This window comes from Kitasatospora sp. NPDC094015, from assembly GCF_040304075.1.
Lineage (GTDB): Bacteria > Actinomycetota > Actinomycetes > Streptomycetales > Streptomycetaceae > Kitasatospora.
This window is the reverse complement of the sequence record NZ_JBEOUL010000039.1, coordinates 1-53,867: the sequence shown is the minus strand read 5'-3', so window position 1 is coordinate 53,867 and position 53,867 is coordinate 1. Positions and strand designations below refer to the sequence as shown.

Below are 53,867 nucleotides of genomic sequence, written 5' to 3'. Positions count from 1 at the left end.
TCGCCTGCCGCTACCGAGCCGGACTCACCCTGGCCTCACTGATCCTCTGGCTCCGAGAACCCAACAGATGATCATTTGTCAGACAGGCTCTAGGACCATCTTCGAGGGCGCGCCAGGCTTCCACACCTCCAGCAAGAAGTGCGGACGCTTGGATGCCCGGTGAGCAGAGCCCACCTTGCCGGTCAGCGTCCACCCCGCACGTAGGGCTGTCTCCGCGTCGATGACCGAGACCGAGTGATCCGGGTACCGCCGCCCGAGCACCTCCTGCGCGACGGCCAGGGCAAATCCGATCCCCAACTCCCCCGACTGGATCGCCTTGTAGTGACGGATCGGGTTGCGTCCCTCCCCCGAGAGCGTCATGAAGCCCCCGTGGTTGCCGACCAGCGCCTGGCAGTACTTGAGGCTCGCCCAGTGCTCGGCCAGTCCCCGGCCTGCGCCCTGCCGGGCCAGCACGTTGGCCCGACCGAGCGTGTGCAGGAGCTTCCACGGCGTCAGCTCGATCGAGTGTCCGCGGTCCCTGACGGTGACGGCGCGCAACCCCGGCTTCCGGCGCAACAGTTCCTGGTTCTTCTCGCGCCGCTCCCTGTCATCCGCCGCCGACACCTCGGCGACGCTCCCGGCGAGACCGGAGGTCGAGTGCATCGCCACGTTCCACGGCTGGACGAGGTCCCTCAGTACGGCAGCTGCGTTCTTCCCCATCATCTCTCCTCTGATCAGGCAGCGGATCATGCACTCGATGTCGGCCGGTCCCGATCGAACTACCTGGCACGGTCAGGGTGTGTCTCGGCGAGGTCATTGAGCGCGGCGTTGACCACCTGCCAGCAGATGGCCAAGGTGTCGCGGTCCGGCCGGTGGTTCTGCCGGGCCTCGGCGTTTGGGTGGACGAAGTTCCGGTACCTGCGCAGTTCGTGGCTGAACTTCTCGGCGTCCGCGCCGATCCACCCCGCCCGGTGGCACGCCTTGATCAGCCTGTCCAGAGTGATGCTGTCCTCCGTGTCCCGGCCCAGGAGGGATGCGTCCCGTTCCACGACCGTGCACAGCAACACGCCCTCCATCAAGGAGCCGAGCATGATGATCGCGGCGACGTGGGCACCATTCGCGTAGCACGTCCGGGCCTCGTCCAGTCGCCACTGGAGAAGCTCGGCCATAGCCTCGTCCGCGATGAGGTCCGTCATCACCACCATGAGCTCGGACGCCCCGTAGTGCGCCGGGTGAGCCAGTGCCGGGTCGCACGGAACCAGCCGGGCGCTGCCGCCCGGGTTCTCCAGCCGGTAGCCCTCGTGGATGAGGAAGGTGTTGACCGCCGCCACGACCTCGCCGAGCAGTTCGGGCTCGTCGAGGTACTCACGCGGGTCAGCGAGCCGAAGCAGCACCTTCACGATCTCCCCGGTTTGGTCGCGCCGCTCCATCAGCAGAGCGGCGGCCCACTCCCTGCGGTACTGGCCGTCGTACTCGGGAACCTCCTGCCAGCCGGCCCGCTTGAGGAAGGCCACGATCTCGAAGCCGCGGCGGTAGTAGAGGTCGTCGTCGCCCGCGACGACACGGGCGAGCTCCTGCAGGGTGCTCTCGTCCAGGGTGGGACCGTGCTGCCGGGTCTGGGACTGAGTCATGCCGCTCCTTCGGTCGAATCGGTCTTCGGGCCGGGCTCGGATCCCGCAGGGAGTCCGTCCCCGTCGTCGGGGCGCTGCGGCTCCTCCGGCTCGTGCTCGTCCGTCCCCTCGTCGGGAAGCTCGTCACCGGCCGGTAGTTCGATCGGTGTCCACGCCGGTGTGTCCTCCGCCTGAACGGGCGGCCGCGAGTAGTCGGCCGGACGGATGCCCTGCCGGTCGAGCTCCTGCCACAATCCGGACAGGGCCTCGTCCGGGTCGAATCTGAACTCGCTCTCGCGGATGCGCCAGAACCGCCAGCCGACGCGTTGGAGTTCGCGGTCGCGTCGGTGGTCGTACCGGATCTGATCGAGGGTCGAGTGGTAGTAGTCCCCGTCGCACTCCACTCCCAGGCGACCTCGTGCACCGACCACCACGAGGTCGATGCGCTTGCTGCCGGCCGGGTACTGCGGCACGACGTGGTAGCCGCGCTGCTTCAACCGCAGGTACACCTGTTGCTCGAAAAGGGATTCGAAGGGCGCACGCCGGACGTCGGGCAGCACGGGGCCGATGTCCGCGGCCTCCGCCATCGCTGCGGGCGGATTCTGCATGTAGCCGAGCAGGTTGAGCCGCAGGTCGCCGGGTTTGAGCTGGTCCGGCGGCACGGAGTAGAAGAGCCGCATCTGGTCCTGGGCCCGGCTGGCTGCCACGTTGTAGGCCTGCTGTTCACTGCGCAGGCCGCCGGCGATCCGCCGTACCCGGTCGACCACCATCGACAGCAGGATCACGTGCCGCTCGTCACCCTGGAACTGGGCCGGCGTGCCCACCCGGATGCGGTGCCGCTCCCGGACCGGGGCGGGAAGGCGCTGTTCGATCAGTTGCTCCAGGAGCTTGACCTGGCCGAACGTGCCCTGGAGCACGATGACTCCCATGCTCTTGTGCTCGTAGGCCGGATCCGTGGTCAACTCGGCGAGGCAGTCCACGATCGCCTCCGCTTCCTTGCGGTTCCGAATCCGGCTGTCGCGCCCTTCGGCGACTCCGCCCTCGACGTAGTGCGTCAACAACGGGTCGAGCCGCTCACCGCCGTACTGCCGGAGCGGGATGAGGCCCGGCGGGGTGTAGAAGGTCTCCGACGACCAGCCGATGATCTCGGGCATGCAGCGGAAATGCTCCTCTAGGCGGATGGTCGACGGAAAGAGCGCCGACAGCAGCTGGTAGAGGTTGGAGTGCGGCATGTACAGCTGGCGCAGGTGCGCGGGCACCTCCGGGAGGTGCGCGGTCAGCCGGTCCTGGATCTGCTGGGTGCGACCGTACCCGGTGACGGGGGGCGTGCATTGCTTGTCATCCCCGACCACGATGATCCGCGGCGCGAGCCAGAGGAGGAACAAGGCGTCCATACCGGCCTGGCTGGCCTCGTCAACGATCACCACGTCGAAGGCGTCCTGCGTGGGTCGGATCATGTCTGCCACCCGGGCGATGGGCATCACCCAGGCCGGCACCGCTCCCTGCGCGACGTGCATCGCGCTGCGGGCAGCTGCCTTGAAGTGAGATGCGTTCTTGCCCTTGCCCTTGCCGTACGAAGCCATGTGCGTGCGGTACGCCTGCAGTGCCGAACGCTGCTCCGAGGTCATGCGGACCAGACAGTTCAGCCGACCTTGCGCTGCCGCCAGGTCCCCCGTCAGCTCCTCCAGCTTGGCCTCGTGCTCGGTCAACTCCCCGTCGAGGCGCTGCTCCCGGCCGGGCGCGCGCTCGTCGTCGATGAACTGGCACGCCTTGGCCCACGCCCAGGCCTCTCCGAGGCGGCCGAGGCGGTCGTCCCAGGCCGGGTCCGCGGCATCGGCAGCGAGTCGCCCCACGAGTGCGGGCGACGCGGCGCGGAGGTCTTCGAACAGTTCGACACAGCGCCGCCGCCGCTGGTCCCGTCGCTGCGCCGCCACGAGCGCTTCCAGCTCCTTCGCGTACCGGTCGGCGTCGCGGTCGTGCAGCGCCTGCGCCATGGCCAGTGCCTCGACCGGCGGAGCAGCACCATCGTCCTCACCGCGCAGGATCCCGTCCCAACGGGCCAGTCGCGCTGATGCCTCCTCGGCGCGCTGACGACCTTCCAGGGCCGATGCGGCCTCACCGAAGGCCTGCCACGCCTGTGGTCGGGTCAGGTCGAGGTAGACGCCGTTGCGTACAAGGAGTTCATCGACCTGCTCACGGACCCGGCCGAACTCGTCGACCTCGGCGAGGTGCCGGTACCGCTCGCGGAGCGCGGCCAGCCTTACCTCCAACGGCGCCTCAGCCACGGGCGCGCCCACCTGCTCCCAGCGGGCGACCACTCCCGCGAGTGCCGTGACGGCCTGCAGGTGTGCACTGACGGCGCATAGGTCCTGCGCGGAGGCAGGCACCTTTCCGTCCACTCGACAGGTGTTGAGGAGCTCCTCGGCGTCCCGCTGCGCCTTCGATGCGAACCGTGTGCGCAACTGTCGGCCCGCGGCCAGGTAGTCCATCAGGGCCGGGATCGTGGCTGCCATGCGGTGGGCGTACTCCGGCGTCAGGGAGACCGGAAGCACCACGACCCGCAGACCGACCTGATCAAGGCCGTCGGCCACGTCCGAGAGGACGTCTGCGACGTCGGTGACGCGTTGCCACAACTCGGGGCAGCGCCGACCGAGCCTATCGGCGAGGGCCCGCGCCACCCAGCCCTCGGTCCCCCAGTCCGCCGCGTTCAGCGGAACGCCAAGTCGATGCAGCCGGCTCCGAGCGGAACCCAGAAGCTCCGCCAGATTGTCGGTGACGGAGGCCTCCAGCGCTGCCAGCCGATTCCGAATTTCGATGGCGGTCGGAGAGAGTCCGTTGACGCTCAGTTGGCTGGCTGCGAACGCCGCCGCGACCTGGCCGGGCGTCGGCAGCGCATCGGCCGGGGGGAAGACAGCGGCCTCGGTCCCTTGTCCGGCCCCCTCCCGCAGCAATGTGAGCAGTTCCTCCGCTTGAACCGGCGACAGCGGAGGACCCGCAGCTGCCCGGTCAGGCAGCTTACCGATCCAGCTCAGCCGTACCGCCGCGTCCTGCACCTTCTGCACGATCGCGGCGAGCGTTCCCGAGTAGCCCGGCGCGACCTCTGGGTGCTGGTAGACCTCCGCCTCGCGCAGCGCGATCACCTGCTCGGTCAACAGCTTGATCCTGCTGCGGACCTCGTACCGACGCTGGGTCAACCGTCCGATATCGTCGCAAAGTTGGTCGGTGTCACCGGCCGCCACCTGGTCGCTCAACGCGTTGATGGTGCGTTCGAGTTCGTTCGCGCCGTCTTGGCTGGTGCTGCTGAGCAGAAGTACGCACAGGTCTCTGACGGCCGGGGGCAACTTGTCCCGGAGTACGGTCAGTGGCTGATCCTTTGCACTGGTGACCAGTACCCGCTGTCCCTGGGCCAGGAGCGCGGAGACCAGATTGGCGATGGTGTGCGTCTTGCCGGTGCCCGGCGGCCCCTGCACCACCACACCGGTGTCGCGCTGCAGCCGCTGTAGTACTGAACGCTGCTGGGCGTTGGTCTTGCCCGGGAACAGCGGCTCACCGTCGAAGAGCGCGGGGGTCTGCCTCCCGCCCCAGTTCTGCCGATCCTCGGCGTCCAGTGACATCACCAGCTGCGCAAGCCCGAGCGGAGCCTGGCGCTCCGATACCACGTTGTCGGCGATGCGGTCGTAGAAGCCCAGCACCGCGTTGCGGTCCCTGGGCCGCATCAGGAGGGCCGGCGCGAATGTCAGCCTGACACCTACGTCAGGTCCTGCCGGCGGCCGCCAGTTGGTGCTGAACGACATCGGCCGGGGCAACACCAGGTCCTGCCACTGCGAGAGGCACTCCAACGTCTCCTCGCTCAGGAGGTGCAGCGGCCGTGCGGAGAGATCCTCCTCGAACGCCGCCGAGCGCTCCGGCACCCACCCGTCGCCGGTGTCGAGGAAGTCCCGGTCCTCCAGGCGGACCGCCCCGTTGCTCGTGACCCGCACGGTGATCCGCGCAGTCCGCCGGTCCACGTGTGTCTCCACGCGCCGCGAGAGGATGTGCCGGTGGACAACCCCGCCGGTCGGCTCGCTCCAGGACAACAGCCCTACTGTGAGGACGAGTTCGTACTGATCATCCTGCTGCGTCAGCTTCTGGTGCCAGTGGTAGATCCGCTCGTAGAGCTCGCGCTGCGAGCGCTCAGCCCGCTCTCGTTCGGCCCAGAGGCGCCACCGCGCGAGCCACGGCCCGTAGGCCCGCAGGACTTCGTCGGCGTCCTCCCTCGCAACGGTCGCCTCACGGTCCCGCCAGCGGTCGCCGTCACCCGCCCCAGGCAGCCATGTCCGGTACGGGCCCTCCTCCGCCAGCGGCGGGTCCTCCGCATCGGCGTCCTGACACAGCCGCTCGTCCACCCATCCCTCAAGTACGGGCGGGAGTTCCGGTGCCGCCGCCTGCGGAACGTGGTCGAGGAGCAGCAACGGCCTGTCCTCGTCGTCCGACGGCCGGGGCACCTTCGCCGGTAGGTCAGCGAGCCAGAGCGGGTCCCAGGGCCGGGTGTCCCGGAGCCGCTGATGACTGCTTTGTACGACCTCGCGCAGGAACCCGACCAGCGCGGCGGTCTGGCCGATGACATCCGGATCGCTCGCGTGTCGCCGTGGAACGCTCACCATTCTCCCCTCGATCGGTGACGAACGTTCCAGAATGGGGGAGGGCCCTGGCATCGACAGCAGATCCCCCCAAGGTGGCTGAATGTCCATGCAGTGATGACCGATACACACACAGTCGCGGCGCGAGCGCGGGGCCGGGCAACCGTACGCGGCTCACCGCGAGTCGCCCACGCCCACCTGCCCCCGGCGCAATGAGGTCCGTCGACGAAGGGCTCACGGTTGCCGAAACAGGCCGCATTGGGCAGGACCCGCGTCATGACCGCCCGAAAGGGCAGCCGGCCGCTGGCTGCCGACCGGCTCGCGATGGGTGCGCAACGGCCATCTCGCGGACGGGAGCCCCACCCTCCGCGACCACGCGCGGGCCGGCCGAATCGCTGGCGACGCGGCTCGCAACCATCGAACACCCCGTCTTCACGCCCCCGCCGCCGCGCCTGGCCGCGGGGGCGTGCTCGACGGCGCCGTCATCAACCCGGAGCGGTCGTGACGAGTGGAACGGTCCCCCAGGGCTCAACTACCGGGCATGGTCAGCACGGTGGGTGGCAATCAGGTCGCGATACCAGGCGTACGAGGCCTTCGGGGTGCGCTTCTGCGTCTCGAAGTCGACGTGCACCAGGCCGAAGCGCTGGTGGTAGCCCTCGGCCCACTCGAAGTTGTCCAGCAGCGACCAGGTGTAGTACCCGCGGACGTCGACGCCCTCGGCCACCGCCCGGGCCACCGCGTCCAGATGGCCGGCCAGGTAGTCGATCCGGAACCGGTCGTCGACGGCGCCGTCCGGGCCGACCTCGTCGGCCACCGAGCAGCCGTTCTCGGTGATCGTGATCGGCGGCAGGGCGGAGCCGTACCGCTCCCGCAGCCCCACCAGGAGCTCCCGCAGGCCGTCCGGCACCACGGGCCAGCCGAAGGCCGTCCGTGGCACACCGTCGATCGGGGCCTCGGCGAACGGCAGCGCGTCGTCGCCCGGCGCCGAGATCCGCGTCGGGTTGTAGTAGTTGACTCCCAGCCCGTCCAGGCCCGGCCCGGAGATCGCCGCCAGATCACCGTCCCGGACGAAGTCGTCGAGATCCACGCCGAAGGCGCTCAGGTCCGGGTACCGCCCGAGCAGCAGCGGATCGGTGAACAGCCGGTTGTGCAGGGCGTCGTACGCCGCAGCTGCCGCCACGTCGGCCGGATCGTCCGAAGCCGCCCGCACCGGGGTCAGGTTGTTGGCGATCAGCACCTGCCGCCCGTGCTGCCGCAGCACCGAGGCCGCCAGGCCGTGCCCCAGCAGCTGGTGGTGGGCGGCCGGCAGCGCGTCCAGCATCAGCGCCCGGCCCGGCGCGTGGATCCCCAGCGCGTAGCCGTACACCATGTGCACGAAGGGCTCGTTGAGCGTGATCCACGCCGGGACCCGATCCCCCAGCCGCTCCACGACCGCCGAGGTGTACTCCGCGAACCGGTACGCCGTGTCCCGCGCCAGCCATCCCCCGCTCTCCTCCAAGGCCTGCGGGAGGTCCCAGTGGAAGAGGGTGGGCAGCGGGGTGATCCCGGCCCCCAACAGCTCGTCCACCAACCGCTCGTAGAAGTCCAGCCCCGCCGCGTTCACCGCCCCGCTCCCACTCGGCTGCACCCGGGGCCAGGCGATCGAGAACCGGTACCCGTCGAGCCCCAACTCCCGCATCAGTGAAACGTCTTCGCGGTACCGGTGGTAGTGGTCACAGGCCACCCGCCCGGTGTGCCCGTCCTTCACCGCCCCCGGCCGCTCCACGAAAACGTCCCACACCGAGTGCCCCCGCCCGTCCTCCTCGACCGCCCCCTCGATCTGGTACGAGGCCGTCGAAACACCCCACCGGAACCCCACCGGCAGCTCACTCCGCTCCACCATGCTCAGACCCCTTCGACAACATGAGGAAGGCTCATGTTACAGCAATGCGGCGTCCCAGCACGGACAGCAGCCGACAGGCGGCCTGCCCGGGCGGAGACGCAGCTCACCTGAAGCCAGGATAGGTAGATCATCGACATATGGTGATGGGAGGCCTATGCTCACCGTCATGACAGATCGTCAAGTACAGGAGCCGACCAGGCTCGTGCTCACGGCGTTGGCCGATGCTCCGCGGCACGGTTACGCGATCATCCAGGAGGTGCTGGCCATCTCCGAGGGCCGTACCCGGCTACGGACCGGCACCCTCTACACGGCGTTGGACCGGTTGTTGCAGCAGGGTCTGGTGCGGGTCGACGGTGAGGAAGTGGTCGGGGGTCGGTTGCGCCGTACCTTCGCGCTCACCGAGCAGGGCAAGGATCTGTTGACCGAGGAGACCCGGCGGCTGCGGCTGGCGGTCCTGGAGGCCGAGCGGCGCCTGGGCGGTGCCCGGCTGCGTCCGAGTGGAGCGAGCGCGTGAACGAGCAACACACCGTCCCACAGGCCGGCCGACGGCTGATCGGCCTCTACCCGGCCCGCTACCGCGAGCTGTACGGCGAGGACATCGCCGCCACCTTCGCCGAGGCCACCGAAGGCCTCACCGGCCGAGCGCTACTGCGCGAACGCCTCGACCTCGCCTCCCACGCCCTGCGCCTGCGGCTTCGGATAGCGTCCACCGACCCGGCCGGCCGCATCCTCGCCGGCGCCGCCCCCATCGCCCTCGCGCTCGGGGTGGGTGAGTCCCTGTACGACCAGGCCTGGTACGTGGAGGACGTCATCCGGGCCGTCTCCCGCGTGGCCACCCGGCCCGCGCTGGCCGCGGGCACCCTGGGCGCGTACGCGGCGCTGGTGGTGCCCTGGATCGTGGCCCTGCTGTGCGCCGCGGCGGGCCGGTGGAAGCCGGCCCGCCGGGCGGCCGTGCTGGGCCTGCTGGCCGAAACCGCCTTCTGGGAGCTGATCCTCGGACACACCTGGCAGATGTACGGCGAGTTCGCACGAATCGCCCTGCTGGCCGCGCTGGTGCTGCTCGCCCCGGCCGATCTGGTCGACACCGGCCGACGCGGCCGGTGGGAGGTCACCGGCCTCGCCATCGGTGCCGGCCTTCCGCTCGCCGCGCTCGCCGCGTCCGACGCGACGGTGCTGGGGGTGTTCTGGCAGTCGGTACCGGCCCTGCTGCCCATCTGGGCGTTCGCGGTCGCGGCGGCCCTGCTGCTGGCGCACCTGTCGGCCCGGCGGCCCGACCTGTTCCGGGCGGCGGGGATCGCGCTCGGGACCGTGCCCTGGCTGCTGGAGCAGCTCCCCCGGCGCGTCCCGACGGTGTGGGCGGCCACCGCGTTCGTAGTGCTGATCGGCGGCGCCGTGGCCCTCGGCGGCATCATCCGTCTGCTCCGCCGGGCGATCGACACCGAACCGGCCGAACCGGCCTGAGCCCCACCGCGGCCGGCCGGGCCAGCTCCGCGAGCAGGCCAGGCGCCGACTTTGGGCCTACTCGTCCTGGTGCTTCCATGACCAGGACGAGAGATCCGGCTCCACGACCAGGCCGACGAACACCTCGAATAAGTCGGCCCCGGACGCCGTCGTGGCGGCCGGGGCCGTGGTGCTCCCGCTCCGGGACCTCAAGGCGCCGCCGAGGCCCGCCGGTCGGCTCCCTGGGCTTCGCCGAAGGTCGCGTCCTCGGTGAACCTCTGCGGTCGAAGTGCTAGGAACGGGTCTTGGGTGCCGTCTCCTTGGCGTTGACGACCATGCGGGACTTGGTCGCCCGGGCGAAGGTCGTCCGGTGCTCGCGCCAGCGGACGCCGAGGACGGTCTCCACCACGTTGGCCGGCGGCCCCTCCATCAGGACGGCGGCCTGGGCGGCCAGCCGCGCGGAACAGGCGACGACCGCGTCCCGGACCACCGCGTGCTTGCCCCAGGCGGCGGCCGGCTTGCTCGCCAGCGACCTGCCGAGGGTGGTGAGGTCGTCCGCGACGGCGGTCAGCTCGGCGACGGTCGCGAGCGAGGCGCGGTACAGGTCGGCCGCCTGCCGCAGGGAGCCGACGTCGAACAGGTCGGCGCATTCCGCGGTGAGTGACTCGCCGTGGCCGCCGCGATCGCCGGCGTCGACGGTGGCGTAGGGCAGCACGTTGCGGAACCGCAGGTACTGGGCGGCCGCCTCCTTCTCGGTGCCTGCCTCCAGCACCTTGACGGCAGTGTCGAACAGCAACCTGACCTGGCCGCCGCGCAGTTGGTCGATCGGCAGCAGGCAGTCCAGCCGCATCACGTCGGACCGCAGGTCCGCGGCGACGGCGTCGCGGAACGCCTCGACGACGTTGCCGGGGGCGGCGGCGATCGCGTCGGCGGCGGCGACCTCGACCAGCCACGCGGTGGTGTGCGAGCCCATGCCGGCCACGCCGCGCGGTGCGGGAGCCCGGCCGTTGACCACGATCGCGGGGTCCTGCGCGGTCCGCGTCGCGTTGTAGGCGACCACCAGGGCCTCGTCGGCCCGGTCGGCGGCCCAGCCTTTGGCGGCGAGCTTGAACTCGGGCATCCCGGTCACGGCGAGCAGCGCGGCGTGGGCCTTGCCGGTGGCGGTGATGAGCGCGTCCAAGTCCTTGGCCGCGGCGGGCAGCTGCTTGGCGCGGGCGGTGATCTCCACCCGCAGGCGTTCGACGGCGGCGGAGGAGGCGGCGGGCAGCGGCTCCTCGGCCCGCGCGGCCGCGGGCTTGACCGGGGTCAGGAACCCGGCCTTGTCCACCGACTTCGGGTAGGCCGTCGCCACCGTCAGCTGGTGGTCGTGCAGGAGGTAGGCGAGCACCATCGCGGCGTTGGGGAGCGCGTCCGTCGCCGCGTTGATGATCGTCTCGGCGGCGGCCTGGGCCGGTATCCGGAAGCTCCCGAGGACCTCGTGCCATTTCCTCACCTCGCCGGGCGGGATCCCCTCGGAGGGGTCTTGCATCAGCCGGGCCAGGTCGCGCACCTTGGAGGCCAGCAAGGTCAGGGAGTCCTTCTCCTGGTCCTCCTTGAACTCGACCCGTAGCTTCTCCGCGTCCCCGTAGATCCGCTTCGCCTCCTCGACCCGGTGGCTCGCACCTCCGTCGAAGGGCTGTCCCTGCGGCCTGAGATCCAGCTGGCCGAGGGCCTCGGTGAGCAGTGCCTTCAGTCGCTGGTGCTTGCTCTCGAGCTGGGCCTTGGTCTGCGGCTGCAGGGCCGACGCGGTGCGGGCGGCCCTGAGCGCGGCCTCGAACGAGAAGAGCTTCCAGAGCGCATCGCGCAGTGCGGTCGGGGACGTGCCTGTGCCGGGGGGCGGGGAGTCGGCCTCGATGCTCTCCTCCTCGCCGTCGTCGAGGGCGTCGCCCATGTCCTCGACGAGGTTGCCGGCCGTCTTGAGGTCCTCCCCCAGCACCTCGTCCGGGTTCTCGTCGGCGGCGAAGTCGTCCACCTCGGCGTTGCGGTCGATGCCGGAGTCGGGTGCCTCGACGTCCAGCAGGATCTTGCGGTAGGTGCCCTCTCCCGAGCCCTTCGAGCCACGTGCGGAAGGCACGGGCACGGTGCTGAACGGGAGGTAGTTCACGAAGGCGAGGTGGTGGGCGACGGCCCGTTCCAGCGAGTCCACCGCCGCGGCCGTCAGCTTCGTTCCGAGCGCGGTCTCGGCCGCCCGGAGATGGAACTCCACCTCGAAGGCCGAGTTCTCCAGGAGCATGCGGCGGCGCGGCGCGTCCGCCAGCAGCGCCAGTCGGGTCTTTCCGGTGGACCTGGGCTCGGTCGTCCAGGCGGCGGCCTTCTGCTGGCGGTCCCTCAGCGCCGCCACGGCCGCCTGCAGGTCCAGGCCGTGGAGCACGGCGCGCACGGCATCGACCACGGCCTGCCAGGCGACGGTGTGGTCGCCCATCCGGGAGCCGAACGGCGAGGGCGTGCGGTGGCCCGCGCTGATCACCACCCGCTCGACCAGGCCACCCGAACTGAGTTCGAGGCTCGGTCGCAGGGTGACCCTGGCCATCCTCGGCAGCTGGTGCCGCTCGGACACCAGGTTGGACGTGGTCCGGCCCATCGAGGGCCGCACCACGGGGGCACCGCTCTCCCCCCTGCGCCGGCTCACCTCCTGCTCGCCGACCTTGCCCGACGCCGGCACCGGCACCGGCGCGGTGGCCCGCGCCCGACGGGGCGTACGGCCGCCGGGCTCGGCCTCCCTCGTGGCCTCGGCGGCCAGCAACTCCTCGTACGCGTCCCCGATCGCCTCGTCGTACTCGATCGGCAGCGTCATGTCCACAGCCGCCGAACTCTCCCGCATTCGCTTCATCGTCATCCCCCCGGATCGACTGGTCGGATCTCAAAGGCTAGCCATTCGACGGCAGTTGCGTGGGCCGACCGACAATCGGACGGGCGGCCGGAACGCCCCGTGCCGTCCCTCGCCCGCCGCGATACGGCCCGGCTCCGCCACCGTCCCGGCCGCCGGCGCGTACGCCCGGCGCCCGGCACCCGTCGGCCGCCGCCGCGCCCACCTCGGTGCCGGCCTTCCCCCGCACGGACAGCCGGTCCTGCCGCAGGCACATCCCCGGGAAGCCGCCAGCCCGGCCCCCAGATCGCCGGCCGCGGCAAGGACCGGGCCGGGCGCGCCCGGCCGGGACGCGACGGCACCTGCGGGAGATGGTCCAGCGGGAGGAGGTCCGACGGATGCTCTCCGGACGCGGCTCCTTGCGTCGCGGGATCCGCCCACCCGCATCACCGCACCACCGGCCCGACGGTCGCCGGTCCTAGCCGGCCGGGTGGGGCGGGTGGGGCGGGTGTGTCAGTTCCCGTCGCCCAGGTGATGGGCGATCTTGCCGATCTTGTCGATCAGGTCCCAGTCCATGTCGTCGCCTTCCGCGATGAAGAACGGGGAGGGCCAGACCCCGACCAGCTGGACCTGGCCGTTGGCGTTGCTCCAGGCCACGGCCTGGATCGTCGTCGCCTCGGCCCGGAAGTAGGCCGACAGCGGGGAGAGGATCTCGTCGAGCTCCGGAAGGCCCACCGCGGCCACCTCCAGCGCCTGAAGGACCGCCTCGGTGTCCGAGACGACCAACTCGGCAGCCGCCCTGTTGAGGTGGATGAGGTAGTACGTCACCACGAGCAGGACGGTCTCGGTCTCGCAGTAGACCTGCGGGATCTCGTCGGACAGGTGCTCGCCGACGAACGCCCGGGCGGCCTCACCCGTCAGACCCCGCCGCCGCGCCTTCCGTTCCCACTGCGGCCGGACCGCCTCCAGCAAGTCCTGCCCGGACAGTCGCGGCCTCGCCCGCAACTCCAGCACGCCGCGCGCCATCCCCTCCACGTCGACCTTCTCCGGGACCTCCAGGCCCTCGGTCCCCTGCCAGCGCTCGACCTCCCCCTGGATCTCGGCGGCCTTCGCCCGCACCTGCTCGTCCGTCACCCGGTGATCCGACATGATCCCCCAGCCTCCCCAACTGCTGTCCCGGTACCAACCCCTCCGCTAAGGGACGGAATCCCCCGCTCGACCAGTACGCGAACCAGTCAGAATCTCCGGCCGCTCACAGGTACGAGTCGTGCGGGCGATCGGCACGGTGCGGCAGGGAGGCGGAGGCAGGCCGAAGACCACTGGCCCAGAGCTGTCTCGAAGATCACCGACGATGCGTCCCGAGCGCCCGCGAACCGGGCAGGCGGGAGGCCGGCGGGAGGCCGCCGCGATGCTCGGCGAACTTCTACGCAGCACCGGCCCGGGCACCGCTACGGTCCGCCCGGCCGTCGCATCGGGCGGGCCAGGACTACGCATGCTCCCGCACGATGATCTTTCCGGTGTTCGTGCCGTGCAGCATGCCCAGGAATGCGTCCACGATGTGCTCGAACCCGTCCACCACCGTCTGGTCCAGGGCCAGTCGGCCGCTCTGCAGATGGGGGACTGCGAACTCGTACAGTTCGTCCTGCAGTTCGCGGTAGTTGCTGACCAGGAAGCCCTCCATGCGCAGGCTCTTCTCCACGATGTCGGAGTGGTTGAGGTGCGGTGGGGGTGCGTCCGGGGTGTTGTAGCGGCTGATGGTGCCGGTCCGGACGATGCGTCCGAACTCGCGCAGTGCGCCCACCGCGGCGGCCAGTTGTTCGCCGCCGACGTTGTCGACGAAGACGTCGATGCCGTCCGGTACGGCCTTGGCGAGCAGCTCGGCGGCGGGGCCGTCGTGGTAGTCGAACGCCGCGTCGTAGCCCACCTCCCGGGTCAGGTGGTCGACCTTGGCCGCCGAACCGGCGCTGCCCACGAGCCGGCCGGCGCCCAGCAGCCGGGCGAACCGGCCGGTGGCGGTACCGACGCCTCCTGCTGCGGCGGAGACGAAGAGGTCGTCGCCCTCGCGGAGCCGGGCGATGCGGGTGAGACCGACGTAGGCGGTCAGTCCGGTGCCGCCGAGGACGCTCAGGTAGGCCGTCAGGGGGACCCCGTCGAAGCGGGGGAGGGTGCGGGTCTCCTCGGGCCGGACGACGGAGTGGGTGCGCCAGCCCTGCCGGTGGAACACGATCTCGCCCTCGGTCAGCTTCGGCGTCCGCGAGGCGATGACGCGTCCGAGCGTCCGGCCCTCGAGCGGTGTGTGGAGCCCGAAGCCGCCGGGCACGTCGTCCATCATCTCGCGGTGGTACGGGTCGACGGACCAGTAGAGGTTCTCCACAAGCGCGGTGTCCGCCGCAGGATCGGGAACGGCGGACTCGACGAAGGCGAAATCCTCGGTGGTGGGAAAGCCGTGGGGGCGGGCGGTCTGCTGGACGGTGATGGCGGTCTCGGTCATGACGGGACCGTAGGACGGGAATGGAGCCCTCGGGCAGACGGTTGGGCTCATGCGACGCCCCGTTCCATGAGCAGTACTCATACCCCGAGGTGAGCACCCTGTGACCCGCGCGACCGACACCGATCTCGCTCCGCACGAACTGCGCATCCTGGTGGCGGTCGCGGACGCCGGCGGCTTCTCGGCCGGGGCCAGAACGCTCGGCCTCACACAGTCCGCGGTCTCCCACTCGGTGCGCGGCAGCGAGCGGAAGATCGGCACCGTTCTGTTCGAACGCGGCCGCACCGGTACGAGACCCACTCCGGCGGGGGACAAGGCCGTGGCGCATGCGCGCCGTATCCTGCGGCTGCTGGATGTGCTCGTCACCGAGGCGAGGGGAGCCGCCCGGTCCGAGGCGAAACAGGAGCCGGAGGGCCCGCTGCGGATCGCGGCCTTCCGCAGCACCGCGCTGCACCTGCTCCCGCCGGTCCTGGAGCAGCTGCGCGCGCGATATCCCGGGATCGAGCCGCAGGTACGGATCGTCCGCGAGCTCGGGCGCGGCACGGCGGGTGAGGTGGCCGACGGACGCTCGGATCTCGCCCTTGCCACCTTGGACGGAGCGCAGCTGCCAGCGGGGCTGCTGGCGAACGGGCTCTTCGAGGAGAGCTACTTTCTGGTCCATCCCGCGGGACACCCGGCTCCGCGCTCGCTGCCGCTGGTCGACCGGGGCGAGAACTGCGGCTCGTACACCCGCGCCTGGTGGGGCGCGCAGGACTGGATCCCGAGGGCCACGATCGAGGCCGAGGACGACGGAGCGGTGCTCTCGCTCGTGAGCGGGGGGCACGGCATGGCGATCATGCCCGCGCTCTCCCTGGTCGGAGCGCCGGACTCGATCGAGATCACCGATCTCGGTCCGGAACGCCCGACGCGCCGTATCGGCTATGTGACCACACCGGAGCTCGCCGGCTCCGCCGCCGTGCGCGCTCTGGTCCGAGAGCTGCGGGCCACCGGCTCCGCCGGCTGAGGGACAGCGAGCCCTTCACCACCACGGCCCGGAGGGGTGCGATAGTGCCGCCGGTGACTTCACCGTCCGGGTCACCTGCACGATGGTGGCGTACAGGGGACCGTCGTGAGGTACGAGGGCCGGCAGGAGGTCGCCTCACGAGTGGGCGGCGCGGAACTTCCAGGGGACGAAGCTACATCTGAACGGCGCGCCGCATCCGTTTCGGCCGGGATGTGCCCCTCTCGCAGATCCGGATCCGCTACGAGGACCGACCAGCCGCCTCGGGGCCGGTCGGCCCGGTCAGGAAGCGCTGCCGCACCTTCTCGGTGACGACCCGCCGCAGGGTCGGCTGCACCACCTCGGCGGTCGGGATCACGTCCCACCTCATGTAGGGCCACCACCGTTCGTGCGCGGCGAGCAGCATGCGCTCGCCGCCCGCCGTATCCCCCTCCACGGCGTACCAGCCGGCCAGCCAGAGGCAGAGGTAGTACTGGCCCGGCAGCTCACCGAGCGACTCGACCAGTTCGCGACCGCGGGCGAAATCGTTGGTCCGGGCGATCGCCTCCCAGGCGACCCGCTTCTCGCGCACCTGCAGCGTCACGAAGTCGCGGTCCAGCAGCCACTCGCCGATCACGCCCTCGCGGGGCACGAGCGGCCCGCCCCAGTCGTAGTGGCACGGCAGCAGCACCTCCACCGGCCGGAGGTCGAGCTGCTCGGCCAGCCAGAGCAGCCGGTCGTGCAGGACCCTCCCCTTCGGAATGCGGTCCGCCGCGGCGCGCAGCCGGGGCTGTGCGGGTACGCCCGCATACAGATCGGCGGCCAGGTAGGCCTCGTCGAACGGCATGCCCTGGTCGCACAGGCTTCCACCCGCCGGTCCTTGACGTTCGATCAGGAGATCGGCGAGGTCGCCCGCCTCCGCGAAACGGTCCTCCCAGCAGAGGATCTGGATGGCCGCCGCTCCGGCCTCCCATGCGGGGTCGGGTCGTGCAGCCTGATCGGTGGCCAGCGCGAGGAGCTCGGGAAGTACCTCGCGATGTCCGCCGTACCGTGCTCGGGACGTCAGGCGTTCCACAGATGTCACCCCGCCACCCAAGCACACCGGAAAGAGAGCCCGATCGTCGACCGGGTCTCCTCGGGCCGCAGTAGGAGGGGGCGCGGTCGCGCTGCGTCGGTCCGCGGAACGAACGCCCCGGAAACAGAACGCGGGTCAGGGGCCGGTGAGGTCGAGGGTGGCGAGGGCTCCGCCGTCGGGAGCGTTCGCGAAGGTCAGCCGGGCACCGAGGACCGCCGCCTGGCCGGTGGCGATCGTCAGGCCCAGCCCGTGGCCCTGGCCGCGTTCGACGGCCCCGGTGCGAAAGCGCTGCGGGCCGTCGGCGAGCAGGGCGTCGGGGAACCCCGGTCCGTGGTCGCGCACGGTGATCCGGCTGCCGGTGACGGTGACCTCGACCGGGGCGGCGCCGTGCCGGTGGGCGTTGGCGAGGAGGTTGGTGAGGATCCGCTCGACACGGCGCGGGTCGGTGCTTACGGTGGCGGGCGCCGTCAGGCGGAGGCGGATGTCGCCGTCGCCCCTCCCGGCCACCTCGTCGACGAGGTCGCCCAGGGGGACCTCGTCGAATCGGGCGCTCTCGGCACCCGCGTCGAGACGGGAGACCTCCAGCAGATCCTCCACCAGGCCGCGCAGCGCGCCGACCTGGGTGCGCACCAGGCCCGCCGCCTCGTCGTCCTCCGGCAGCAGACCCACGGCCGTGACCAGGCCCATCAGCGGGGTGCGCAGCTCGTGGGCGACGTCCGCGGTGAAACGCTTCTCCGCGGCGAGCCGGCCCTGCAGCGCCCCGGCCATCCCGTCCACGGCCGCGGACATCTCGGTGATTTCGTCCCGGGCCCGGCCCCGGTGGCCGATCCGGGCATCCAGGTCGCCGTCGGCGATCCGGCGGGCGGTCCGCGCCCCGTGGCGCAGCCGCCGGTTCATCCGCTCCGTCGCCAGCACGGTGAGGGGGACGACGACGGCCAGGGCGGCGAGGGCGGCCTTGACGATGCTGCGGTCCAGCAGTTGGAGGCTGCGCACGGTGGCGCTCATGTCGGTCCGTACGACGAGCACCCGGCCGTCGCCGACCGGGGCGGCCGCCCACATCCAGTACCAGTTCGGGGCTTTCACGTCGTACCACAGGGCGTACTCCCCCGGCGCCGTCGAGCCTTCGAGGGCCCGGGCCAGCGGCAGGGGAAGGCCCGCCAGGGACTCGAGGGAGGCGTTGTCGGGACGGCGCCCGGTGCGGGAGAGCTCCTGCTCGGCGGCGCCCAGTTGCGCGACCGCCAGATCGCGCCCGGTCCGCTCGCCGTGCTCCGCGGTCGACCGGTGGACGAGCACACCGATCACCACCGCGACCGCGGCGCAGGCGAGCACGACCAGGGCGGTGATCTTCCAGCGCAGCGAGCGCGGGTCCAAGGGGTGCGGGCCGGTGCGTCGTGCGGTCATCGCGTCAGCCCCGCAGGAGTTTGTAGCCGAATCCCCGGACGGTCTCGATGCGCTCCGCGCCGATCTTCTTGCGCAGCCGCACCACACACAGGTCCACCACGCGGGTGTCGCCCTCCCAGCCGTAGTCCCACACCTCGCGCAGCAGATGCCTGCGGTCCAGGACCGTGCCGGGATTCTCCGCGAAGACCAGCAGGAGACGCAGTTCGGTGGGCGTGAGGGCGACGGGACGGCCGTCCAGACGGACCTCCAGGCCGCGCGGGTCGATGGTCAGGCCACCGAAGGTCAGCAGGTCCGGCGCTTCCCCGGCGGGGAGGTGCCGGTGGCTGGTGGTCGGCTCGCCGGCCGCGGTCGGCTCCTCCCGCGCCGGCTCCGCCGCCGGGCGCTCGTGGAAGGTGGCGCGGCGCAGCAGGGAGCGGATGCGGGCGACGAGGACGGGGATGTCGACGGGCTTGACCACGTAGTCGTCGGCACCGGCCTCCAGACCGGCCACGACGTCGAGGGCGTCGCCGCGGGCGGACATCATCAGGATGGGGGTGAGGGTCTCCTCGCGGACCCGCCGGCACAGGCTGATGCCGTCCAGACCGGGCAGCATCACGTCCAGGATCAGGACGTCGTGCTCGCCGGCCCGCACCGCGTCCAGGCCGTCGAGGCCGTCGCCGGTGACGTCGACCCGGTAGCCGTAGCGTTCCAGGGCCAGTTGGACGGAGCGGCGGATGACCGCGTCGTCCTCGACGAGGAGCACGTTGACCGCGTCGGGTACTCGGGTGGCGGACAAGAGCTCTCCGGTGTCGTCGCCTGGGGGTCGGGTCATCATTCCAGCACGTCCGGGGCCGGTTCACGGCCGGGGGCCGCTGCGCGGGGCCCGGCGCCGGGGCCGGGGCCGGCACCGGGGACGGTGCCGTCCCCGGCGGGGTGGTCACAACTTCAGGGACGCCGCGACCGGGAGGTGGTCGCTGCCGGTGTCCGGCAGGGTCCACGCGGAGCGCGCGGTGATGCCCTTCACCAGGATCTGGTCGATGCGCACCACCGGGAGGGACGCGGGCCAGGTGAAGCCGAATCCGTCGCCGGCCTCCTGTTGGGCCGAGCGCAACGGTCCGGTGAGCGAGCGCAGCGCGGAGTCGTCGAAGGAGCCGTTGAGGTCGCCCATGACGATGGTCCTGGTGAGCGGCTCGCGCTGTACGGCCGCGGCGAGTCTGGCCGCCGCCTCGTTGCGGGCGAAGGTGGTGAATCCCGCGTCCGGTCGCACCCGTACCGAGGCGAGGTGCGCCGTGTAGAGGGCGACGGGGCCCTTGGGAGTGATGACGGTGGCACGCAGGGCCCGGGTCCAGGGCATGATCTCCACCGGCTCCACGTCCTTGAGCGGGTACTTGCTCCACAGGGCGATGCCGCCGTGCACCTCGGCGAAGGCGTAGGTGGCGGCCAGCTCGCGCCGGAAGGTCTCCTGCGCGCCGCGGGCCAGTTCCTCCACCGCCACGACGTCGGCACCGGAGCCGGCCAGGGCGCGTGCGGTCCGCAACGGGTCGGGGTTGTCCTCGTTCACGTTGTGGCTGACGACGGTGAAGTCCCCGCCGCCCGCGCGCTTGTCGACCAGGGCCGGTGCGAACAGCACGGTCCAGACGAGGGCGGGCAGCAGGACGGCCACCGCCGCCGGGGCGGAGCGCCGCAGCGCCGCGAGGAGGAGGAGCAGCGCGATGCCCAGGCCCGACCAGGGCAGCACGGTCTGCCAGAGGCTGGCGAGGCTGAGCGGGCCGTTCGGCAGCCAGGGGTTCAGGACCATCAGGGCGGCGAGCACGGTGGCGGCGCCCGCGATCAGCCGCCCGCGCCGCCGTGCGGCACGACGGGTCGGGCGGGCCGGACGGGTCGAGCCGGTCGAGCTGGTCGAGCTGGTCGGGCCGGTCGGGCTGATCGGGCGGCGAAGGACGCGGTCGCGAAGGACGTGATGGAGAGGAACGTGGTGACGGGCCGTCGGGCGGCGGGGCCCGCGTCCGCCGTCGCTGCCGGGCCCGTGGGCCGACGTGGCGGTGTCCACGGCCGGGGGTGCCGTCGCAGCCGTACCGGTGTGCACGCTCATGACCACTCCTGCCGGCCGCCGTCGAGAGCCGGCAGGATGCCGGGCAGCTTCTGCCGCAGGGCGTCCACGAGCCGGCCGCTGCGCTCCAGGGCGGCCTGCAGACCGTCGGCGGGAGTGGTACCGGCCCGCTGGCCGAGCACCACGCCGTAGACGAGCCTGCGCCCGGAAGCGTCCTTGCCGTCGGGGACCTCCAGCGCCCACATCAGGTTCCCGCCGGCCGAGGTGGTCGACCCGGTCTTGAGGCCCACGACCCCGGGCAGGTCGAGCAGCTTGTTGGTGTTGCGCAGCGGTGCGGAGCGGCCCGGTAGGGCGGTGTCGCGCAGGGCGACGGTGTCCCGCAGCGCCGGCTCGTTCATCGCCTCGCGGGCCAGCTTGAGCTGGTCGGCGGCGGTCGACACGGTCGAGGCCTCCAGCCCGCTGGCCCCGGTGTAGGTGGTACCGGTCATCCTCAGCCGGGCGGCCTCCTTGTTCATCCGGGTCACGAACGCCTCCTCGCTGCCCGCGTCCCACCGGGCCAGCAGCCGGGCCACGTTGTTGGCGGAGGGCAGCAGCATCACCTCCAGCAGCTTGCGCTGGGTCAGGCGCTGCCCGGCGGTGACGGGGGCGGTGGACTCGTCCACCGCGGCCGTCTCCGCGGCCGCCTGCGCGTCGACCGTGATCACCGGCCCGTCCTCGCCGTCCTTGAGCGGGTGGTCCCTGAGAACGACGTACGCCGTCATCACCTTGGTGACGCTCGCGATCGGGACCGGCTGCTGCGCTCCCTTGACACCGAGCACGCCGACCTTCGCCACCGCGACCGCCGACTGCCCTTCCTCCGGCCACGGGAGACCGAGGGCGGCGATCGTCTCGGGTGCCGAAAGCACCAGTGCCCCGGCGCCCGCGGCGCCGCCCTCCCGGGCGGCCAGCGCGCCACCACCGGCCCCGGCGAGCAGGACAACGGCCAGGGCCCACACCGGCTTGCGACGGACGGGGCGAAGCCGACCGGGCGCGGTCCGCCGGTCCCGGTCCTCGGACGGTGTGTGGACTGCTTGTGCGGGGACTGACACGACGGCGGCCTCCTGGAGCCAGCGGGACAAGGTCCCGGGGCGCCGGCCACCGGGAGTTCCTACAGGCTCCGCGACCGGCACTTCGGCCCGGTCGTGGCGCGGCTTCCGCCGTCGCGCAGTCGTGTATCAACCGTGTACCGGCCGACCGGTACCGGAGGGCGGGCAGGCGTCCGGCGAGGCCGGAGAGCCTGCACCGCCGACCTCGGCCCGGCCCCCGGTCGCCCCGCCGGGACGCCGTCCCCGGGACCGGACAGCACGGGCCCACCCCCACCACCCGCTCGCTCGCTCGTCGAACACACGGCTCGCCTCTCACGGTGCTGTGAGGGGCGATCCGAGCGGGGCGGCCAGCGGCCACCGCTCCCCCGCCTCATCGCCGATAGCCGGGTGCTCGGGGACGGATCGGCGGCCGGCCACCGCCGCGTCACGAGGGCGCTACGGACCCGCCACGGGATCCGGGTCGCCGCCGACCAGGCCCAAGGCTTCCAGCAGCAGCCGACAGTCGTCGCGGTCGCCGGCCCGCGACGCGACCAGCCGGCGCACCCGGTCCTGCAGGGAGGGCGCTACCGGGTCGATGCGCTCGACGTTCTCACCGAGCGCGGTGAGGTCTCTGCGGGTCACTGTCATGGGATGCACCCCCTGGGGTACGGAGTCTGGACCTGGTCGGCGTTCGTCGACCGGCCGTGGACCGCCTGCTGGTGTGTGGAGTACCGCCTGCCCAGGAGATCGCAGGTCACACCGCCGACCGGTGGGGCGCGGCGCGGCCGCCGGCGAATCGCCCCCCGACGGCGCAGCAGCTCGTGCCGACCGCTGCTTCCCCGGTCGGGCTGAGGAGGGATCTTCGGGTGCCGGCGGGTTCGGTCAATGACCATCTGTGCGCAAGGCGTCATCGCCAAGGGCCTCGCCTCGCCCTACCGGCCCGGGCGCCGCGACCCCGCCTGGCAGAAGCTGCGCCGCACCACCACCGCCGACCTGCTGATCGGCGCGTGGATCCCGACGAGCCCGGCGCTCACCGCCGTCAAGGCCGTGCTGGTCGGCGAGCGGACCGCCGACGGCCGGCTCCTGTCCCGCGGGGCCGTCGGCGCCGGGTTCAGCCAGATCGAGCAGGCCGACCTCGCCGACCTGCTACGCGGCTGCCCCGTCGCACGATCGCGCGAAGGGGGCGGAGTGAGCGAGTCGGGTGTGGGCCGCCCGTCGACGGGCAGGCGTTGAGCGAGAGGAGCTGGTTTCGATGCCCTGGGGTCACGTCCACCGAGCCGATCATCGGCCTCGGCACGGCCTCGTCCTGAGAGCCACCGGACGCCTTCTGCGGTTCGTCCCGTGGGTGGGGCCCGCGCTCAGGGTGCGGCACTTCATCGCCCGTGGGCACGGGCCGGGAAGGTCATAGCGCTCCCGGAGCCATCCCCGCGGGCCGGGCGGTTGGTGACGGGCGATCGGCTGCCCCGATACTCGCCGGATATTCGTAGGAATCTTCCGGCCACGAGGGGATAGACGAACCGTCGAAGCGATGGACCGCCACCGACCGAAGGAGATCGCGATGAGCATCGGCGACAAGCTGGAGAACACCGGTGACAAGGTCAAGGGCAAGGTCAAGGAGGGCGCCGGCAAGGTGACCGGCAACGAGCGCCTCGAAGCGGAGGGCCGGGCCGACCAGGTCAAGGGCGACGTCAAGCAGGCGGCCGAGCACGTCAAGGACGCCTTCAAGCACTGAGATCCCGTGCCCCTGTGGGGTCCGGCCCTGAGGGTCGGGCCCCACACGCATGCCCACACTCCGCGGGCACCCCGGGTCAGTTGGGCGGTCGCCGGGCAAGGGGCGGTGTCGCCGGCCGGGCCGAGGTCGTGGCCGAGGTCGTGGCCGGGGTGCGGTCGAGGCGGTGGCGGCCGGGCAGCGCGAGCGCGCCCGCCGCGCCGAGTACGCAGACGGCGGCGGCGACGACGCACGCGGCGCGGAACCCGGTCATGAACGAGTCCTGGGCGGCGGCCTGGAGGGCCTGGCGGACGGGCTCCCGCGCCGCGCCGGCGGTGGCGAACGCGGCACCGACGGAGTCCCGCGCCGCGGCCGCGGCCTGCTGCGGCAGCGCGCCGAAGGCCGTGGTGGCCAGGTGGTGGGCGTACAGCGAGGTGAAGACGCTGCCGAGGACGGCGACGCCGAGGGTGCCGCCGGCCTCGCGGGTGGCGTCGTTGACCGCCGATCCGACGCCCGCCTTGGCGGGTGGGAGCACGCTGAGGATCGATTCGGTCGCCGGGGCGGTGGTGAGGCCGAGCCCGAGGCCCATCAGCAGCATCTGTCCGACGATCTGGCCGTAGGACATGAACGTGGGCGACAGCGCGATCCACCCGAACGAGGTGGCGAGCAGGAGCAGGCCGCCGGTGACCACGCTGCGGGTGCCGATGCGGGTGGCCAGCAGGACGCCCACGACGGAGCCGAGCGCGATGCACAGCGCGACCGGCAGGATCCGCGCTCCCGTGGAGAGGGTGCCGTAGCCGCGGATGAACTGGAAGTACTGGGTGACCAGGAAGATGAACCCGAACAGGGCGAAGAACGCCACCGTGACCGACCCGCTCGCGGCGGAGAACGCGGGGGTCCGGAACAGTGTCACGTCGATCATCGGACGGGAGCGGCGGCGCTCGACGAGGACGAAGAGGGTGGCGAGTGCGGCGGCCGCGGCGAAGCCCGCCACGGTCAGCGGGTCGTGCCAGCCGCGGCCGGGCGCCTCGATGATCGTGTAGATCAGCAGGCCGATCGCCGCCGAGGAGGTCAGCAGGCCGGGCGGGTCGAGGCGGGCCGCGGCCGGTTCGCTGGACTCGGGCACCCAGGCCCGGGCCGCGGCGAACGCCAGCAGGGCGACCGGTACGAGCGCCAGGAACACCGACGGCCAGCCGAAGTGGGCCAGCAGCAGCCCGCCGGTGACCGGCCCGACCGCGACGCCGAGCCCGGTGACCGCGCCCCAGACGCCGATCGCCTTGGCGCGCTCGCGGCGTACCGGGAAGGCGTTGGTGATGACCGAGAGCGTGGTGGGGAAGATGACCGCGGCGAAGGCGCCCATCACGAAGCGCAGGGCGATCAATGCGCCCGGTGTCCCGACGGCGGCGCCGGCCGCGCTGGACGCGGCGAACCCGGCCAGGCCCAGGAGCAGGGCCGGGCGGCGTCCGAAGCGGTCGCCGAGCGAGCCGGCGGTCAGGACCAGCGCGGCGAAGGCCAGGTTGTAGGCATCGACGATCCACTGCAACTGGCGGGTGGTGGCGTCGAGTTCGGCGCTCAGCTTCGGCAGGGCGACGTTGACGATCGTGGTGTCCAGATTGATCGTGAACGCGGCCAGGCAGGCGGCTGCCAGCACCAGGTACGGGCGACGCGGAGCGGGAGCGGGCATCGGTGCCTCCGGAGGCGAGGCAAAATGTGGACAATGGGAACATTTACGACTCTTGCACCGGAAATGGACAGTGTCAACATGGGCCGAGAAGAGCGCGCATCCCACCCCGAACCGGGCACCGGGCGCGCCTACCACCACGGCAACCTCCACGAGGCGCTGGTGGACGCGGGCCTCGCCCTGGCGCGGACCGGCGGGCCGTCCGCCGTCGTCCTGCGGGCGGTGACCCGTGAGGCCGGCGTCTCGCACAACGCCGCGTACCGGCACTTCGCCGACCACCGGGCGCTCCTGGCGGCCGTCGGGGCGCGGTGCCGGGAACACCTGGGCGCGCTCATGGCCGCACGCACCGCCGCCGTCACCGACAGCGACCCGGCACCGAGGGCCTGGGCGAGGCTGGAGGCGATCGGCCGGGCCTACGTCGACTTCGCACTCACCGAACCCGGATGGTTCCGCACCGCCTTCTCCGGCGCCGACGAACCGGCCCCCGCGAAGGCCGCCCCCGAGCACGCCGACCCCGGCACGGATCCGTACCTGCTGCTCGCCGAGCGCCTCGACGAACTCGTGGACGTGGGCGCCCTGTCCGCCGAACGACGCGAAGGCGCCGAGTACGCGGCCTGGTCCGCCGTGCACGGCCTGGCCGCACTGCTCGTCGACGGACCGCTGCGCGACCTCCCCGCCACCGAGGCCCGCTCCGCGATCCGGAGCGTACTGGGCATGGTCTCCCGCGGACTCGCAACCTGACGCCCACCCCCGCCGGCAACTCTGGTCGGTTCGGTCAGCAGGCCACTCAACTGCGGCAGCCCGTTGCACGGGCGGATCCACGGCCCCGGTGGGCGAATCCACCCCAAGCGTGCGAGAAAGCTCAAATCTTGCGCAAATCCACCCCGAACGTGACATCCGCCACTGCCGAGACGGCTCTCCGGACGCCAGGATGTTCCGTCAGCCCCGCGCCGGCGTGATCATCCATGTCACCGTCGCCGCCGGGCCGAGCCGGAAACCCTCCCCTCACGAAGGCGACACGACTCCATGAGTGACCGCACGCCGACTGCGGCCGAACCGCTCGCGCCCCGAGCGCCGGCGACCCCCACCCCCCACGTCGACGCGGGGGACGCCGGGTACCGCAAGGACCTGAAGTCCCGCCACGTCAACATGATCGCCATCGGCGGCGCGATCGGCACCGGCCTGTTCCTCGGCGCGGGCGGGCGCATGGCCAACGCGGGCCCCTCCCTGTTCATCGCCTACGCGGTCTGCGGCCTGTTCGCCTTCCTCGTGGTGCGGGCCCTCGGCGAGTTGGTCCTCTACCGCCCGTCGTCCGGCGCGTTCGTCTCCTACGCCCGCGAGTTCATGGGCGAGAAGGGGGCGTACACGGCCGGCTGGCTGTACTTCCTCAACTGGTCGACCACGGCGATCGCCGACATCACGGCCGCCGCCACCTACGCCCACTTCTGGGCGATGTTCAGCAGCGTCCCGCAGTGGATCCTCGCGCTGGTCGCCCTGACCGTGGTGCTGACCGCCAACCTGATCTCGGTGAAGTACTTCGGCGAGATGGAGTTCTGGTTCGCGATCGTCAAGGTCGCCGCGCTGGTCGCGTTCATGCTGGTGGGCATCTTCCTGATCGTCACCCAGCACCAGGTCGACGGCCACACCCCGGGACTGGCCAACATCACCGACAACGGCGGCATCTTCCCCAAGGGCGTGATGCCGATGCTGCTGCTCGTCCAGGGCGTGGTCTTCGCCTATGCGTCGGTCGAGCTCTGCGGCGTCGCTGCCGGCGAGACCGAGAGCCCCGAGAAGATCATGCCGAAGGCGATCAACTCCATCATGTGGCGCGTCGGCCTCTTCTACGTCGGCTCGGTGGTGCTGCTCGCCATGCTCCTGCCCTACACCGTGTACTCCGGCGACCAGAGCCCCTTCGTCACGGTCTTCAACAAGCTGGGCATCCCCGGCGCGGCGGGCGTGATGAACCTGGTGGTGCTCACCGCCGCCCTGTCCAGTCTGAACTCCGGGCTCTACTCCACCGGCCGCATCCTGCGCTCGATGTCGGTGTCGGGCTCCGCGCCGAAGTTCACCGGCGTGATGAACAGGGGCGGCGTCCCCTACGGCGGCATCCTGCTGACCGCCGGGTTCGGCGTGCTGGGCGTGGTGCTGAACTACGTCATGCCGGGCGAGGCGTTCGAGCTGGTACTGAACATCGCCTCGATCGGGATCCTCGGCACCTGGGGCATGATCATGATCTGCTCGCTGCTGTTCTGGCGGCGCTCGAAGGACGGGCGCGTCACCCGTCCCGGCTACCAGCTGCCCTGGGCGCCGTACACCCAGATCGTCACGCTGGCCTTCCTGGTCACCGTGGTGGTCCTGATGTGGCTGGACGGCGGCGTCGGGCGCACCACCGTCGCCTGCCTGCCGCTGATCGCGGCCGCCCTGGTCGGCGGCTGGTTCCTGGTCCGCCGCCGGGTCGACGCCACCGCCGCGGCGCGCCGGGACTGACCCGCCGGCCCCGCGCGGGCCGACGACGCGCCGGGCCCCTGCGGAACGCCTCCGCAGGGGCCCGGCCGCGTCGGACGAAGGACACCGGCATCCCTCGGGTTCGACCGTCCGGGCGGCCGCCGCGCTGTGGCGCGAGGCTCGACGTCGGTGGCCGCGTCTAGGCTCGGTCCGACTCCCGAGTCCGACCGAGAGGCGTGATGGTCATGTCACAAGTACGCGTGCACAACTTCAGCGTGTCGCTGGACGGGTTCGCCGCCGGGGAGGGGCAGGGGCCGGAGGCGCCGTTCGGGCATGCCGGGACCCGGCTGGTCGAGTGGTTCTTCCGGACCCGCGCCTTCAACGACATGCAGGGCCGGGCCGGCGGCGACAGCGGTGTCGACGACGCCCTCGCCCGAGCCTGGGGGCCCGGGATCGGGGCCGAGATCATGGGCCGCAACAAGTTCGGGCCGCAGCGCGGCCCGTGGACGGACGAGGAGTGGAAGGGCTGGTGGGGCGACAACCCGCCGTTCCACACCCCGGTGTTCGTGCTGACCCACCACCCGCGGCCGTCGGTCGAGATGGAGGGCGGCACGGTCTTCCACTTCATCGACGCCTCGCCCCGGGAGGCGCTGCGGCAGGCCCGCGAGGCCGCGGGCGGCCTCGACGTGCGGATCGGTGGGGGTCCGGCCACGGTCCGGCAGTTCCTCGCCGAGGATCTGGTCGACCACCTCCACGTCGCCCTCGTCCCGATCGTCCTGGGCCGCGGTGAGCGGCTGTGGGACGGGCTGGAGGGGCTGGAGCAGCGGTTCCGGGTCGAGTCGGTGTCGACACCCGGCGGCGTCACCCATCTGACCTTCACCCGGCCGTAGCCTCGCCGCCCGCCGTATCGACGGCGGGACCGGGCCGGACGCGGCGCCGGAAGTGGACCCGCGTCCACACCCTCCTGGTCCCGGCGAGGAGGCCGGCGGGGCCGCTCAGGGGCCCCAAGGCCTTCGCCCGGTCAGCGGGTTGCCCGGGCGGGGGCGAGCTGGTCGAAGCAGTAGTAGACGGCGAGGGCGGCGTGGGTGGCCAGCATGGCGACGGGGCTGAGGTAGGCGAGGCCGACGGTGGCGAGGTAGCACAGACCGCCGATGCCGAAGCGGCGCCTGGCGGTGCGCCTGGCCTGCGGCGGGATCGGGCTGTTCAGCAGCCGGGCGTCGCGGGTGAAGGCCAGGAAGAGCACGGAGAAGGCGATGCTCATGGCCACCATGGTGAGGGCGTAGACGGCCGCCGCGGTGTGGGCGTTGCTGTTGTCCGCGGTGAGGTACGTGGCGAGGAGGCGGGTGGGGAACGGAATGACGGAGACGGTGAGCAGCAGGAAGAGGTTGGCGAACAGCGTGCGCCGGTCCACCCGGCGCGCGAGCGCGCACATCGCGTGGTGGTTGATCCAGATGATGCCGATGACCAGGAAGCTGACCAGGTAGGCGAAGTAGGAGGGCCACTGGTGCGCGAGCGCTGCGGCCAGTGATTCGTCCTGCAAGGCGTCCGGCTCCGGCACCTTCAGGTCGAGGACCAGCAGCGTGATGGCGATGGCGAAGACGCCGTCGCTGAAGGCTTCGAGACGGCTGGTGCTGAAGTACGCGATCCGGCTCGTGGCGGCCGTGCCGGGCTCGTCCTGGCTGGTCATGCGGTCTCCCAACGGAGGCTCGGGCCACCCTGGTCGGGCGCGCGGACCACGATGCCATGTCGTTCGGGCCGATGCGGGGCGAACGCGCTCGGTTGCGGAGGCCGGACCGACCGGCCGTACGTGACGCGCCAGGAGGATGCGCACGAGCCGGCGCACTGCCGCCGGCGCCGGGTAGCCGGTTCCGGCCCGGACAGGGCGCCGACCGACCGCCCGCGGATGTCTCGCCCACGGTCGTGCGGTCGGCGCCCTGTCCGGGCCGGGCGGCGTCAGCCGGTGGTGGGGTGGTCCAGGATGCCCATCTCGGCGATCTTCAGTGCGGCCTGGAAGCGGGTCTGCACGCCCAGGGTGTCCAGGAGTCCGGAGATGGTCCGGCTCAGGGTCCTTGCTGAGACGCCGAGTTGGCGCGCGATGGTCTCGTCCTTCACACCGGCGGCGAGCATCCGGACGATCAGGTGCTCCTGGGCGGTGAAGGGCACGTCGACGGCCGCGCCGGGCCTGCCGCGGTCCAGCGGGGCGGCGTCGTGCCAGCAGAAGTCGAAGAACGTCTGGAGCGAGCGCACGAGTTCGGTGCCCCGGATCGCGAAGGCGCCGCGCGAGCTGTCCTGGGGGTCGATCGGCAGCAGGGCCAGACCCTCGTCGAAGATCAGCATCCGCAGCGGCAGGTGGGCGGAGATCCGCACGTCCATGCCGAGCCGGGTGATCTCCGCCAGGTAGTCGGCCATGTGCGGCACCTCGGCGACGTGGCGGGCGTAGAGCGTGCGGACCTCGATGCCCCGACCGATCACCTCCTGGTCCCGCAGGAGCATGTCGTCCATCACCTCGACCGGCGGGATGCCGCCGGGATGCATGGTGCTCTCGTGCGACTGCACCATGCTGACGGCGTCGTCGATGAAGGCGTTGACCTGGCTGCCGCTGCGCAGCGTCTCGATCTCGACGACGCCCCGCTCCTCCGCCCGGAGCCGGATGAACCCGCTCATGATGGCGTGGATCGACTCCCGGGTGCGGGCGAGCTGCTGCTGGTGCAGTGCCACCTGCCGTTCCTCGGTGGCGAAGAGCCGGCTGAGGGCGGCCTCCGGGTCGATCGCGCTGTAGCCGCCGGGCGCCGTGGTGGACGGCGCCAGCAGGCCGAGCCGTTCCAGCAGGTCCAGCGCGGCCTCGACCTCGGCGAGGGAGACGCCGGCATCGCCCGCGATGTCCTCCACCAACCAGCTCGGATGTTGATGGATCAGCCGGTACACGGCCTGGGTGAGTGACGCTTCGGTTTCCGTTCCGGCAATGGTGCGCCGCATCCTGCTCCCCTGTTCCCCCGTGGCGGGCCGCGACCACGTGGGTGGAGGTCGGGACCGCCTTCCGCGGACCGACCGCGGCCTTGCACAGTACCCCGCACAAACTTGGCATGCTACCGACCTCGGCATCTCGGATGGTGAGACGATCCGAGGCCGTGGCCGCCATCGGTCATGGCCGATGGCCGCAGCCCGCAACCGTGGATCGGCGGCGGCACGGCGCGCAGGATGGTGGTCAGAAAGCCGGAGCGCGGCACCGCCAACGCCCCCCGGCCAACCATCCGCACATCGTCACGGGGGATAGTCATGTCCAGGTCGTACCGTTTCGTCCCGTCGCTCGCCACCGCTGCCGCCACCCTCGCGCTGGTCGCCTGCGGCGCCGCCGCCACCGGAGCGGTGGGCGCGCTCGCCACCCCGTCCACCCACGTATCGGTGACCGCCGACGGCGCCGGCTCCACCGCCGCGCCCGGCACCACCACCCCCGCCCCGGAGCCCACCGTCGGCCCGGGCAGCAACGGCTGGTGGTAGGCCCGTCCGCTCCGGAGCCCGAAGCCCGGAGTCCGGAGCCCCCGGCTCCGCAGTGCGAGGAACGGTGGACACGATGACCACGCCCGGCACCACGACCGACCGCCCGGCGGGCGCGACCCTCTGGCTGACCGGACTGCCGAGCGCCGGCAAGACCACGCTGGCCCGGGCCCTGTGCGCCCGCCTGCGCGGTGCGCCGGGCGGCGGCCGGCCGGTGGAGCTGCTCGACGGTGACGCGCTGCGCGCCGAGCTCTCGCCCGACCTCGGCTTCACCCGGGCCGACCGCGACCAACAGGTGCGCCGGGTCGGCTTCCTGGCCCGACGGCTGGCCGCCCACGGCGTCCTCGCCGTGGTCCCGGTGGTCGCGCCGTACGCGGACGCCCGCCGCCTGGTCCGGGAGGCGCACCGGGCGGACGGCGTCCGGTACCTGGAGGTGCACGTCGCCACCTCCCTCACGGCCTGCGAGGAACGCGACGTCAAGGGCCTCTACGCACGGGCCCGGGCCGGCCGGCTGACCGGCATGACCGGCCTCGGCGCCCCGTACGAGGCGCCGCTCCACCCGGATCTTCGGCTGGAGACCGAGACCCGGACCCCGGAGGCCTGCGGCGACCTCCTCCTCGACCTCCTGACCAGGGAAGGACTGGCATGACCACGCTCGCCGAGCCGCCTCGGCCCACCCTCGCCGAGCCGTCCCCGCGCCCGCCCGGCACGCTGCGGGCGCCGGTGCGGGACGGACACCTGAACGACCTGCGGGACGAGGCGATCCACGTCCTGCGCGAGGTCGCGGGACAGTTCGACCGTCCGGCCCTGCTGTTCAGCGGCGGCAAGGACTCGGTCCTGGTCCTCCACCTCGCGCTGCTGGCGTTCCGCCCGGCCCCCCTGCCGTTCCCGCTGCTGCACGTCGACACCGGCCACAACTTCCCCGAGGTGCTGGCGTTCCGCGACGCCGCGGCCGAGCGGGCCGGCGCCCGGCTGCTGGTCGCGCGGGTGCAGGACTCCATCGACGCGGGCCGGGTCCGGGAGCGTCCGGACGGTCTGCGCAACCCGCTGCAGACCGTCACCCTGCTCGACGCGGTCGCCGAGCACCGGTTCGACGCCCTGATCGGCGGGGCACGCCGGGACGAGGACCGGGCCCGGGCCAAGGAGCGGATCTTCAGCCTGCGCGACGAGTTCGGCCAGTGGGACCCCCGGCGGCAGCGGCCCGAGCTGTGGCAGCTGTACAACGGCCGCCACCTGCCCGGCGAGCACCTGCGGGTCTTCCCGCTGTCGAACTGGACGGAGCTGGACGTCTGGCGCTACCTGGCCCGCGAGGACGTCGCCCTGCCCGCGCTCTACCGGGCGCACCGCCGCCGGGTCCTGCGGCGCGACGGGATGTGGCTGCCCGAGTCCCCGCACGTGCCGCTGCGCGCCGGCGAACGGGTCGAGGAGCGCCTGGTGCGCTACCGCACCGTCGGCGACGTGACCTGCACCGGAGCGGTCGAGAGCAGCGCGGCGGACTACCCGGCGATCGTCACCGAGGTCGCCCTGAGCCGCACCACCGAGCGCGGCGCCACCCGGGCCGACGACCGGGTCGGACAGGCCGCCATGGAGGACCGCAAGCGGGAGGGCTACTTCTGATGACCGGGGAGACGAACGACCTGATGACCGGGACCACCACCGACCGGCCGGCCGGCACCCTGCTGCGGGTGGTGGCCGCCGGCTCGGTCGACGACGGCAAGTCCACCTTGATCGGCCGCCTGCTGCACGACTCGTGCGCGGTGCCGGACGACCAGCTCGCCGCACTGCTCGCGGCCGGGCACGAACGCGGCACCGGGCTCGACCTCTCGCTGCTGACCGACGGCCTGCGCGCCGAGCGGGAACAGGGCATCACCATCGACGTGGCGTACCGCTACTTCGCCACCCCCAGGCGGTCGTTCGTCCTGATAGACACCCCGGGGCACGTCCAGTACACCCGGAACATGGTCACCGGCGCGTCCACCGCGGACGCCGCCCTGCTGCTCGTGGACGTCCGTACCGGCCTGACCGACCAGACCCGCCGGCACGCCGCCCTGGTCGCCGCGCTCGGGGTGCGGCACGTCCTGCTGGTGGTCAACAAGATGGACCTGGCCGACTGGGCCGAGCCCGCGTACCGCGCCGTGGAGCGGGAGTTCGGCGCGCTGGCCGAACGGCTGGGGCTCGCCGCGCCCGCGGTCGTCCCGGTGTCGGCGGCGACCGGGGACAACGTGGTCGAACCCTCCACCGCCATGCCCTGGTACCCGGGCGGCCCGCTGCTCGCCCGGCTGGAGGAGTGCGCCGCCGCACCCGCCGACGACCGCCCGGCCCGGCTGCCGGTGCAGGTCGTGCTCCGCGCCGGGGAGTACCGGGGGTACGCCGGGCGGATCGAGTCCGGGGTGCTGCGGCCGGGCGACGAGGTCGTCGCGCTGCCGTCCGGCGGCCGCGGCCGGATCGCCGCCATCGACGACGCCGGCGGGGAGCTGGCCGAGGCCGGCGCGGGCCGGTCCGTCGTGGTGCGGCTGCACGAGGACCTCGACATCTCCCGCGGCGAGCTGCTCGCCCCGGCCGCGGACGCCCCCCGGCCGACCCGTGACCTCACCGGCACCGTCTGCTGGTTCTCCCCGCGCCCGCTGCGGGTGGGCGACCGGCTGCTGGTGCGGCACGGCACCCAGGTCACCCGGGCGGTGGTCCGCGCGATCGGCGACCGGTTCGACCCGGCGACGGCCGGGCGGCTCCCGGGCGCGGCCGAACTCGAACTCAACGCCCTCGCCGAGGTCACCCTGCGCACCATGGCCGAACTGCCGGTGGACGCGTACCGGCAGCACCGCGCGACCGGCGCGTTCCTGCTGCTGGACGAGCACGACGGCGACACCCTCGGGGCCGGCATGGCACGCGGCCAGGACCGGGCGGCATGACCGGCACCGCCCCGCTCCCGCGGGTCGCCGTGGTCGGGGCCGGCGCCGCCGGCACCCTGACCGCCGTTCAGCTGCTGCGGCAGGCCGACCGGCGCGGGGTCCGCTGCGTGGTCGAACTCCTCGACCCCGCGCCGCTGCCCGGCCGCGGCGCGGCCTACCGGACGACCGACCCCCGCCACCTGCTCAACGTCCCGGCCGGCCGGATGAGCGCGCTCCCCGAGGACCCGGAGCACTTCACCCGCTGGCTCACCGCCCGCGCCGGCGGGACGTACCGCCCCGGCGACTTCGTCCCCCGCGCACTGTACGGCCGGTACCTGGGCGAGCTGCTGGCCGGCACCGCGCAGCGGTACCGCGCGGCCCGGCTGGTCCACCACCACGACCGGGTCGTCGATCTGGCCGCGGGGCCGGCCCGGCAGGTGCTCCGGTTCGCGTCCGGCGCGCACCGCGGGGTCGACGCGGCGGTGCTCGCCCTCGGCCCGCTGCCGCCGGCGCCCGCCTGGGTGCCCGCCGGCCTGCGCGCGGACGCCCGGTTCGTCCGCGACCCCTGGGCCGCGGGGGCGCTGGAGCGGGTCCCGGAGCACGGGGACGTCCTGCTCGTCGGCACCGGTCTGACCATGGCCGACGTGGCCGTGGCGGTGGACCGGGCCGGCCGCACGGTGCACGCGCTCTCCCGCACCGGGCTCCTGCCCGAGCGCCACCGGCCGGATCCGCTGCCCCCGGTCGACCCGCCCGTGCTGGACGGCCCGGGCGACCTGGCCGGGCTGCGCCGCGCCGTCCTGCACCACCTGGCCACCACCCGCCGCCGGTGCGGCGACTGGCGGCCGGCCCTGGACGGCCTGCGGCCGGTCACCGCGGCGCTGTGGGGCCGGCTGTCGCCGGCCGACCGGGCCCGGTTCCTGCGGGACGGTCTGCGGGCCTGGGAGGTCCACCGGCACCGGCTGGCACCGGAGACGGCCGCCCGCCTGGACGCGCTGCGAGCCGCCGGCCGGCTGACCGTTCGGGCCGGCGAGGTCCTGGACGCGGCGCCCGCGGACGGCGGCCTGCGGGTGCGCCTGACCGGCGGGCGGGAGCTGCGGGTGGCGACGGTGATCGACTGCACCGGCGCGCCGCTGGACCCGCGCACCGTGCCCGATCCGCTGCTGGGCGCCCTGCTGGCGCGGGGGGCGGCCCGTCCCGGACCGGGCGGAGCCGGCCTGGACACCTCCTCCGACGGGCGGTTGCTGCCTGCCGGCGGCCGGCCGGGCGCACCGCTGTGGACGCTCGGCGCGGCCCGCCGCGGGAACCTCCTGGAGTCCACCGCCGTCCCCGAGATCCGTTGCCAGGCGGCCGACGTGGCCGCCGCCGTGCTGCGGTCGCTCCCCGGGCGGGAGCGACCCGTACCGACCCCCCGAAGGAGCGCCGTGGACCACGCCATCGCACCGGGAGCACCCCGATGACCCTCGGTGTCGGGCTGGTGGGCTTCGGTGTCGCCGGCCGCCAGCACGCGGCCGCGCTGGAGGGCAGCGGGGTGGCACGGATCAGGTCCGTGCTGGAACCGGACCCGGCGACCGACCCGGGGCCGCTGCGGCGCAGCCCCGGCTGGGCGGACCTGCTCGGGGACCCCGAGGTGGCGCTGGTGGCCCTGTGCACGCCGCCCGGCGGGCGGGCCGAACTCGCCGAACAGGCGCTGGAGGCCGGCAAGGCGGTGCTGCTCGAACGGCCGGCCGCGTGCTCGCCCGCGGAGGTCGACCGGCTGCTGGCCGTCAGCCGGCGGGTGGGTCGCCCGGTCGGGGTGATGTTCCAGCACCGGCAGCTGATCCCCGAGCAGGTCCTGCGCTGGGGCTGGGGGCCGGGCGCCACGGCGCTCCTGCAGGTGTCCCGGTTCCGCCCGGCCGCGCACTTCCGCCGGGGCGGCTGGCGGCACGACCCGGCGCGGGCCCTCGGCGGCGCCGCCGCCCACCTGGGCGCGCACTACCTGGACCTCGCCTGCCAGGTGCTCGGCGAGCCCGCCGCCGTTCACGTGGTGGGCCGGCGCGAGGTCGCCGCCGGGATCGACTCCCGGATCGCCGGGGTCGTCGACTACCGCGGCGGGGCGACCCTCAGCTTCGCCGTCACCGCCGAGTCCACCGTCCGGACCGCGCGGCTGGAGATCCTCGGGGCCGACTGCCGGCTGCTGGTCCAGGACGGCGAGGTGACCACCGAGACCGGCGGCGCGATCGCGGACCACCCGGCGGTCCCGGGGTCGCTGCTGCGCCTGGAGGTCTACCGGGACATGGCCGAGGCACTGGCCACCGGGCAGCCGCCGCGGCGCTGCGGGCTGGCCGCCGCCCGCGCCGTGACGACCCTCCTGCACGCCGTCGCGGCCCGCGTGCCGCTGAGCGGCGTCGGCTGAGCGGCGTCCGCCGAGCACCCCTCGTACCGCGCATTCCCCTCCGTCGTCCCCATCCCACGCCTTGGAGCTGGCTGGTGTCCCAACTCATCTCTCCGACCGGTCCGGCGGCGCCGGCCGACCGGCACACCGGTCCGGCCGCGCCCGGACCGACCGACGACATCGTCTCCTGTTTCGAACAGCGGGTCGCGGACCACCCGGACCGGGCCGCCCTGGCCTGGCCCGGCGGGGCCCTGACCTTCGCCCGGCTCAACGCGGCCGCCAACCGCCTCGCCCGCCGCCTGGTCGCGGCGGGGGTGGGGGCCGGCTCCCGGGTCGCCCTGCACGCCGGCCGCGAGGCGCAGACCGTGGTGGCGATCCTGGCGGTCTGGAAGGCCGGCGGGGCGTACGTCCCGCTGGACCCGGCCCAGCCGGTGGAGCGGCTGCGGCTGCTGCTGGACGACTGCCGGCCGCACCTGCTGCTCGCCCGGTCGCAGGCCCTGGCCGAGCTCGGCACGGCCGTGCCGGCGATCGCGCTGGACGGCGCGGCGGAGCCGGCCGAAGCCGCCGACAACCTCGGACTCCCGCTCGCGGCCGACCGGTTGGCGTACGTCATCTACACCTCCGGCTCGACCGGCCGGCCCAAGGGCGTCGAGGTCGAGCACGGCAACCTCGCCCACCTGCTGCGCGCCAACCGGCACGTCCTGCACCCGGCGGCCGGCCCGCGCCCGCTGCGGGTCGCCCTGACCGCCTCGTTCGCCTTCGACGCCTCCGTCAACCAGCTCAGCTGGCTGCTGCGCGGCGACACCGGGTGGATCGTCGACGAGGAGACCCGGCGGGACACCCACGCCCTCGCCGCGCACCTGGCCGAGCACCGGCTCGGCGTGCTCGACGTGACGCCCTCCCAGCTGGCGGTGCTGGTGGCGCTCGGACTGTTCGAGGACCCGGACCGGGCCCCGTTGGTGGTGGTGGTGGCCGGCGAGCCGACCGGCCCGGCGCTGTGGAACCGCCTGCGCGAGATCCCCGGCACCCGGTTCTTCAACCTGTACGGGCCGACCGAGGCCACCGTCTACGCCACCGCCCAGCCGCTGGACGCGGCCGGCGCCACGCCCACCATCGGCACCGCGGTGCCCGGCACCAGCGCGTACGTGGTCGACGAGCGGGGCGAGCCGGTGCCGGCCGGCGGGACGGGCGAGTTGTGGATCGGCGGGAGCGGCGTCGCCCGGGGCTACCTGGGGCGCCCGGAGCTGACCGCCGAGCGCTTCCCGCAGGACCCGTTCGCCCCCGGTGCCCGGGTGTACCGCACCGGCGACCTGGTGCGCCGACGGGCGGACGACCGGCTGGAGTTCGTCGGGCGGGTCGACGACCAGGTGAAGATCCGCGGTGTCCGGGTCGAGCCCGCCGAGGCGGCCGCCGAGCTGGCCCGCCACCCGGGCGTGGCGGAGGCGGCCGTCGTCGCCCGCACCGACGCCGCCGGGAACCGGCGGCTGGTCGCCTACGTGGCGGCCGCGCCCGACCCCGGGACGGCGGAGCGGACGGTCGCCTCCTGGCAGGCGGTGTTCCAGGCCGCGCACGCGGGCGGGGACACCGTGGATCCGGAGTTCGACGTCCGCGGCTGGGCCAGCAGCTACACCGGCCGGGCCCTGCCCGAGGAGGAGATGCGGGACTGGGTCGATCGCACGGCGGCCCGGATCGCGGAGCTCGGCGCCCGCCGGGTGCTGGAGATCGGCGTCGGCAGCGGCCTGTTGATGTGGCGCCTGGCGCCGTCCTGCGAGCGGTACGCCGGGACGGACCTGTCCGCGACCACCGTCGACCTGCTGCGGGAGCGGCTGCGGGCCCGACCGCTCGCCGGCGTCTCGGTCCACCGGGCCCAGGCCACCGACCTCGCCGCCCTCGCGGCGGAGCGCTTCGACTGCGTCGTGATCAACTCGGTGGCGCAGTACTTCCCGGACCAGGACTACCTGCGCACGGTGCTGCGCGGCGCGCTGGAGGTGCTGGAACCGCACGGCCACCTGTTCGTCGGCGACCTGCGCCACCTCGGGCTGCAGGACGCCTTCCAGGTCGACGTGGTGCGCCACCGGCACCCGGGCACCACACCGGCGGAGCACCGCCGGCTGGCCCTGGAGGCCCGCGCCGACGAGGGCGAACTCCTGCTGGCCCCGGCCTGGTTCGAGCGGTTCGCCGCCGAGCACGACCTGGCCGCGCCGCGCGTCGCACCGAAGACCGGCCCGCACGACAACGAGCTGAACACCTTCCGCTACGACGTGCTGCTGACACCCGCCGCCAACGGGCCGGCGCCCCTCGACGGCAGTTGGATCGACGCCGGCGCCCGGGCCCTCGACGCCTCGGAGCTGCGGCGTCTGGCCGAGCAGCGGGGCCGGGTCCTGCTGCGCGGCGTACCGCACGCCCGCGTCGGCGCCCTGGTCCGCTCCGCCGCCGAACTCCTCGGCGACGGCAGCGCGGCCGGCCCGGTGACGGGCGGGCTGACCCCGGCCGACCTCGAGCGGGCCGCCGGCGGCCGGCCGGTGGCGGTGAGCTGGCGGGCCGGGCACCGCGACGGCGCGTTCGACGCGGTGATCGGCGCCCGCACCTGGGAGGTGGCGTTCCCGGGGCCCACCGGCGACGGCCCGGCCACCGGTGACGTCGCCGGTGACGGGGCGGCCACCGGCGACGGCCCGGTCACCGCCAACGTGCCGCGCCCCGCGCCGGTGACGGCCCGGCAGCTGCCGGCCGAGCTCACCGCGCACGCCGCCCGCCACCTGCCCGAGCACCTGCGGCCGTCCGCGGTCGTGGTCCTGCCCGGCCTGCCGCTGACCGCCAACGGAAAGCTCGACCGGGCCGCCCTGCCCGAGCCGCCCGGCTGGTCCGGGACGGCGCAGCCGGCTCCGGCCACCGCCGCCGAAACCCCGCGGAGCAGCACCGAGCAGGAGGTCGCCGAGCTCTGGGGCGAGGTGCTGGGGCGCACCGCGGTGGGCCGGCGGGACAACTTCTTCGAGCTCGGCGGTGACTCCCTCACCGCCGCCAGGATGCTGGGCGCGATCGGCGATCGCTTCGGTGTCCGGCTCTCCCTGCGCCAGGTCATGGACAGTGCGGACCTGGCGGACTTCTGCGACCGGGTCGACCTGGAACTGCTGGCCGGGCTCGACGACACCGAACTCGAGCGCCTGCTCGACGAGATCGAGGACACCCAACCATGAACAGCGGCATTTCGGTCATGCTCCTCCCGAAGGGCGGGGCCGCCCGCCGGCTCGCGCTCGCAGTCGTCTCGGCCTGGGTGTCGGTGGCGATCATCGCCCTGGCGATCGTGCTCCAGGTGATCGACGCGACCGGTTCCTACTCGGCGGCCGGTCTGGCCGCCGCCGCCTACGGTCTGGCCGCGGCCCTGGTCGGCGTGCCGCGCAGCCGGCTGGTGGACCGCTACGGTCCCCGCCGCACGCTGCCGGTGCTCGGCGCCCTCCAGGTGGTCGCGCTGCTGCTGATGATCGGTGCGGCCCGGATGCACGCCGGCGCAGCGGTGTTCGTGGTGCTGGCCGCCGTCGTCAGCGGTTGCACACCGCCGATGATCGGCTTCGCCCGGGGGCGCTGGGCGGCCGTCGTACCCGAGGAGGACCTGCCCCGCGCCTACGCGCTGACCGCGATGCTGGGCGACCTGGCGCAGATCGGCGGCGCCCCGGCGGCGGCCCTGATCGCCACCTTCCTGAACCCGTCCGCGGGCCTGGCCGCCGCGGCCGCCTTCACGGCCCTGGGACTGCTGCTGATGATCCCGCAGGCCGGTGCGGACCGGCGCCCCGAGCCGGCGCCCGCGGCGCGGGAGTCCCGGAGCGTGCTGGGCGCGCTCGCCTTCCCCGGGCTGCGGACGATCACGGTCGGCGGGGTCGGGGCGGGCCTGGGCCTCGGCGCCGTGGACGTGGTGGTGGCGGCGCTGGCCACCGCCCGCGGCGACCGCTGGGCGGCCGGCCTGATGCTGGGCGCGCTCGGCGTCGGCGGGGTGGTCGGCAGCGTGCTGTCGCCGAAGCTCGCCTCGTACGCGCCGGGCAGCCGGTACGTGGCCGGGCTGGCGCTGCTGCTGGTGAGCACGCTGGCCCTGGTGTCCACACCGCCCGGTGCGGTGGTCGGCGCGCTGCTGCTGGTCGTGGGCTTCGCCTGGGGCGTGACCAACGTCGTGCTCTACGAACTGCTCGACATCGTGGTGCCGACCAGCCGCTCCACCGAGGCGTGGGCGTGGCTGAGCACCGCGGAGTCGGTCGGCGCGGCGGCGGGGGCGGCGCTGGCCGGCGCCCTCGCGAGCCACTCGCTGACGCTGGGCTTCGCGCTGATCCCGGTCGCGGTCGCCGCCGGTCTGCTGGCCGGCCTGGTCGGGCGGCGCACGCTGACCGCGCCCGCCCCGGCCGCCGAACCGACCGTCCCCACCGTCCCCGCGCGATGACGCGCGCCGAACAGGAGAGGTGTGCAGTGCCCAGGTTGACCCTGACCGACGCCGATGCGGGCGCGGTGGAATTCCCCCGCGTGGAGTACCCGCCCCGGGCGACCGTGCTGGACCTGTTCCACGACCGGGTGGCCGAGACGCCGGACCGTCCGGCGATCGTCTTCGGCGACACCGTGCTGACCTACCGCCAGGTCGACGGCAAGGCCGCCGCGCTGGCCGCGCGCCTGGCCGCGGCCGGTGTGCGCCGGGGCGACCTCATCCCGCTGCTGGTCGGCAACGAGCCGCTGCTGCCGGTGTCGGCGATCGCCCTGATGAAGCTCGCCGCGCCGTTCGTGCCGGTGGACGAGGCCTGGCCGGCCGCCCGGATCGCTGCCGTGCTCGACCAGCTCGACCCCGCCGTGGTGGTCTGCTCACCGGGCCTGGCCGACCTCGCGGCGACGGTGGCCGGCGGCCGCGCCACGGTGGCGGTGGACCTCGCCGCCCTCCCGCAGGACGCACCGCCGGTGGCCGGCCCCGGCCCCGGCCGCGACGACCTGATCTACGGGTTCTTCACCTCCGGGTCGACCGGACTGCCCAAGTGCGCGCTCAACGCCCACCTCGGGCTGCTGAACCGGTTCCTGACCATGACCCGCCGGTTCGCCGGGGACGGCGCGGTGGTCCTGCAGAACAGCCGGCACGTCTTCGACTCCTCGATCTGGCAGCTGTTCTGGCCGCTGACCACCGGCTCCACCGTCGTCATCCCGGTCCGGCACGGCATCCTCGACCTGGCCGAGACGGTCAACGTGATCGCCCGCAACGGCGTCACCATGACCGACTTCGTCCCCTCGATCTTCAACACGCTGGTGACGATGGTGGCCGACGACCCGCGGCTGCGCGCCGACCTGGGCTCGCTGCGCCGGGTGCTGATCGGCGGTGAGGAGGTCTCCGCCACCGCCGTACGACGGTTCCGGGCGCTCATGCCGCAGGTCGGGCTGACCAACACCTACGGGCCGACCGAGTGCTCGATCGGCTCGGTCTTCCACGAGATCGACGACGCCGACGAGATCCCGATCGGGCGGGCCATCGACAACACCGTCGCGCTGGTGCTCGACGAGCAGCTGCGGCCGCTCCCGCCGGGCGTGCAGGGCGAGATCCACATCGGCGGGGACTGCGTCGGCCGCGGCTACCTCGGGGACCGGGAGAAGACGGCCGCCGCGTTCCTGCCCAACCCGTTCCGCACCGTCCCCGGCCCGTTGATCTACCGCACCGGGGACCTCGGCTGGCTCGGCGAGGACGGCCTGCTGCGCTTCGCGGGGCGCCGCGACCACCAGGTGAAGCTCAACGGGGTCCGGATCGAACTGACCGAGGTGGAGGCGGCGTTGACCCGGCACCCGGGGGTGCGCGAGGCCAAGGCCGTGATCGCGGGCGAAGGGTCCCGGCAGCGCCTGGTGGCGTTCGTGCTGCTGGCGGAGCCCGTCCCGGCCGGCCGCCTGCGCGAGTACGTGGCCGGGCTCCTGCCCGGCGAGGCGGTGCCGAAGGAGGTCGTCGAGCTCCCCGCGTTCCCGCTCACCCCCAACGGCAAGGCCGACCGGCGCGCCCTGGCCGCGCTGGCCGCCTCCGGCGTCGCCCCGCAGCAGGTGACCGAACCGGCCACCGAGCTCGAGCGGCGGATCCTCGCCGTCTGGCGGCAGGTCCTGGACCTGCCGGCGGTCGGCACCACGACCAGCTTCTTCGACGCCGGCGGCGACTCGCTCGCCGCCCAGCGCCTCGCCGTGGCGCTGCGCGCCGTCCTCGGGCGATCCCCCGGGGTCCGCGAGCTGGTCAGCCACCCCACCGTCCGGGCGCAGGTGGCGCTGGTCCGGGAGGCGGACGCCGCGGGCGAGGAGCCGGTCATCGGCCGGCTGCGGGCCGACTCGGTGCTGCCCGCGGACCTGCGCCGGGCCGCGGACGAGCCCTGGCGCCTGGACACCGTGCTGCTGACCGGCGCGACCGGGTTCGTCGGCGCCCACCTGCTGCACGAGCTGCTGGCCCGCACCCCGGCGCGGGTGGTCTGCCTGGTCCGGGCCGCCGACCGGCGCGAGGCCCGGGAGCGGGTGGACGCGGTGCTCGCCCGCTACGGCCTGGCCGAGGACACCGCCACCCACCGGATGGACGTGCTCCCCGGCGACCTCGGCACTGCGCGGTTCGGGCTCGCGCCCGAGGCGTTCGCCGCGCTCGCCGACGAGGTCGACACCGTCGTGCACAGCGGCGCCATGGTGAACCTGCTGCTCGACTACGAGGCCCACCGGCCGGCCAACGTCGAGGGCACCGGCGAGATCCTGCGGCTGATTGCCACCGGGCGGCGCAAGCACCTGCACCACATCTCGACCCTCGGCATCTTCCCGGCCGGCGCGCTGAACGGCGACCGGATCGCCGAGGAGGTCGAGCCGCTGGAGAACTCGCTCCCCTCGCACGGCTACGGCCAGTCCAAGTGGGTCTCGGAACGGCTGGTGCTCGCCGCCCGCGAACGGGGGGTGGAGTCCAGCGTGTACCGGCTCGGCGAGGTCGGCCCGCACTCGGGCACCGGCGTGCCCAGCGACCGCGGCCTGGTCGACCGGCTGCTGCTGGCGGCCGCCGCCCACGGCGTGTACCCGGGCACCTCGGTCGCCATCGACTACACCCCCGTCGACTACGTGGCCCGGCTGGTCGTCGCGGCGGTCGCCCGCGGGCGGGTGGGCGACACCTACCACCCGGTCCAGCGGACCGCCGTCGGGCTGGACGACCTGTTCCACGCCCTGGCCCGCCGGTCCAAGGTCGACCGGGTCTCGTACCGCGCCTTCTGGCGCTCGCTCGACCGCACCGACGAGGCGGCGCTGCGGCTGCGCACCATGCTCCCCGAACCGGTCGGCGACCCCGCCGCGGACGCCCGCTGCCTGGCCGACGTCTTCAGCAACGCCTCCCATCGGTTCGTCTCGCAGCGGGCCGACCGGCTCTGCGCCGAGGCCGGAATCGTCCTGCCGCCGCGCGAGGCGGTGCTCGGCCGGTACGCCCAGGGCTGCCTGCAGCACGTGGGCGCCCACCGCCCCGACACCCGCCCGCTCCCGCTGGCCCAGGGCCGGGGGGTGCGCTGATGCAGCACCGACGCTTCGGCCGCCTCGGCCACCGGGTCAGCGAGGTCGGCTACGGGATGTGGGGGGTCGCCGGCGGCGAGGGCGGCTGGACCGGCGCCGACGACGAGCGCGGGCTCGCCGCCCTCCAGGAGGCCGTCGACCTCGGCTGCACCTTCTTCGACACCGCCTGGATCTACGGGCGCGGTCACAGCGAGCGGATGCTCGCCGAGGTGCTGCGCGCCAACCGGCGGCGCGGCCTGACCGTCGCCACCAAGATCCCGCCCAAGGACCGCCGGTGGCCCTCCACCCGGGAGTCCCGCCTGGAGGACGTCTTCCCGGCCGACCACGTCCGCGAGTACACCGAGCGGAGCCTGGCCAACCTCGGCGTCGAGCGGATCGACCTCCTGCAGTTCCACGTCTGGGAGGACGCCTGGGCCGAGGACCCGCAGTGGCAGCGCACGGTGGCCGGCCTGCGGGAGGAGGGACTGGTCGGCGGCATCGGGATCAGCGTCAACCGCTGGGAGCCGTGGAACGTCCTGAAGGCGCTGCGCACCGGCCTGGTGGACGCCGTCCAGGTGATCTACAACGTCTTCGACCAGGCCCCGAAGGACGAACTGCTGCCGCTCTGCGCCGAGTTGGACATCGCGGTGATCGCCCGGGTGCCGTTCGACGAGGGCACCCTGACCGGCACCCTCACCGCCGACACCACCTGGCCCGAGGGCGACTGGCGCAACAGCTACTTCGTTCCGGAGAACCTGGTGCCGGCCGTGGCCCGCGCCGACCGGCTCAAGGAACTCCTGCCGCCCGGCCTGACCCTGCCCGAGCTGGCCCTGCGCTTCATCCTCGACGAGCCGCGGATCACCACCGTGATCCCCGGGATGAGCTCGCCGCGGCACGTCCGGGCCAACCTCGCGGTCAGCCGCCTGCCCGCCCTGCCCTCCCCCCTGGCCGCCGAACTCGGGCGGCACCGGTGGGACCGAACGCCGACGGAGTGGTCCCAGTGAACCCTGCCAGCCCGCAGCCCCGGGTGATCGCCCTGTGGGGCCCGCCGCGGTCCCGGTCGACCGCCTTCGCCCGGATGATGATGGAACGCCAGGATCTCCTGGTCCTGCACGAGCCGGTCTCCAACCTGCTGAGCGTCGGCCACCTGGACCTCGACGGTGTCCGCGTGCACAGCCCCGCCGAACTGCTGGAGCGGATCCTGCAACTCGGCGCGGACCGCCCGGTGTTCTTCAAGGACACCACCGAGTACCGCTACCTGCCGTACCTCGACGAGCGGTTCACCACCGACGTGGTGCACACCTTCATCATCCGCGACCCGGCCGAGGCGATCGCCTCGCACTGTGCCGTCAATCCCGACCTCACGCTGGAGGAGGTCGGCTACGAGCGGCAGTTCGAGATCTTCGAGCACGTCCGCCGGGCGACCGGGAGCACCCCGGTGGTGATCGACTCCGCCGACCTGCTGGCCGACCCGCCCGGCGTGGTCCGCAGCTACTGCGAGCGGGTCGGACTGCCGTACCGGCCCGAGGCGCTCAGCTGGGAGCCCGGGCCCCGAACCGAGTGGGAGCGCACCGCCCGCTGGCACCAGGACGTGGCCGCCAGCGGCTCCTTCCGGGCCCGCGCCAACGACTACCGGCGCACCGTCCGCAACGACCCCCGGCTGGCCGCGTACCGGGACCACCACCAGCCGTTCCACGACCGCCTTGCCGAGGTCCGGATCGGCTCCACCGCGAGGAGTGTGACGTCATGACCACGATCGAGAACGTACGGGACCTCCCGGGGCCCGTCGGATTCTGCGTCTCGGAGGGCCTGCCCTCCCGGGCCACCGCCCTGTGGCTCGCCGAGCAGGGCGTCCCGGTGCACGGCTTCCTGGCCGACATCGGGCAGCGCCCGCGCGCCGACCTGGACCACCTGGCCGGCGAGCTCGACGCGGCCGGCCTGCCCACCGAGGTCGTCGACCTCCGCCGGGAGATGGCCGAGCTCTGCGCCGACGTGGTGCGCTACCAGGCGCGCTACGACGACGGCTACTGGAACACCACCGGCGCCTCCCGGGCCGTCCTGGTGCGGGGCCTGTCGGCGGTGATGGGGCGGCGCGGGATGCGGGTCCTCGGGCACGCCTCCGTGAGCGGCGGCAACGACGAGCGCCGGTTCGCCGGCTACACCACCCGGATCCGGCCCGCCATGGACGTGTTCACCCCCTGGGCCGACCCGGCCTGCGGGGCGACCTTCGCCGACCGGGCGGCACTGGCCGCCTTCGCCGCCGCACGCGGCCTGTCGCTGGCCGGCGACGAGGCGGTCCGCTCGCTCGACGGCAACCTCGGCGGCTGCTCCCACGAGAGCACCGAGCTGGAGCGGCTGGCCGGCCACGGGCCCGTCCAGCGGGTGATGAGCGTCTCCCCCGAGGAGGCGCCCGACCGCTCGGAGTCCTTCGCCATCACCCTGCGCGGCGGCCGGCCCCTGCGCATCGACGAGGAACCGGTGGACGCGCTCGGCGCACTGCTGCGGGCCAACGAGGTCGCCGGCCGCAACGCGCTCGGATTCTTCGACGTGCTGGAGAACCGGCTCAACGGCACCAAGTGCCGCGGCGTCTACGAGGCACCCGGCCTGGAGCTGCTCGGCCGCTGCGTGCGCCGCCTCTACCAGGCCGTCCTGCCGCTGGAGGACGCCCGCCGGCTCCAGTCGCTGTCCGCCCTGCTCGGCAACGAGCTGTACGCGGGCCGCTGGTTCGACGACCGCGCCGCCGGAGCCCGGGCGGACGCCGACACGATCGTCGCCGGCGCCACCGGCACCGTGGAGCTCTCGCTCTACAAGGGCAACACCTTCTTCCGCTCGCTGCGCGACGTTCCGGCGGCCAGCGCGGTGCCGCGCCAGGCCCGTTTCGGCGCCGGCGGCTTCCGCTGGAAGGTCATGGACGACACCGAGCGCAAGGAGACCAGCCTTGTCTGAGACACCCCTGCGCGAGCGGCTCTCGCCGGCGCAGCGCACCGCACTCGCCACCCGCCTGGCCGACCGGCGCCGCGCCGTCGGCGACCGGATCCCGCGCCGCGACCCGGACCTGGCCGAGCTCCCCGCCTCCTTCGCCCAGCAGCGCCTGTGGTTCCTGGAACAGCTCGCCGCCGGCCGGCCGATCTACAACGTCCCGTTCGCCCTGCGGATCCGCGGCGCGCTGGACGTGGCCGCGCTCCGGGCCGCCCTGGGCGCCGTCGTGGCGCGCCACGAGATCCTGCGCACCACCCTGGAGAACCACGACGGCACGCCGGTCCAGCGGATCAACCCGGCCGGGGAGTTCCCCCTCCCCGTCCGCGACCTGGGCCGGCTCACCCCCGCCCGCCGGCCCGCCGAGGTCGAGCGGGCGGCCCGCGCCGAGGCCGCCCGGCCCTTCGACCTGGCCACCGACCCGCTGCTGCGGGCCGCCCTGCTGCGGACCGCCGAGAACGAGAACGTCCTGCTGCTGACCATGCACCACATCGCGGTCGACGGCTGGTCGTTGAACGTCGTCGCCGGCGACCTGGCCTCCCTCTACGCGGACCTCGCCGCCGGCCGGAGCGCCTCGCTGCCCGAACTGCCCGTGCAGTACGCGGACTTCGCGCTCTGGCAGCAGCGCTGGGCGGACAGCCCGGACGCCGCACGGCAGATCGCCTACTGGACCGACCGGCTGCGCGGGCTCACCACCCTGGAGCTGCCCACCGACCGACCGCGCCCGGACCGCCCGCCGTTCACCGGCGAGCGGGCCGAGCGCCCGCTCCCGGCCGACCTGGTCGCCGGCCTGGAGACGCTCTCGCAGGCCGAGCACGCGACGCTGTTCATGACCGCGCTCACGGTCTTCCAGATCCTGCTGCACCGCTACACCGGGCAGGACGAGGTCGTGGTGGGATCGCCGTTCGCCGGCCGCGCCCACCCCGAGGTGGAGCCGCTGGTCGGCATGTTCGCCAACATGCTGGTGCTGCGCACCGCCGTGGACGGCGACCGGTCCTTCCGGGACCTGCTGGCCACCGTCAAGGAGACCGTGCTGGCCGCCGAGGAGCACCAGCACGCGCCGTTCGAGCGGCTGGTGGAGGAGCTGCGCCCGGAGCGCGACCCCTCCCGCAACCCGCTGTTCCAGATCTCCTTCAGCCTGCAGAGCGCCAGCGGCGACGGCTTCCGGCTGCCGGGCCTGGAGGTCGAGGAGCTGCCGGTCGACTCCGGGACCTCCCGGTTCGACATGGCCTTCAACGTCGAGTCCCGGGCCGGCGGCTACCGCCTCTGGGCCGACTACTCGACCGAACTCTGGGACCGCGAGCGGATCGACCGGATGTTCGGCCACTACGAGACGCTGCTGCGCGCCGTGCTCGCCGACCCGGACCGGCCGGTCCGCGACCTGCCGCTGCTCACCGGCGCCGAGCGGCAGCAGCTGGTCACCGGGTTCAACGACACCGCGCGGGAGTTCCCGGCGGGCGTGACCCTCGACGAGCTCGTCGCGCGGCGGGCCGCCGCACAGCCGGACCACCAGGCCGTGGTGATGGACGGCACCACCCTCGGCTACGGGGAGCTCGACGCCCGTGCCGACGCGCTCGCCGCCCGGCTGGGCGACCTCGGCGGCCCCGGCCGTACCGTCGCGGTCTGCCTGCACCGCTCGCCCGAGCTGGTGGTGGCGCTGCTCGGCATCCTCCGCAGCGGCGCGGCGTACCTGCCGCTGGACCCGAACGACCCGCCCGCCCGGCGCGCGGCCATCCTGGCGGACACCGGCGCCTCCGCGGTGGTCGCCGCGGCCGACGCGGACCTCGAACTGCCGCCGGACCTGCCCGTCCTGACGCCCTCGGCGCCGTCCGGCGCGACGGCCCCGGCGCCTCGCGCGCACGGACCGTCCGACCCGGCGTACGTCATCTTCACCTCCGGCTCGACCGGCACGCCCAAGGGCGTGGTCGTCGAACACCGCGCCGCCGTCAACTTCGTCACCCAGGTGAACCGGCTCTTCGCGCTCGGTCCGGACGACCGGATGCTGCAGTTCGCGAACCCCACCTTCGACGTCTCGGTGTTCGAGATCTTCGCCGCCCTTACCGCCGGCGCCACCCTGTGCATGACCTCCCGCGAGGTGCTGCTCGCCCCGGACCGGCTCGGCGGGTTCATCAAGCGCAACGGCATCACCGTGATGGACATGGCGCCGGCCGTGATGGCGCTGCTGCCGGCCGAGGAGTTCGCCTCGCTGCGGATCGTCTTCGTCGGCGGCGAGGCCTTCCCGAGCACCCTGGTCAACGCCTGGAACCTGCCCGGCCGCCGCTTCTTCAACGGGTACGGACCGACCGAGGCGACCGTCACCTGCGTCGTCCACGAGTGCCAGGGCCGCTACCAGGCCTCCCCGCCGATCGGCCGGCCGATCGGCAACTACCGGGCCTACGTCCTCGACCGCTACGGCAACCCGCAGCCCGCGGGCGTCCCCGGCGAACTCCACCTGGGCGGCGCCGGCCTGGCCCGCGGCTACCTCAACCGCCCCGAGCTCACCGCCGAGCGCTTCCCGGTGCTCCTGGTCGACGGCGAGGAGCAGCGGCTCTACCGCACCGGCGACCTGGTCCGCCAGCGCTGGGACGGCGAGCTGGTCTTCCTCGGCCGGATCGACCGCCAGGTCAAGCTGCGCGGCCTGCGGATCGAGCTCGGCGAGGTGGAGACCGCCCTGACCGGCCACCCCGCGGTCCGCCAGGGCCTGGTCGAGCTGGTCGGGACCGGGGCCGACGCCCGGCTGGTGGCGTACGTCGTCCCCGACGGCGCCTGCGACGCGGCGACCCTGCGGGCCCACCTGGGCTCCACCCTGGCCGGCCACATGATCCCCTCGCAGTTCGTCTGGCTGGAGGCGCTGCCGCTCACCTCGAGCGGGAAGGTCGACCTGGCCCGGCTGCCGCGGCCCGAGCCGGGCACCGACCGGGACACCGCCTACGTGCCGCCGACCTCGGACACCGAGCGGCTGCTCGTCGGCCAGGTGATCGGCAGCGTGCTGCGGGTCGAGGACGTCGGCGTCCTGGACAACTTCTTCGACCTGGGCGGCAACTCGCTGCAGGCCACCCAGCTCGCCGCGCGCATCCGCAGCACCTTCGACACCGACATCGACCTCCAGGCCATCTACCGCGCCTCCTCGATGGCCGAGCTGGCCGCGCTGATCGACGACGCCCGGAGCGCCGCCGAGCAGGCCGCCGACGCCGACCGGCTGGACCTCGCGGCCGAGATCGCCGAACTGACCGACGACGAGGTGGCGGCCCTGCTGCGCGCCGAACCCGAGGGGGACCTGGCATGACCGACACCGCACTCGAGCCCGGCGCCGCCCGGCGCGAGCTCCTGGCACGCCGGCTGCGCGCCGCGGCCCGCGAACGCGCGGCGGCGGGGCGGATCGTCCCGCGCGACCCGGCGACCACCGCACTGCCCGCCTCGTACGCCCAGCAGCGCCTGTGGTTCCTCGACCAGTGGGCCCCGCAGCGGGCGACCTACACCGTCCCCTACCGCTTCCGGCTCACCGGCGCCCTGGACGCGGCGGCGCTCGAGGCGGCGCTGTCCGCGGTCGTGGACCGGCACGAGGTGCTGCGGACGACCTTCACCGGGGTGGACGGCGTGCCGTTCCAGGTCGTCGGGGAGCGCGGCGGGTTCCGGCTCGCGGTGACCGATCTCGGCGCGCTCGCCCCGGCCGACCGCCGGCGCGAGGCCGATCGGCTCGCGCTCGCCGACGCCACCACCCCGTTCGACCTCGCGACCGGGCCGCTGGTGCGCGGCACCCTGCTGCGGCTCGGCGCCCGGGAGCACCTGCTCCTGCTGACGCTGCACCACACCGTCTCCGACGGCTGGTCGTTCCGGGTCCTGTTCGAGGAGCTGAACGCCTGCTACACCGCGTTCGCCCGCGGCGAGGACCCGGGGCTGGCCCCGCTGGAGCTGCAGTACGGCGACTTCGCCGTGTGGGAGCGCCACCGCGTGCGGGACGGCGCGCTCACCGCCGACCTGGAGCACTGGACGGCGAAGCTGGCCGGCGCCCCGATGGCCGAGTTCCCCACCGACCACCCCAGGCCCCGGGAGCTCAGCGGGCGCGGCCGCAGGCTGCTGTTCTCCTGGGACGGGGACCTCGCCCGGCAGGCCGTCCAGCACGCCAGGAGCCGCGGCGCGACGCTGTACATGCTGCTGGTCGCCGGCCTGGCCGGCCTGATGCAGCGCCACAACGGCGTCGGCGAACAGGTCTTCGGCGCCGCGGTGGCCGGTCGGACCCGCGCCGAGACCGAGGGGCTGATCGGCCTCTTCGTCAACACGCTGGCGCTGCGCATCGAGACCGGGGACGACCCGACCCTGGAGACCCTGGTCCAGCGGGCCCGCAGCGCCGCCGTCGAGGCCTTCGCCCACCAGGACGTGCCGTTCGACCGCCTGGTGGAGGCACTGCGGCTGCCGCGGGAGACCAACCGCAACCCGCTGTTCCAGGTCATGATCAGCATGCAGAACCTCAGCCACACCCCGCGGGCGGCCCTGCACGACGTCGACGTCACCATCGAGACCGTCGACCTGGACATCGCCAAGTTCGACCTCACCTTCCTCTTCACCGAGGGCGAGGACCGGATCGGCCTGGAGGTCGAGTACAGCACCGACCTGTTCCGGGAGGACACCGTCCGCCGGCTGGCCGACCGCTTCGAGCGGCTGCTGGACGCCATCGTCCGGCAGCCCGAGCTGCGGCTGTCCGAGGTCCAGGTGCTCTCCGACGCGGAGCGCGACCACCTGTTCGAACTCTCCGCGCCGGCCCCCGCCGAGCTGCCCGAGGAGTCCGTGACGGCCGCGTTCGAGCGGTGGGCCGCCGCCGCCCCGGACCGCCCGGGCGCGTCCTTCGACGGCCGCACGCTCTGCTACGCGGAGCTGGACGCCTGGGCCAACCGCCTCGCGCACCGGCTGATCGCCCAGGGCATCGGGCGCGGTACGCGGGTCGGCCTGTGCACCCCCCGCACGGTCGAGCTGGTCGTCGGCATGCTGGCGATCGCCCGCACCGGCGCCGCCTACGTGCCGCTGGACCCGGCCAACCCCTCCGAGCGCCTGGCGTACATGCTCGCCGACGCCGAGGTCGGAGCCGTGCTGTACGAACCGGCGGTGGCCGCCGCCGTCCCCGCCGGCACCTTCCTGCGCGTCCCGCTCGACGCCGCGGACGACCAGCCCTCGGACGCCCCCGGGGTGGCCGTCGGACCGGACGACCTGCTCTACGTCATCTACACCTCCGGCTCCACCGGCCGCCCCAAGGGTGTCTGCATCCCGCACCGGGCCGTGACGGCCCTCGTCCAGCAGGCCGACTACGTCTGCCTCACCCCGGACGACGTGATCGGCCAGGCCTCCAACTCCTCGTTCGACGTGGCCACCTTCGAGATCTGGGGAGCGCTCTGCAACGGCGCGCTCGTCGTCGGCGTGCCCAAGGAGGTGCTGCTCTCCGGGCCGGCCCTGCGCAACCACATCGCCGAGCACCGCATCACCGTGATGAACGTGCCGTCCTCGCTCCTCAGCGTGCTGGCGCAGGAGACCCCGGACGTCTTCGGCGGCCTGGACACCCTGCTCTTCGGCGGTGAGGCGGCCGACCCGACCGCCGTGGCGGCCGTGCTGCGCCACCCGCCCGGCCGGATGCTCAACGTCTACGGGCCCACCGAGACCACCACCTTCTCGGTCGCCGGACTGATCCGCTCGGTCGCCGACGGCGACCAGGACGTACCGCTGGGCCGTCCGATCAAGCACATGTGGGTGTACGTGCTCGACGCCGACGGCGCACTGGCACCCCCCGGCGTCACCGGCGAGCTGTGGATCGGCGGCGCCGGCCTGGCGCACGGCTACTGGAACCGTCCCGAGCTGACCGCCGAGCGGTTCGTCGAGGACCCGTTCCGACCGGGCGAGCGCCTCTACCGCACCGGCGACCTCGGCCGCTGGCGCCCGGACGGCGAGCTGGAGTTCTGCGGCCGCATCGACGACCAGGTGAAGATCCGCGGCTACCGGGTCGAGCCGGGCGAGATCGCCACCGTTCTCGCCGAACACCCCGACGTCCGCGATGCCGTGGTGGTGGTGCGGTCGGACGCGGGTGCTCCGGCGCGGCTGGTCGCGTACGCGGTGCCGTCCGGCCCCGGGGTGGACGCGGCGGGGCTGCGGCGGTTCGCGGCCGAGCGGCTGCCGGAGTACATGGTGCCGGCCGCGGTGCTGCTGCTGGAGCGCCTGCCGCTGAACGCCAACGACAAGGTGGACAAGGCGGCCCTGCCGGCACCGACCGGCGGCGAGGGCGGCTCGGTCGAGTATCTGGCACCGCGGACCGGCACGGAGAGCGTGCTCGCGGAGATCTGGTGCGAGGTGCTGGGGTGCGCCCGGGTGGGGGCGCGGGACGACTTCTTCGCGCTGGGCGGCCACTCGCTGCTGGTGACGCAGGTGGTCTCGCGGGTGGAGTCGCGGCTCGGGGTCCGGATGCCGCTGCGCGCGGTGTTCGAGGCACCGGTGCTGGAGCGGCTGGCCGCGCTGGTGGACGAACGGACCACCGACGGCCCGGAGGTCCGCGAGATCGTCCCGGTGCCGCGCGGAGGAGCGCTGCCGCTGTCGTTCGCGCAGCAGCGGCTCTGGTTCCTGGACCGCCTGGTGCCCGGCAGCGGCTCGTACAACATGCCGGACGCCTTCCGGGTTCGGGGTCAACTGGATGTCACCGCGCTGCAGTTCGCGGTGGACACCGTGGTCGCCCGGCACGAGTCGCTGCGCACCACCTTCACCGAGCAGGACGGCACGCCCTGGCAGGTGATCCACCCGGGCCTGGAGGTCCCCGTCCGCGTCGTCGAGGCGGCGGACCAGGAGGCGGCGCTCGCGCTCGCCGGGGCGGAGGCCCAGGAACCGTTCGACCTGGAGCGCGGCCCGCTCATGCGGGTGCTGGTGATCCGGCTCTCCGCCGACGAGTGCTGGCTGTCGCTGACACTGCACCACATCGTCTCCGACGGCTGGTCGGCCGGCGTCCTGCTGGACGAGCTGTCCCGGGCCTACACCGCCGCACTCACCGGCAACACCCCCGACCTGCCCGAACTACCCGTCCAGTACGCCGACTTCGCCGCCTGGCAACGCGACTGGCTGCGCGACGACGTACTCACCGAACAGCAGACCTACTGGTCGAACGCCCTCGGTGGGATCACCCCCCTCGAACTCCCCCTCGACCGGCCCCGACCGCCCGTACAGACCCACCACGGCGCCACCCTCGACTTCACCGTCGACCCCACCACCGCCGAACACCTGCGCACCCTCGCCCGCGACGGCGGCGCCACCCTCTTCATGTGCCTGCTCGCCGCCTTCTCCGCCCTCCTCTCACGCCTCAGCGGCCAGGACGACATCGCCGTCGGCTACCCCATCGCCAACCGCAACCACCCCGCCACCGAACGCATCATCGGC

Annotated in this window: 38 protein-coding genes; 22 read left to right on the top strand and 16 right to left on the bottom strand. The window is 73.5% G+C overall.

The window, feature by feature from the left end:
• Positions 1–78 precede the first annotated feature (78 nt).
• From ABT014_RS30745 to ABT014_RS30730, 4 genes are all read right to left on the bottom strand, one after another.
• Positions 79–699 carry a hypothetical protein gene (locus tag ABT014_RS30745; protein ID WP_350642546.1) on the bottom strand — a complete coding sequence of 207 codons (621 nt, stop codon included), beginning with the start codon at positions 697–699 and terminating at the stop codon, positions 79–81.
• Between the two features lie 59 nt (positions 700–758).
• Positions 759–1,610 carry a hypothetical protein gene (locus tag ABT014_RS30740; protein WP_350642544.1) on the bottom strand — a complete coding sequence of 284 codons (852 nt, stop codon included), beginning with the start codon at positions 1,608–1,610 and terminating at the stop codon, positions 759–761.
• The gene (locus ABT014_RS30735; RefSeq protein WP_350642543.1) at positions 1,607–6,319 is read right to left on the bottom strand and encodes a PDDEXK-like endonuclease domain-containing protein; all 4,713 of its coding nucleotides are present in this window, start codon (positions 6,317–6,319) and stop codon (positions 1,607–1,609) included. Before ABT014_RS30735 ends, ABT014_RS30740 begins: the two co-directional genes overlap by 4 nt.
• Before the next feature lie 421 nt (positions 6,320–6,740).
• Complete coding sequence (locus ABT014_RS30730) at positions 6,741–8,090, bottom strand: GH1 family beta-glucosidase (RefSeq protein WP_350642541.1); 1,350 nt, start codon at positions 8,088–8,090, stop codon at positions 6,741–6,743.
• 166 nt (positions 8,091–8,256) lie between these two features.
• Between ABT014_RS30730 and ABT014_RS30725 the strand changes: the two genes are divergently transcribed.
• Together ABT014_RS30725 and ABT014_RS30720 are read left to right on the top strand one after the other, a co-directional pair.
• The gene (locus ABT014_RS30725) at positions 8,257–8,604 is read left to right on the top strand and encodes a PadR family transcriptional regulator (protein ID WP_350635560.1); all 348 of its coding nucleotides are present in this window, start codon (positions 8,257–8,259) and stop codon (positions 8,602–8,604) included.
• Positions 8,601–9,551 carry a hypothetical protein gene (locus ABT014_RS30720; RefSeq protein ID WP_350642540.1) on the top strand — a complete coding sequence of 317 codons (951 nt, stop codon included), beginning with the start codon at positions 8,601–8,603 and terminating at the stop codon, positions 9,549–9,551. The genes ABT014_RS30725 and ABT014_RS30720 overlap by 4 nt, the downstream gene beginning before the upstream one ends.
• 271 nt (positions 9,552–9,822) lie before the next feature.
• Here ABT014_RS30720 and ABT014_RS30715 read toward each other — a convergent pair whose 3' ends face one another.
• The 3 genes from ABT014_RS30715 to ABT014_RS30705 form a co-directional block, all read right to left on the bottom strand.
• Complete coding sequence (locus ABT014_RS30715; protein ID WP_350642539.1) at positions 9,823–12,390, bottom strand: hypothetical protein; 2,568 nt, start codon at positions 12,388–12,390, stop codon at positions 9,823–9,825.
• A 498-nt stretch (positions 12,391–12,888) separates the two neighbouring features.
• The gene (locus tag ABT014_RS30710) at positions 12,889–13,524 is read right to left on the bottom strand and encodes a hypothetical protein (RefSeq protein ID WP_350642538.1); all 636 of its coding nucleotides are present in this window, start codon (positions 13,522–13,524) and stop codon (positions 12,889–12,891) included.
• Between the two features lie 337 nt (positions 13,525–13,861).
• Positions 13,862–14,866 carry an NADP-dependent oxidoreductase gene (locus ABT014_RS30705; RefSeq protein ID WP_350642536.1) on the bottom strand — a complete coding sequence of 335 codons (1,005 nt, stop codon included), beginning with the start codon at positions 14,864–14,866 and terminating at the stop codon, positions 13,862–13,864.
• 100 nt (positions 14,867–14,966) lie between these two features.
• Between ABT014_RS30705 and ABT014_RS30700 the strand changes: the two genes are divergently transcribed.
• The gene (locus ABT014_RS30700; protein WP_350642535.1) at positions 14,967–15,866 is read left to right on the top strand and encodes a LysR family transcriptional regulator; all 900 of its coding nucleotides are present in this window, start codon (positions 14,967–14,969) and stop codon (positions 15,864–15,866) included.
• 238 nt (positions 15,867–16,104) lie between these two features.
• Here ABT014_RS30700 and ABT014_RS30695 read toward each other — a convergent pair whose 3' ends face one another.
• The 6 genes from ABT014_RS30695 to ABT014_RS30670 all read right to left on the bottom strand — a co-directional run bounded on the left by ABT014_RS30695 (position 16,105) and on the right by ABT014_RS30670 (position 22,059).
• Entirely contained in the window at positions 16,105–16,917 is an 813-nt protein-coding gene (locus ABT014_RS30695; RefSeq protein ID WP_350642533.1) for a hypothetical protein, read from the bottom strand.
• A 135-nt stretch (positions 16,918–17,052) separates the two neighbouring features.
• The gene (locus ABT014_RS30690; protein ID WP_350642531.1) at positions 17,053–18,318 is read right to left on the bottom strand and encodes a sensor histidine kinase; all 1,266 of its coding nucleotides are present in this window, start codon (positions 18,316–18,318) and stop codon (positions 17,053–17,055) included.
• A 4-nt stretch (positions 18,319–18,322) separates the two neighbouring features.
• The gene (gene cseB / locus ABT014_RS30685; RefSeq protein ID WP_502895130.1) at positions 18,323–19,129 is read right to left on the bottom strand and encodes a two-component system response regulator CseB; all 807 of its coding nucleotides are present in this window, start codon (positions 19,127–19,129) and stop codon (positions 18,323–18,325) included.
• A 105-nt stretch (positions 19,130–19,234) separates the two neighbouring features.
• Positions 19,235–20,389, bottom strand: a complete 1,155-nt coding sequence (locus ABT014_RS30680) for an endonuclease/exonuclease/phosphatase family protein (RefSeq protein WP_350642527.1) — start codon at positions 20,387–20,389, stop codon at positions 19,235–19,237.
• Positions 20,386–21,435, bottom strand: a complete 1,050-nt coding sequence (locus ABT014_RS30675) for a D-alanyl-D-alanine carboxypeptidase family protein (RefSeq protein ID WP_350642526.1) — start codon at positions 21,433–21,435, stop codon at positions 20,386–20,388. Before ABT014_RS30675 ends, ABT014_RS30680 begins: the two co-directional genes overlap by 4 nt.
• Before the next feature lie 432 nt (positions 21,436–21,867).
• The gene (locus ABT014_RS30670; protein ID WP_350642524.1) at positions 21,868–22,059 is read right to left on the bottom strand and encodes a hypothetical protein; all 192 of its coding nucleotides are present in this window, start codon (positions 22,057–22,059) and stop codon (positions 21,868–21,870) included.
• Between the two features lie 237 nt (positions 22,060–22,296).
• Between ABT014_RS30670 and ABT014_RS30665 the strand changes: the two genes are divergently transcribed.
• A complete protein-coding gene (locus ABT014_RS30665) occupies positions 22,297–22,644 on the top strand; it encodes a hypothetical protein (protein WP_350642522.1) in 348 nt (115 codons plus the stop codon).
• Positions 22,645–22,969: 325 nt separating this feature from the next.
• Complete coding sequence (locus ABT014_RS30660) at positions 22,970–23,143, top strand: CsbD family protein (protein WP_350642550.1); 174 nt, start codon at positions 22,970–22,972, stop codon at positions 23,141–23,143.
• Positions 23,144–23,219: 76 nt separating this feature from the next.
• On the opposite strand, the gene ABT014_RS30655 is transcribed toward ABT014_RS30660, so the two are convergent.
• Entirely contained in the window at positions 23,220–24,803 is a 1,584-nt protein-coding gene (locus ABT014_RS30655; RefSeq protein ID WP_350642520.1) for an MFS transporter, read from the bottom strand.
• 78 nt (positions 24,804–24,881) lie between these two features.
• Here ABT014_RS30655 and ABT014_RS30650 point away from each other — a divergent pair, with 78 nt between their 5' ends.
• The 3 genes from ABT014_RS30650 to ABT014_RS30640 all read left to right on the top strand — a co-directional run bounded on the left by ABT014_RS30650 (position 24,882) and on the right by ABT014_RS30640 (position 28,135).
• Positions 24,882–25,541, top strand: coding sequence for a TetR/AcrR family transcriptional regulator (locus tag ABT014_RS30650; RefSeq protein WP_350642518.1), 660 nt, complete (start codon positions 24,882–24,884; stop codon positions 25,539–25,541).
• A gap of 285 nt (positions 25,542–25,826) precedes the next feature.
• Positions 25,827–27,287: an amino acid permease gene (locus ABT014_RS30645; RefSeq protein ID WP_350642516.1), complete on the top strand. Its 1,461-nt coding sequence runs from the start codon at positions 25,827–25,829 to the stop codon at positions 27,285–27,287.
• 203 nt (positions 27,288–27,490) lie between these two features.
• Positions 27,491–28,135: a dihydrofolate reductase family protein gene (locus ABT014_RS30640; protein WP_350642514.1), complete on the top strand. Its 645-nt coding sequence runs from the start codon at positions 27,491–27,493 to the stop codon at positions 28,133–28,135.
• A gap of 131 nt (positions 28,136–28,266) precedes the next feature.
• Here the strand turns inward: ABT014_RS30640 and ABT014_RS30635 are convergent, their stop codons facing one another.
• Positions 28,267–28,932, bottom strand: coding sequence for a TMEM175 family protein (locus ABT014_RS30635; RefSeq protein WP_350642512.1), 666 nt, complete (start codon positions 28,930–28,932; stop codon positions 28,267–28,269).
• Between the two features lie 266 nt (positions 28,933–29,198).
• Positions 29,199–30,134 carry a helix-turn-helix transcriptional regulator gene (locus tag ABT014_RS30630; RefSeq protein WP_350642548.1) on the bottom strand — a complete coding sequence of 312 codons (936 nt, stop codon included), beginning with the start codon at positions 30,132–30,134 and terminating at the stop codon, positions 29,199–29,201.
• A gap of 387 nt (positions 30,135–30,521) precedes the next feature.
• Here ABT014_RS30630 and ABT014_RS30625 point away from each other — a divergent pair, with 387 nt between their 5' ends.
• The 14 genes from ABT014_RS30625 to ABT014_RS30560 form a co-directional block, all read left to right on the top strand.
• The gene (locus ABT014_RS30625; protein ID WP_350642510.1) at positions 30,522–30,743 is read left to right on the top strand and encodes a hypothetical protein; all 222 of its coding nucleotides are present in this window, start codon (positions 30,522–30,524) and stop codon (positions 30,741–30,743) included.
• Between the two features lie 73 nt (positions 30,744–30,816).
• Positions 30,817–31,389: an adenylyl-sulfate kinase gene (cysC, locus tag ABT014_RS30620; protein WP_350642509.1), complete on the top strand. Its 573-nt coding sequence runs from the start codon at positions 30,817–30,819 to the stop codon at positions 31,387–31,389.
• On the top strand, positions 31,386–32,357 hold the full coding sequence (gene cysD / locus ABT014_RS30615; protein WP_350642507.1) for a sulfate adenylyltransferase subunit CysD: 972 nt from the start codon (positions 31,386–31,388) through the stop codon (positions 32,355–32,357). The genes cysC and cysD overlap by 4 nt, the downstream gene beginning before the upstream one ends.
• On the top strand, positions 32,357–33,649 hold the full coding sequence (locus tag ABT014_RS30610) for a sulfate adenylyltransferase subunit 1 (protein ID WP_350642505.1): 1,293 nt from the start codon (positions 32,357–32,359) through the stop codon (positions 33,647–33,649). The genes cysD and ABT014_RS30610 overlap by 1 nt, the downstream gene beginning before the upstream one ends.
• A complete protein-coding gene (locus tag ABT014_RS30605) occupies positions 33,646–35,085 on the top strand; it encodes an FAD/NAD(P)-binding protein (RefSeq protein WP_350642503.1) in 1,440 nt (479 codons plus the stop codon). Before ABT014_RS30610 ends, ABT014_RS30605 begins: the two co-directional genes overlap by 4 nt.
• The gene (locus tag ABT014_RS30600) at positions 35,082–36,020 is read left to right on the top strand and encodes a Gfo/Idh/MocA family protein (protein ID WP_350642501.1); all 939 of its coding nucleotides are present in this window, start codon (positions 35,082–35,084) and stop codon (positions 36,018–36,020) included. Before ABT014_RS30605 ends, ABT014_RS30600 begins: the two co-directional genes overlap by 4 nt.
• 74 nt (positions 36,021–36,094) lie before the next feature.
• Positions 36,095–39,193: an amino acid adenylation domain-containing protein gene (locus tag ABT014_RS30595; RefSeq protein WP_350642499.1), complete on the top strand. Its 3,099-nt coding sequence runs from the start codon at positions 36,095–36,097 to the stop codon at positions 39,191–39,193.
• Positions 39,190–40,422 carry an MFS transporter gene (locus ABT014_RS30590; RefSeq protein ID WP_350642497.1) on the top strand — a complete coding sequence of 411 codons (1,233 nt, stop codon included), beginning with the start codon at positions 39,190–39,192 and terminating at the stop codon, positions 40,420–40,422. The genes ABT014_RS30595 and ABT014_RS30590 overlap by 4 nt, the downstream gene beginning before the upstream one ends.
• 26 nt (positions 40,423–40,448) lie before the next feature.
• Complete coding sequence (locus ABT014_RS30585) at positions 40,449–43,511, top strand: amino acid adenylation domain-containing protein (protein ID WP_350642496.1); 3,063 nt, start codon at positions 40,449–40,451, stop codon at positions 43,509–43,511.
• The gene (locus ABT014_RS30580; RefSeq protein ID WP_350642495.1) at positions 43,511–44,494 is read left to right on the top strand and encodes an aldo/keto reductase; all 984 of its coding nucleotides are present in this window, start codon (positions 43,511–43,513) and stop codon (positions 44,492–44,494) included. The genes ABT014_RS30585 and ABT014_RS30580 overlap by 1 nt, the downstream gene beginning before the upstream one ends.
• Complete coding sequence (locus ABT014_RS30575; RefSeq protein ID WP_350642494.1) at positions 44,491–45,240, top strand: sulfotransferase-like domain-containing protein; 750 nt, start codon at positions 44,491–44,493, stop codon at positions 45,238–45,240. Before ABT014_RS30580 ends, ABT014_RS30575 begins: the two co-directional genes overlap by 4 nt.
• Positions 45,237–46,436 (top strand): argininosuccinate synthase domain-containing protein, encoded by a 1,200-nt coding sequence (locus ABT014_RS30570; protein ID WP_350642493.1) that lies wholly within the window; start codon positions 45,237–45,239, stop codon positions 46,434–46,436. The genes ABT014_RS30575 and ABT014_RS30570 overlap by 4 nt, the downstream gene beginning before the upstream one ends.
• Positions 46,429–49,752: a non-ribosomal peptide synthetase gene (locus ABT014_RS30565; protein WP_350642492.1), complete on the top strand. Its 3,324-nt coding sequence runs from the start codon at positions 46,429–46,431 to the stop codon at positions 49,750–49,752. Before ABT014_RS30570 ends, ABT014_RS30565 begins: the two co-directional genes overlap by 8 nt.
• On the top strand, positions 49,749–53,867 hold a 4,119-nt coding region (locus ABT014_RS30560; RefSeq protein ID WP_350642491.1), incomplete at its 3' end, for a non-ribosomal peptide synthetase. The genes ABT014_RS30565 and ABT014_RS30560, both read left to right, overlap by 4 nt.

Bases quoted from the DNA above. Each gene is read 5' to 3' on its own strand.
- ABT014_RS30740 (WP_350642544.1), bottom strand. From the start codon at position 1,610: ATGACTCAGTCCCAGACCCGGCAGCACGGTCCCACCCTGGACGAGAGC.
- ABT014_RS30655 (WP_350642520.1), bottom strand. From the start codon at position 24,803: ATGCCCGCTCCCGCTCCGCGTCGCCCGTACCTGGTGCTGGCAGCCGCC.
- ABT014_RS30705 (WP_350642536.1), bottom strand. From the start codon at position 14,866: ATGACCGAGACCGCCATCACCGTCCAGCAGACCGCCCGCCCCCACGGC.
- ABT014_RS30590 (WP_350642497.1), top strand. From the start codon at position 39,190: ATGAACAGCGGCATTTCGGTCATGCTCCTCCCGAAGGGCGGGGCCGCC.
- ABT014_RS30600 (WP_350642501.1), top strand. From the start codon at position 35,082: ATGACCCTCGGTGTCGGGCTGGTGGGCTTCGGTGTCGCCGGCCGCCAG.
- ABT014_RS30570 (WP_350642493.1), top strand. From the start codon at position 45,237: ATGACCACGATCGAGAACGTACGGGACCTCCCGGGGCCCGTCGGATTC.
- cseB (WP_502895130.1), bottom strand. From the start codon at position 19,129: ATGACCCGACCCCCAGGCGACGACACCGGAGAGCTCTTGTCCGCCACC.
- cysD (WP_350642507.1), top strand. From the start codon at position 31,386: ATGACCACGCTCGCCGAGCCGCCTCGGCCCACCCTCGCCGAGCCGTCC.
- ABT014_RS30665 (WP_350642522.1), top strand. From the start codon at position 22,297: ATGACCATCTGTGCGCAAGGCGTCATCGCCAAGGGCCTCGCCTCGCCC.
- ABT014_RS30670 (WP_350642524.1), bottom strand. From the start codon at position 22,059: ATGACAGTGACCCGCAGAGACCTCACCGCGCTCGGTGAGAACGTCGAG.
- ABT014_RS30650 (WP_350642518.1), top strand. From the start codon at position 24,882: ATGGGCCGAGAAGAGCGCGCATCCCACCCCGAACCGGGCACCGGGCGC.
- ABT014_RS30690 (WP_350642531.1), bottom strand. From the start codon at position 18,318: ATGACCGCACGACGCACCGGCCCGCACCCCTTGGACCCGCGCTCGCTG.
- ABT014_RS30680 (WP_350642527.1), bottom strand. From the start codon at position 20,389: ATGAGCGTGCACACCGGTACGGCTGCGACGGCACCCCCGGCCGTGGAC.
- ABT014_RS30660 (WP_350642550.1), top strand. From the start codon at position 22,970: ATGAGCATCGGCGACAAGCTGGAGAACACCGGTGACAAGGTCAAGGGC.
- ABT014_RS30635 (WP_350642512.1), bottom strand. From the start codon at position 28,932: ATGACCAGCCAGGACGAGCCCGGCACGGCCGCCACGAGCCGGATCGCG.
- cysC (WP_350642509.1), top strand. From the start codon at position 30,817: ATGACCACGCCCGGCACCACGACCGACCGCCCGGCGGGCGCGACCCTC.
- ABT014_RS30715 (WP_350642539.1), bottom strand. From the start codon at position 12,390: ATGCGGGAGAGTTCGGCGGCTGTGGACATGACGCTGCCGATCGAGTAC.
- ABT014_RS30610 (WP_350642505.1), top strand. From the start codon at position 32,357: ATGACCGGGGAGACGAACGACCTGATGACCGGGACCACCACCGACCGG.
- ABT014_RS30745 (WP_350642546.1), bottom strand. From the start codon at position 699: ATGGGGAAGAACGCAGCTGCCGTACTGAGGGACCTCGTCCAGCCGTGG.
- ABT014_RS30605 (WP_350642503.1), top strand. From the start codon at position 33,646: ATGACCGGCACCGCCCCGCTCCCGCGGGTCGCCGTGGTCGGGGCCGGC.
- ABT014_RS30735 (WP_350642543.1), bottom strand. From the start codon at position 6,319: ATGGACATTCAGCCACCTTGGGGGGATCTGCTGTCGATGCCAGGGCCC.
- ABT014_RS30710 (WP_350642538.1), bottom strand. From the start codon at position 13,524: ATGTCGGATCACCGGGTGACGGACGAGCAGGTGCGGGCGAAGGCCGCC.
- ABT014_RS30580 (WP_350642495.1), top strand. From the start codon at position 43,511: ATGCAGCACCGACGCTTCGGCCGCCTCGGCCACCGGGTCAGCGAGGTC.
- ABT014_RS30640 (WP_350642514.1), top strand. From the start codon at position 27,491: ATGTCACAAGTACGCGTGCACAACTTCAGCGTGTCGCTGGACGGGTTC.
- ABT014_RS30730 (WP_350642541.1), bottom strand. From the start codon at position 8,090: ATGGTGGAGCGGAGTGAGCTGCCGGTGGGGTTCCGGTGGGGTGTTTCG.
- ABT014_RS30645 (WP_350642516.1), top strand. From the start codon at position 25,827: ATGAGTGACCGCACGCCGACTGCGGCCGAACCGCTCGCGCCCCGAGCG.
- ABT014_RS30725 (WP_350635560.1), top strand. From the start codon at position 8,257: ATGACAGATCGTCAAGTACAGGAGCCGACCAGGCTCGTGCTCACGGCG.
- ABT014_RS30625 (WP_350642510.1), top strand. From the start codon at position 30,522: ATGTCCAGGTCGTACCGTTTCGTCCCGTCGCTCGCCACCGCTGCCGCC.